This is a genomic window from Azoarcus olearius, assembly GCF_001682385.1.
Taxonomy (GTDB): domain Bacteria; phylum Pseudomonadota; class Gammaproteobacteria; order Burkholderiales; family Rhodocyclaceae; genus Azoarcus; species Azoarcus olearius.
Genome location: NZ_CP016210.1, coordinates 4299271 through 4355751, shown reverse-complemented (window position 1 = coordinate 4355751; position 56481 = coordinate 4299271). Strand labels below are relative to the sequence as shown.

Annotated in this window: 50 protein-coding genes (2 of these 50 cut by a window edge); 14 read left to right on the top strand and 36 right to left on the bottom strand. The window is 70.2% G+C overall.

What is annotated here, in order from left to right; genetic code table 11:
- The 9 genes from tssG to tssA all read right to left on the bottom strand — a co-directional run.
- Positions 1 to 254, bottom strand: the 5' end (the start) of a protein-coding gene (gene tssG / locus dqs_RS19915; RefSeq protein WP_065341533.1) for a type VI secretion system baseplate subunit TssG. It extends 790 nt beyond the left edge of the window; 254 of the gene's 1044 nt are visible here — the first part of the coding sequence; it begins with the start codon at positions 252 to 254; the stop codon falls past the left edge of the window.
- A complete protein-coding gene (gene tssF, locus dqs_RS19910) occupies positions 230 to 2101 on the bottom strand; it encodes a type VI secretion system baseplate subunit TssF (RefSeq protein ID WP_065341532.1) in 1872 nt (623 codons plus the stop codon). The genes tssG and tssF overlap by 25 nt, the downstream gene beginning before the upstream one ends.
- A gap of 98 nt (positions 2102 to 2199) precedes the next feature.
- Positions 2200 to 2709, bottom strand: coding sequence for a type VI secretion system baseplate subunit TssE (gene tssE / locus dqs_RS19905; RefSeq protein WP_011767622.1), 510 nt, complete (start codon positions 2707 to 2709; stop codon positions 2200 to 2202).
- Positions 2702 to 3523: a type VI secretion system accessory protein TagJ gene (locus tag dqs_RS19900; protein ID WP_065341531.1), complete on the bottom strand. Its 822-nt coding sequence runs from the start codon at positions 3521 to 3523 to the stop codon at positions 2702 to 2704. The genes tssE and dqs_RS19900 overlap by 8 nt, the downstream gene beginning before the upstream one ends.
- Before the next feature lie 15 nt (positions 3524 to 3538).
- Complete coding sequence (locus dqs_RS19895) at positions 3539 to 4045, bottom strand: Hcp family type VI secretion system effector (RefSeq protein ID WP_011767620.1); 507 nt, start codon at positions 4043 to 4045, stop codon at positions 3539 to 3541.
- A gap of 194 nt (positions 4046 to 4239) precedes the next feature.
- Positions 4240 to 4728 carry an Hcp family type VI secretion system effector gene (locus tag dqs_RS19890; protein WP_011767619.1) on the bottom strand — a complete coding sequence of 163 codons (489 nt, stop codon included), beginning with the start codon at positions 4726 to 4728 and terminating at the stop codon, positions 4240 to 4242.
- A gap of 128 nt (positions 4729 to 4856) precedes the next feature.
- Positions 4857 to 6353 (bottom strand): type VI secretion system contractile sheath large subunit, encoded by a 1497-nt coding sequence (tssC, locus tag dqs_RS19885; RefSeq protein WP_065341530.1) that lies wholly within the window; start codon positions 6351 to 6353, stop codon positions 4857 to 4859.
- A 51-nt stretch (positions 6354 to 6404) separates the two neighbouring features.
- On the bottom strand, positions 6405 to 6914 hold the full coding sequence (gene tssB, locus dqs_RS19880) for a type VI secretion system contractile sheath small subunit (RefSeq protein WP_011767617.1): 510 nt from the start codon (positions 6912 to 6914) through the stop codon (positions 6405 to 6407).
- A gap of 48 nt (positions 6915 to 6962) precedes the next feature.
- Positions 6963 to 8024, bottom strand: coding sequence for a type VI secretion system protein TssA (tssA, locus tag dqs_RS19875; RefSeq protein ID WP_065341529.1), 1062 nt, complete (start codon positions 8022 to 8024; stop codon positions 6963 to 6965).
- A 268-nt stretch (positions 8025 to 8292) separates the two neighbouring features.
- Between tssA and tssJ the strand changes: the two genes are divergently transcribed.
- The 6 genes from tssJ to dqs_RS19845 all read left to right on the top strand — a co-directional run bounded on the left by tssJ (position 8293) and on the right by dqs_RS19845 (position 17945).
- Complete coding sequence (gene tssJ / locus dqs_RS19870; protein ID WP_011767615.1) at positions 8293 to 8811, top strand: type VI secretion system lipoprotein TssJ; 519 nt, start codon at positions 8293 to 8295, stop codon at positions 8809 to 8811.
- 48 nt (positions 8812 to 8859) lie between these two features.
- Positions 8860 to 10194, top strand: a complete 1335-nt coding sequence (tssK, locus tag dqs_RS19865; RefSeq protein WP_011767614.1) for a type VI secretion system baseplate subunit TssK — start codon at positions 8860 to 8862, stop codon at positions 10192 to 10194.
- Positions 10195 to 10258: 64 nt separating this feature from the next.
- Positions 10259 to 11563 carry a DotU family type VI secretion system protein gene (locus dqs_RS19860; RefSeq protein WP_065341528.1) on the top strand — a complete coding sequence of 435 codons (1305 nt, stop codon included), beginning with the start codon at positions 10259 to 10261 and terminating at the stop codon, positions 11561 to 11563.
- A 31-nt stretch (positions 11564 to 11594) separates the two neighbouring features.
- Positions 11595 to 15167 carry a type VI secretion system membrane subunit TssM gene (gene tssM / locus dqs_RS19855; protein WP_011767612.1) on the top strand — a complete coding sequence of 1191 codons (3573 nt, stop codon included), beginning with the start codon at positions 11595 to 11597 and terminating at the stop codon, positions 15165 to 15167.
- 2 nt (positions 15168 to 15169) lie between these two features.
- Positions 15170 to 15871 carry a type VI secretion system-associated protein TagF gene (gene tagF / locus dqs_RS19850; RefSeq protein WP_065341527.1) on the top strand — a complete coding sequence of 234 codons (702 nt, stop codon included), beginning with the start codon at positions 15170 to 15172 and terminating at the stop codon, positions 15869 to 15871.
- A gap of 58 nt (positions 15872 to 15929) precedes the next feature.
- Positions 15930 to 17945 carry a serine/threonine protein kinase gene (locus dqs_RS19845; RefSeq protein WP_065341526.1) on the top strand — a complete coding sequence of 672 codons (2016 nt, stop codon included), beginning with the start codon at positions 15930 to 15932 and terminating at the stop codon, positions 17943 to 17945.
- Positions 17946 to 17990: 45 nt separating this feature from the next.
- Here the strand turns inward: dqs_RS19845 and dqs_RS19840 are convergent, their stop codons facing one another.
- From dqs_RS19840 to dqs_RS19740, 21 genes are all read right to left on the bottom strand, one after another.
- On the bottom strand, positions 17991 to 19250 hold the full coding sequence (locus dqs_RS19840; RefSeq protein WP_011767609.1) for a hypothetical protein: 1260 nt from the start codon (positions 19248 to 19250) through the stop codon (positions 17991 to 17993).
- Positions 19251 to 19290: 40 nt separating this feature from the next.
- The gene (locus dqs_RS19835) at positions 19291 to 19944 is read right to left on the bottom strand and encodes a glycine zipper domain-containing protein (RefSeq protein WP_011767608.1); all 654 of its coding nucleotides are present in this window, start codon (positions 19942 to 19944) and stop codon (positions 19291 to 19293) included.
- Positions 19945 to 20017: 73 nt separating this feature from the next.
- Positions 20018 to 20788: a PP2C family protein-serine/threonine phosphatase gene (locus tag dqs_RS19830; protein ID WP_065341525.1), complete on the bottom strand. Its 771-nt coding sequence runs from the start codon at positions 20786 to 20788 to the stop codon at positions 20018 to 20020.
- 52 nt (positions 20789 to 20840) lie between these two features.
- Positions 20841 to 22730 (bottom strand): type VI secretion system-associated FHA domain protein TagH, encoded by a 1890-nt coding sequence (tagH, locus tag dqs_RS19825; RefSeq protein ID WP_065341524.1) that lies wholly within the window; start codon positions 22728 to 22730, stop codon positions 20841 to 20843.
- Between the two features lie 19 nt (positions 22731 to 22749).
- Complete coding sequence (locus tag dqs_RS19820; protein WP_065341523.1) at positions 22750 to 23961, bottom strand: hypothetical protein; 1212 nt, start codon at positions 23959 to 23961, stop codon at positions 22750 to 22752.
- Between the two features lie 4 nt (positions 23962 to 23965).
- Positions 23966 to 24394, bottom strand: coding sequence for a S1 domain-containing protein (locus dqs_RS19815; RefSeq protein WP_011767604.1), 429 nt, complete (start codon positions 24392 to 24394; stop codon positions 23966 to 23968).
- 9 nt (positions 24395 to 24403) lie between these two features.
- Positions 24404 to 24781, bottom strand: coding sequence for a DUF4150 domain-containing protein (locus dqs_RS19810; RefSeq protein WP_011767603.1), 378 nt, complete (start codon positions 24779 to 24781; stop codon positions 24404 to 24406).
- An 89-nt stretch (positions 24782 to 24870) separates the two neighbouring features.
- The gene (locus dqs_RS19805; RefSeq protein WP_065341522.1) at positions 24871 to 25413 is read right to left on the bottom strand and encodes a hypothetical protein; all 543 of its coding nucleotides are present in this window, start codon (positions 25411 to 25413) and stop codon (positions 24871 to 24873) included.
- Between the two features lie 22 nt (positions 25414 to 25435).
- Positions 25436 to 26443 carry an AHH domain-containing protein gene (locus dqs_RS19800; RefSeq protein WP_011767601.1) on the bottom strand — a complete coding sequence of 336 codons (1008 nt, stop codon included), beginning with the start codon at positions 26441 to 26443 and terminating at the stop codon, positions 25436 to 25438.
- A gap of 22 nt (positions 26444 to 26465) precedes the next feature.
- Positions 26466 to 27503 (bottom strand): hypothetical protein, encoded by a 1038-nt coding sequence (locus tag dqs_RS20950; protein WP_084018716.1) that lies wholly within the window; start codon positions 27501 to 27503, stop codon positions 26466 to 26468.
- A gap of 4 nt (positions 27504 to 27507) precedes the next feature.
- A complete protein-coding gene (locus dqs_RS19790) occupies positions 27508 to 28542 on the bottom strand; it encodes a DUF2169 family type VI secretion system accessory protein (RefSeq protein ID WP_065341521.1) in 1035 nt (344 codons plus the stop codon).
- Positions 28543 to 28546: 4 nt separating this feature from the next.
- Positions 28547 to 30619: a type VI secretion system Vgr family protein gene (locus dqs_RS19785; RefSeq protein WP_065341520.1), complete on the bottom strand. Its 2073-nt coding sequence runs from the start codon at positions 30617 to 30619 to the stop codon at positions 28547 to 28549.
- A gap of 138 nt (positions 30620 to 30757) precedes the next feature.
- Positions 30758 to 32731, bottom strand: a complete 1974-nt coding sequence (locus tag dqs_RS19780) for a sigma-54-dependent Fis family transcriptional regulator (protein WP_065341519.1) — start codon at positions 32729 to 32731, stop codon at positions 30758 to 30760.
- A 231-nt stretch (positions 32732 to 32962) separates the two neighbouring features.
- The gene (locus tag dqs_RS19775; protein WP_065341518.1) at positions 32963 to 33577 is read right to left on the bottom strand and encodes a VOC family protein; all 615 of its coding nucleotides are present in this window, start codon (positions 33575 to 33577) and stop codon (positions 32963 to 32965) included.
- Between the two features lie 61 nt (positions 33578 to 33638).
- The gene (locus dqs_RS19770) at positions 33639 to 35213 is read right to left on the bottom strand and encodes a GMC family oxidoreductase (protein WP_011767595.1); all 1575 of its coding nucleotides are present in this window, start codon (positions 35211 to 35213) and stop codon (positions 33639 to 33641) included.
- Positions 35214 to 35305: 92 nt separating this feature from the next.
- On the bottom strand, positions 35306 to 35887 hold the full coding sequence (locus tag dqs_RS19765) for a twin-arginine translocation signal domain-containing protein (protein WP_236778710.1): 582 nt from the start codon (positions 35885 to 35887) through the stop codon (positions 35306 to 35308).
- A gap of 65 nt (positions 35888 to 35952) precedes the next feature.
- Positions 35953 to 36723, bottom strand: a complete 771-nt coding sequence (locus dqs_RS19760; RefSeq protein WP_065341517.1) for a lipoate--protein ligase family protein — start codon at positions 36721 to 36723, stop codon at positions 35953 to 35955.
- Positions 36723 to 37436: a dihydrolipoamide acetyltransferase family protein gene (locus dqs_RS19755; protein WP_011767592.1), complete on the bottom strand. Its 714-nt coding sequence runs from the start codon at positions 37434 to 37436 to the stop codon at positions 36723 to 36725. Before dqs_RS19755 ends, dqs_RS19760 begins: the two co-directional genes overlap by 1 nt.
- Positions 37437 to 37439: 3 nt before the next feature.
- Positions 37440 to 37685 carry a lipoyl domain-containing protein gene (locus dqs_RS19750; RefSeq protein WP_011767591.1) on the bottom strand — a complete coding sequence of 82 codons (246 nt, stop codon included), beginning with the start codon at positions 37683 to 37685 and terminating at the stop codon, positions 37440 to 37442.
- Positions 37686 to 37895: 210 nt separating this feature from the next.
- Positions 37896 to 38933 carry an alpha-ketoacid dehydrogenase subunit beta gene (locus dqs_RS19745; RefSeq protein ID WP_011767590.1) on the bottom strand — a complete coding sequence of 346 codons (1038 nt, stop codon included), beginning with the start codon at positions 38931 to 38933 and terminating at the stop codon, positions 37896 to 37898.
- A gap of 16 nt (positions 38934 to 38949) precedes the next feature.
- On the bottom strand, positions 38950 to 39960 hold the full coding sequence (locus tag dqs_RS19740) for a thiamine pyrophosphate-dependent dehydrogenase E1 component subunit alpha (RefSeq protein ID WP_011767589.1): 1011 nt from the start codon (positions 39958 to 39960) through the stop codon (positions 38950 to 38952).
- Positions 39961 to 40393: 433 nt separating this feature from the next.
- Between dqs_RS19740 and dqs_RS19735 the strand changes: the two genes are divergently transcribed.
- Genes dqs_RS19735 through dqs_RS19725 form a run of 3 tightly spaced genes read left to right on the top strand, consistent with a single transcriptional unit; the run spans position 40394 to position 43430 of the window.
- On the top strand, positions 40394 to 41281 hold the full coding sequence (locus dqs_RS19735) for a transporter (protein ID WP_065341516.1): 888 nt from the start codon (positions 40394 to 40396) through the stop codon (positions 41279 to 41281).
- Between the two features lie 35 nt (positions 41282 to 41316).
- Positions 41317 to 42987 carry a pyrroloquinoline quinone-dependent dehydrogenase gene (locus tag dqs_RS19730; RefSeq protein WP_011767587.1) on the top strand — a complete coding sequence of 557 codons (1671 nt, stop codon included), beginning with the start codon at positions 41317 to 41319 and terminating at the stop codon, positions 42985 to 42987.
- A 59-nt stretch (positions 42988 to 43046) separates the two neighbouring features.
- A complete protein-coding gene (locus dqs_RS19725) occupies positions 43047 to 43430 on the top strand; it encodes a c-type cytochrome (RefSeq protein ID WP_011767586.1) in 384 nt (127 codons plus the stop codon).
- 6 nt (positions 43431 to 43436) lie between these two features.
- Here dqs_RS19725 and dqs_RS19720 read toward each other — a convergent pair whose 3' ends face one another.
- Positions 43437 to 45098, bottom strand: a complete 1662-nt coding sequence (locus tag dqs_RS19720) for an ATP-binding domain-containing protein (protein WP_065341515.1) — start codon at positions 45096 to 45098, stop codon at positions 43437 to 43439.
- Between the two features lie 193 nt (positions 45099 to 45291).
- On the opposite strand from dqs_RS19720, the gene dqs_RS19715 reads away from it, so the two are divergent.
- Positions 45292 to 45909, top strand: a complete 618-nt coding sequence (locus tag dqs_RS19715) for a MarC family protein (RefSeq protein ID WP_011767584.1) — start codon at positions 45292 to 45294, stop codon at positions 45907 to 45909.
- A gap of 78 nt (positions 45910 to 45987) precedes the next feature.
- Positions 45988 to 46206, top strand: coding sequence for a DUF3820 family protein (locus dqs_RS19710; RefSeq protein WP_065341514.1), 219 nt, complete (start codon positions 45988 to 45990; stop codon positions 46204 to 46206).
- 81 nt (positions 46207 to 46287) lie between these two features.
- Here the strand turns inward: dqs_RS19710 and dqs_RS19705 are convergent, their stop codons facing one another.
- Positions 46288 to 47367 carry a tartrate dehydrogenase gene (locus tag dqs_RS19705; protein ID WP_065341513.1) on the bottom strand — a complete coding sequence of 360 codons (1080 nt, stop codon included), beginning with the start codon at positions 47365 to 47367 and terminating at the stop codon, positions 46288 to 46290.
- A 399-nt stretch (positions 47368 to 47766) separates the two neighbouring features.
- Here dqs_RS19705 and dqs_RS19700 point away from each other — a divergent pair, with 399 nt between their 5' ends.
- The 3 genes from dqs_RS19700 to dqs_RS19690 are packed head-to-tail and all read left to right on the top strand — an operon-like array spanning position 47767 to position 53013.
- The gene (locus tag dqs_RS19700; protein WP_065341512.1) at positions 47767 to 48687 is read left to right on the top strand and encodes a LysR family transcriptional regulator; all 921 of its coding nucleotides are present in this window, start codon (positions 47767 to 47769) and stop codon (positions 48685 to 48687) included.
- A 52-nt stretch (positions 48688 to 48739) separates the two neighbouring features.
- A complete protein-coding gene (gene recC, locus dqs_RS19695; protein ID WP_065341511.1) occupies positions 48740 to 52159 on the top strand; it encodes an exodeoxyribonuclease V subunit gamma in 3420 nt (1139 codons plus the stop codon).
- Entirely contained in the window at positions 52156 to 53013 is an 858-nt protein-coding gene (locus tag dqs_RS19690) for an enoyl-CoA hydratase/isomerase family protein (RefSeq protein WP_065341510.1), read from the top strand. The genes recC and dqs_RS19690 overlap by 4 nt, the downstream gene beginning before the upstream one ends.
- A gap of 16 nt (positions 53014 to 53029) precedes the next feature.
- Here the strand turns inward: dqs_RS19690 and dqs_RS19685 are convergent, their stop codons facing one another.
- From dqs_RS19685 to dqs_RS19670, 4 genes are all read right to left on the bottom strand, one after another.
- Positions 53030 to 53812, bottom strand: a complete 783-nt coding sequence (locus dqs_RS19685) for a hypothetical protein (RefSeq protein ID WP_065341509.1) — start codon at positions 53810 to 53812, stop codon at positions 53030 to 53032.
- A gap of 99 nt (positions 53813 to 53911) precedes the next feature.
- On the bottom strand, positions 53912 to 55486 hold the full coding sequence (locus dqs_RS19680; protein WP_065341508.1) for an alkaline phosphatase: 1575 nt from the start codon (positions 55484 to 55486) through the stop codon (positions 53912 to 53914).
- 146 nt (positions 55487 to 55632) lie between these two features.
- Positions 55633 to 56190 (bottom strand): RNA 2',3'-cyclic phosphodiesterase, encoded by a 558-nt coding sequence (gene thpR, locus dqs_RS19675; protein ID WP_065341507.1) that lies wholly within the window; start codon positions 56188 to 56190, stop codon positions 55633 to 55635.
- A protein-coding gene (locus dqs_RS19670; protein ID WP_065341506.1) for a methyltransferase crosses the window boundary here: on the bottom strand, positions 56169 to 56481 show its 3' portion. Its footprint extends 839 nt past the window's final position; only the last 313 of its 1152 coding nucleotides appear in the window; the start codon falls outside the window, past its right edge; the stop codon is at positions 56169 to 56171. The genes thpR and dqs_RS19670 overlap by 22 nt, the downstream gene beginning before the upstream one ends.

Here is a 56481-nt window from a genome sequence, read left to right as displayed (position 1 = left end):
CCGAAGAAGCGCACCTCCAGCCGTGGCGGCGCTCCCTCGACGGTCTTGAACGCGGACAGCGTGGCCGGCGCGAACGACAGCGAGGGCGCCTGTCCGAGGCGCACCGGCTCATCCTGCGGGCGCAGCGCGCTGCCCCAGCGCGGCCGCTCGGGAAAGGCGCATTCGATGCGGCGCATCGCCTGCAGGAAGTCGAAGGCCCAGGGCTCGCGCGCCAGGGCGTCGAACAGGCTTACAGGATCGTGCGCTTGCCGCATCGCGGCTCCCAGCGCATGACCACCCCGCGCGTGAGCGAGCGCAGCGTGGTCTGGGTGAAGCTGTTGAGCGAGGCGTGGCGGGCGAGGAAATGCTCCATGACCGAGCCGAACACGAAGGCGCCGCCGCCCTCGAACGCGGTCTCGTCCACTTCCAGCGCGATCTCCAGCCCGCGCCCGAAGCAGATCGGCCCGGGGAAGGGCAGGCGGGCGACGACGGGAAGCACGCGGACCGACTTCAGCCCTTCCACCTGGCGCCGCATGCCGACGTCGGCGCTGGTTGCGTAGAGTTCGAGCATTTCGCGCAGCGCGCCGGCGCCTTCGTGCGCGTCGGCATCCACCAGCGAGAAGTGGTTGAGCGCCAGGTGGCTGATCAGGCGCCATGCGCTGGCGCCTTCGGCCAGCATGCCGTAGGGCCGCGAGGGGCCGCGCACGCAGCGGATCGCCTCGACCGGCGCGGCGATGTCGAGCGAGAAGTCGGTCTGGCCACCACCCTGTGGCAGCAGGATGGGCAGGTCGCGGTTGGTGCACAGCGCCTGGATCGACAGCTGGCGCAGGTCGGCGCGGTAGGGCGCCTCGCGCGGGTCGACCAGCGACAGGAAGACTTCGCTGCCCACATAGCCGGTGCGCGGGCCGTTCTTCTTCTGCTTTTCCGACAGCAGCCGCGGTTCGCGCCGGCAGCTGTAGTAGGCCTGGCTGTCCCCGGTGCCGGAATGGAAGTCGGCGTAGAACGGCAGGAAGGGCTGTTCGTCGCGCGAACCGTGGAAGTGGCCGAGCACTTCGGTCAGCTCGTAGATTTCGTAGTCCATCGGCCGCGTGCGGTCGGCGACGACGTGGAACTCGTTGCCGCTGTCGTTGACGTGGATGCGGTCGGTGCGCTTCGGAAACAGGTTGATTGCCGGCGTGCAGTGGAGCAGGAAGTTGGCGTTGTCCACCACGCTTTCGAGCACCGCGTCGCCCTGGCCGAACAGCAGCACCAGTTCGATCTCGTCGTCGGCCTGGGCCAGCGCGGGGGCCAGACCGCCAACGTCGAAGAACAGGAAGCGTTCGGGGAAGGAGAAGTACTCCTGTACCAGCCGGTAGCCGCCGAAGCTGCGGTGCGCCGTGGGCAGCAGGGCCTGATCGTCGTCGTAGCCGGTGAGGCGGATCTGCTCCGGCGGGATGAAGCGCTGCCAGCCGCCCTTGCCGCCAGCGGGCTGCACCAGCGCGCCGAGCGAGGCCGCGCCGATCAGCTCGCACAGCCGGTAGGCCACTTCCTGCGCGCCGCCGAGGTGCAGGTTCAGCGTGTCGAGCGAGAGCTGGCTGAACTTGAGTCCGCCGGTGGTGCGCAGCGTCAGCCGCACCCCACCGCGTACCCGCCCCGCAAGCGGCAGGCGGGCCAGCGGAAGATCGGCGGCAAAGCTGAAGTAGCGCGCCTGCACCAGCTCCAGCGGCCACAGCCGGATCTCGTGCGCGGTGCGGAATTCGCACGCGGCGGCGTCGCCCTTGCCGAGCGGGCTGCGGAACGGCGTGCCGCGCGGTAGCGTGAAGCCGCGCGCAAGGTTGGTCTCGCCCGGCACCGGGCGGAACTGCGCCACCAGCATCGCCGGCGTGGGCGCGAGGTAGTGCGGGTGCAGCATCTCCAGCAGGCGCTGGGTGAAGCGGGGGAATTCGGCGTCGAGCTTGAGCTGCACGCGCGCGGCCAGGAAACCCGCGCCTTCGAGCAGGCGCTCGACATAGGGGTCGGCGACCTCGATGCCGTCCATGCCGAGGCGCGCGGCGATCTTGGGGAACTGGCGCGCGAACTCCGCGCCCATCTCGCGCAGGTGCTGGAGTTCGAGGTTGTAGTAGCGCAGCAGCCGGGGATCCATGTCAGTACGTGTCCGCCCGTCCCGTGGTTGCCGCGGGGGCCGGCCGGGCACCGCCGGCGCGCGTCATGCGCAGTGCGTGGAGGGGATGCTTCATGTGTTCAGTAGCCGTTGATGTCGCGCACCTCGACCAGGCCGCTTTCGAGGTCGAGCTGGGTGCGCAGCAGCAGTTCGAGCGGCACCGGCTGGGCCCAGATCTGCGCCGAGATGCGCACGCTGATCACGTTGTGCCAGTCGAGGATGTTCTCGTGCTGCTCGGTGCTGACCTCGAGCGTGCCGGGGATGATGCGCGGCTCGAAACGCAGCAGCGAGTCGCGGATTGCGCGTTCGAGGTCGGTGATGTCGAGCGAGGACGCGGTTTCCCCGGAAAAGCACGGCATGCCGTAGTTCAGCACCGAGTTCTCGACCTCCGGCCACACCCCGACGCCCTCCCGCTCCGGCGGGCGCATCGCATTGAGCAGCCAGGTGAGGTCGCGCAGCACCGCCTCGCGCAGCTGGCTGCGGCCGAGCACGCGCGCTTCCTTGGCCTCGTGGCGCTGGTCCGGCGCGTCGTCGCGCAGGCGGTCGAGCAGCGCCGGCTGCAGGCGGTCGAGCGGCAGCAGGTCAGCCATCGACGGCGGCGTCGAACTCGATGCGGCGGATGTCGAGCAGGGCGTATTCGGCGCCGTCGGTGGTCAGCAGGCGCTGACCGAGGCCGCGGTAGTCGCCGTCGTGCTCCAGCCATTCGGTACGGCGGCCGAGCTTGAGCGCGCCGTCGGCGGCGCTTTCCGAACCCGGGTAGCGGGTGGGGATCACGCCCACGGTTTCGCCGCCGTTGGTGAACACGAAGTGGGCGGGCGCCCAGACGAAGTCGCGCAGGTCGCTCGGCGCTTCGATGTCGATGCTGGCGAGCCGCGCGTAGGGAATCCAGTAGTAGCGGCCGTTGATTACCGCCTCGCACACCGGGCCGAGGCGGCCGTCGGCGTCGGCGAGCCACGCGAAGGGCGTGCCGTCGATGCGGCCGGGGCTGGAGGGTGCCAGTTCGAACGCCTGTTCGCGCAGGCGCAGCGCGGCGGCATGGTCGCCGCGGCCCGCGGTCAGCAGCGATTCGAGCAGCAGCGCGAGCCACTGTTCGGGCTCGCCGAACAACAAGGGAACGCGCTTGCCGGCGAAGACCTCGGCGCGCAGCACTTCGCAGCGCAGCGTCTCGCGGTACATCTGCGCCATCGCGAGCGTGGACGCGTCGAGTTCGGTGGCGACGTTGAGCTGGTTGAGGGCGCGCTCCCACTGGCCTAGCACGGCCAGCAACTGGAACAGGAACACACGCAGCTTGGCATCGGCGGGCTGGGACCGTACCGCGGCCTGCAGCTGGGCGAGGGCGGCGTCGGGGTCGCCGGCGCGCAGCGCGGCTTCGGCGTCGGCTAGGGTTTTGGCGGGGGCGGACATGGTCCTCTCCTCGGCTTATTGGGGCGTGACGTCGGTTTCGAAGCGCGATACGGCGTTGCCGCCGCCGCTGCCTTCCTGGCCGCGGTATTCGACGGCGATTTTCTGGAACGAGATGGAGACCTGCTCGTGCACCGGGTCATCGCCGGTGCCGGCGCCGGACAGCTGGACCGAGCGGATGCGGGCGTTTTCCATCGTGATGACGAGGAACTCGACCGCCTTCGGGCCACCGGCCTTGCGCATCGTGAGTACGGCGCGCTTGATCTGTTCGTTGGAGCGCAGCGCGACCAGCAGTGCGGTGCTGGCGCGGTCGAAACCCTTGGAGACGACCAGTTCGCTGACCGAAACCTGGCTGGCGCCGCCGCTGCGGCCGCCCGCGGTGGCGGTGGCGCTGGCATTGCCCTGCATGCCCCAGCTCCAGGACAGGATGTCGATCTCGTCCTTGTGCAGGGCGTCCTGGGCCTCGCCCTTGATGGGGCCCATGCGCGCGCCTTCGATTTTGAGGAACATGTCGCCGGAGGCCATGAGGAATTCCTGTCGCGGGGCGGTTTAACTGCCGGGGAACAAAGCGGTCGCGGGCACGGATCCACCGGGGGGCGTCCGCGGCGATCGCAGGAAGCCGCCTGGACGGGTGCGAACCGGGCGCGTGTCGCAGGTGGGTCGGGCGAAAAAGCGAAAGCACGGGCGACACCTGGAAAGGCGTCGCCCGTCCACCGCGATCAGCCGACGTTGCCGTCGTTTTCGGCGATGTTCCAGGTCGCGGTCATGGTGCTGTCCTTGCCACCCTTCGGCGCCTGCTTGGTGTACTCGTACTTGAACTCGGCGAAGTTCAGCGTGACGTTCTCGGTCAGGCGATCCTCACCACCGCTGCCGCCGGTGCTGACGGAGGTGACGATGACTTCCTTCATCGTGACCTTGATGTACTCGAGCGGCTTCTCGCCGGCCTTGCGCACGATCAGCACGGCTTCGTCGTAGTGCTTGCCGTTGCAGCAGGCCATGATCAGCGCGTGGCTGGAGGCGTCCACGTACTTGGTGAAGGAGATGTCCTGCACGCTGACCTTGCCGGAGCCGCCGCCGCTGCCCATGTGGGTGGTGCCGGACTGGCTCATGCCCCAGCTCCAGGCGAGCACGTCGATCTTGTCGGCGTGCACCTTGTCGACCGACTCACCCTTGATGTCGCCGATCTTGATGAACATATCAACTGCCATGACTTTCTCCTGAATGATGTCGGATGCTGCGAGGCGCCGGAGGCCATCCGGCGCGATCTGTGGTGCGCGCCTGCGTCCCGCGCGGGAGCAGGCGTCTCAACCGGCCGTTCATGCCGGCCGTTGGTACATCAGCCGCCCTTGGCCGAGGGCAGCTTGGAAACCAGGCGCAGCGAAACCGTGAGGCCTTCGAGCTGGTAGTGCGGGCGCAGGAAGAACTTGGACGAGTAGAAGCCGGGATTGCCCTCGACTTCCTCGACCACGACCTCGGCGGCCGCCAGCGGACGGCGGGCCTTGGTGGCTTCCGACGAGTGCGAAGGATCGCCGTCGACGTAGTTCATGATCCAGTCCTGCAGCCAGCGCTGCATGTCGTCGCGTTCCTTGAACGAGCCGATCTTGTCGCGCACGATGCACTTCAGGTAGTGGGCGAAGCGGCAGGTGGCGAACAGGTAGGGCAGGCGCGCGCCGAGGTTGGCGTTGGCGGTCGCGTCCGGATCGTCGTACTCGGCCGGCTTGTGCAGCGACTGCGCACCGATGAAGGCGGCGAAGTCGGAGTTCTTCTTGTGCACCAGCGGCATGAAGCCGTTCTTGGCCAGTTCGGCTTCGCGGCGGTCGGAAATGGCGATTTCGGTCGGGCACTTCATGTCCACGCCGCCGTCGTCGGTCGGGAAGCTGTGCACCGGCAGGTTTTCCACCGCGCCGCCGGATTCGATGCCGCGGATGCGCGAGCACCAGCCGTATTCCTTGAACGAGCGGTTGATGTTGACCGCCATCGCGTAGGCCGCGTTGGCCCAGGTGTACTTGCTGTGGTCGGCGGCGCCGGTGTCTTCCTCGAAGTCGAACTCCTCGACCGGGTTGGTGCGGGCGCCGTAGGGCACGCGGCTCAGGAAGCGCGGCATCGCGAGGCCGATGTACTTGGCGTCGTCGGACTCGCGCAGCGAGCGCCACGCGGCGTATTCCGGCGTGGAGAAGATCTTGGTGAGATCGCGCGGGTTGGCGAGTTCCTGCCACGAGTCCATCTGCATGATGGTGGGCGAGGCGCCGGTGATGAACGGGGTGTGCGCGGCGGCGCTGACCTTGGCCATTTCGCCGAGCAGTTCGACGTCCGGCGGGCTCTGGTCGAAGTGGTAGTCGCCGACGATGCAACCGAAGGGCTCGCCGCCGAACTGGCCGTATTCCTCTTCATAGACGCGCTTGAAGATCGGGCTCTGGTCCCAGGCGGTGCCCTTGTAGCGCTTGAGCGTCTTGCCGAGTTCGTTCTTGGTGATGTTGAAGACGCGGATCTTCAGCATCTCGTCGGTTTCGGTGTTGTTCACCAGGTAGTGCAGGCCGCGCCAGGCACCTTCCAGTTTCTGGAAGTCCTCGTGGTGGATGATCTGGTTGACCTGTTCGGTGAGCTTCTGGTCGAGCGCGGCGATGATCGCCTCGATCGACTTGACGACGTCGGTGCCGATCAGCGTGGTCTGCGACAGGGCCTGTTCGGCCAGCGTGCGGACGGCGTTTTCGACGGCGCTGCGGGCTTCGTCGGTCTTGGGCTTGAATTCCTGGCGCAGCAGCGATTCGAAATCGCCACCTTCAAGGGCCAGGCCGCCGGCCTGGGCTTCGTTCTGGGCTTGCGTGTCAGCCATGGTGTGTTCCTCGGCTCCGGATGTGGGCTGGGTGTGCGGTGAAGCGCGGGCTTATTCGGCCGGCTTGTCTTCGGGCTTGGGCGCGGCGGCCAGCGTCTGCAGCAGCGCGGGGTCCTGCAGCACCTTGGCGATCAGTTCCTCGGCGCCGGTCTTGCCGTCCATGTAGGTGATCAGGTTGGAGAGCTGCTGGCGGGCGGTGAGCAGCTTGTTGAGCGAATCCACCTTGCGCGCGACGGCGGCCGGTGAGAAGTCGTCCATGCTGTCGAAGGTGAGTTCGACGTTCAGGTTGCCTTCGCCGGTCAGCGTGTTGGGCACCTGGAAGGCGACCCGCGGCTTCATCGACTTCATGCGGCTGTCGAAATTGTCGACGTCGATTTCCAGGAACTTGCGGTCGGCCACCGGCGCCAGCGGTTCGGCCGGCTTGCCCGACAGGTCGGACAGCACGCCCATGACGAACGGGAGCTGGACTTTCTTCTCGGCGCCGTAGAGTTCGACGTCGTATTCGATCTGCACGCGCGGCGCACGGTTGCGCGCGATGAACTTCTGGCTGCTGCTCGACATGGTGGTCCTCCGTCAGGAAAGGGTGAAGCCGTTGGGGCGGGTGCCTTGCTAGTCGTCCTGCTCGGGGTTGAGCTGGCCGCCGACCATGCGCTCGGCTTGTTCGAGACCATCGGGGGCAAGTTCGACGATGGCTTCGAGGAAGTTCATGTTCATCACCCGCTGGGCACGCCGCAGCAGCCACTGCGCGGGGTTGGTCGGTTCGCTGCGTTCGAGGTAGGTCACCAGGCGGTCGATGGTGGCGACGACGTCGGCGCGCGAGCGGATTTCGCCCGGGGCCGCAGGCGCGCCGGCGGCCGGCACGCCGGCCGGGGCGCCTTCCTCACCGGCCGCGGCCTCGCCCGCGCCGTCGGCAGCGGGCAGCGCAACGCCGCCGAGCGCCTGCTGCACGGCGTAAAGGACGTTCTGCAGCGGCTTGAAATCGATGCTGGCACCGGCGCCCACCTGATCCTGCAGGAAGCCGGAGAGCTGGCGGGCGAGCGCGACGCTGTCGGTGATCGCGTCGGCCAGGGTGGGATCGGCCGCGACCGCTTCGGCCAGCATGCCGGCCACCTGGGACTCGGCCAGCACCTGTTCGCCGTCGCGCGCGCTGAGCTTGCCCTGGGTGACCTCGATGTTGCGCACCGTCAGCACGCCGGACTGGCGCGAGCGCAGCAGCGTGCTGGCGCGCAGGTCGCCGATCACCGCGTCGTTGGCAACCAGCGGCGCCAGCGCATTCACCCGCATCGTCGGGTCGTCGTTGTCGTCGGCGTCGAGTTCGGGGTGGACGCCGGCCCAGTGCTGTTCGAGCAGGCCGACGATCAGGCGGAGTCCCGCGTGGATGCCGGGATAGCCTTCGGTGCGCAGCAGCGCGCGGGTGTAATAGACCGCGACGCGGACGTCCCGGGTGCGCTCGAGGAGGCCCTCGGCGAGCCGGCGCACCGCGGGCCAATCCGCTTCCTGGCCATCGATGCTGACCTTGCTGCCGCTGTCGCTCGCGAACTCCTGGCCGGCTTGCCCGCGCGCGGCCTCTTCCATCTGGAGGAAGTCGGCGTCGTATTCGAGGTTGGGGCCGCAGGGTTGGTCATCGCCCAGCGGTGCCAGCAGTGTGTCGAGATCGAGTTCCAGCGACATGTTGTGTTCCGGTGCTTGGAGAGCCGGCAGTGCCCGCCTCGCATACGCTGACGGGCGGCCCCCCCGAATTGGAGCGATATAGTAATTGAATAAGATTCGCCGTCATCCCCGCGACCGAAAAAATACGGCCAAAGTGCACCCGAGTGCGGCATTGCGCACAGTGTCGATACGCCGAAACGGAGAGGCTTGCGGCCTTCAAAGCGGTTGCCGGGAAATGCCGGGTTGATCGACAATCCACCCCGAATGTAATAGGGCAAGGAGATTCACCTTGAATGTTCGCGCCAGCGCGCTGCGTGTCGTGCTGCCGGCGGTCGCCGCGGCGGTGCTCGCGGCCTGCTCCAAGCCGGTCGTCGCACCGCCCAAGCCCGAGCCGACGGTGGTGACGCCGACGCTCGCGGCCGCTCCCCGCATCAATATAGATACGCGCGGCCGCCCCACTCCGGTGGTGTTGCGGGTGTACCTGCTGAAGAACGCCTCGGCGTTCGAGGGCGCGGATTTCTTCTCGCTGTTCGATCGCGAGCAGCAGGTGCTCGGCGACGCGGTGCTGGCGCGCGAGGAGATCGTCCTCAAACCCGGCGAGACGCGCACGCTGGATGCCCGTGATGCCGAGGGCGCCCGCGTGGTCGGCGTGCTCGCGGCGTTCCGCGAGGTGGACCGCGCGGTGTGGCGCGCCACCGTGCCCGTCGTTCCCAATCGCGGCAACCTGGTGACGATCCGCGTCGAGGACGACCGCATCAGCCTCGCCGCCACCCTGGCGCCGTTGCCGCCGCCCAAGAAAGCCGACTAATCCGCGCTGCGCCGCTGCTGGCGGCGCGGCCGAAGGAATCCACCGTTCATGTCCTGGTTCAGCAAGGTCGTATGGTCCGAAGGGCTGTTCCTGCGCCCGCAGCATTTCCAGCAGCAGGACCGCTATTCGGAATGGCGCGGCGACAGCCTGCGCCGGCAGCTTCAGCCCAACGGCTGGGGTTTTTCCACGCTGGAACTCGATGACGCGGCACTCGCCATCGGCAAGGTCTCGATCCGCGCCGCCAGCGGCATCCTGCCGGACGGCACGCCGTTCGACTTTCCCGCTGCCCACGAGGGGCCGGTTGCGTTCGACTTTCCCGCCGACGCCAAGGACGCGCTGGTGGTGCTGACGCTGCCACTGCAGCGCCCGCTGATGCCGGAATACCGCATCGAAGGCGACGACGACGCACTCGCCCGCTACGACGTCGCCGACGCCGCCTTGCCCGACGCCGCGGGCGGGGGCGGAAGCGCGGAGATCGTCCAGGTCGGGCGGCCGCGGCTCGCGCTCGGGCTGGCGCAGGATTACTCCGACGCCTTCGTCCGCCTCGGCGTGCTGCGCGTGACCGAGCGGCGCCCCGATGGCAGCCTGTTGGTCGACCGCGGCTACATTCCGCCGGTGCTCGGCTGCGGCTGCGCGCCCCAGCTCGCGTCGATGCTGCGCGAGGTGCTCGGGCTGCTCGGCCAGCGCGGCGAAGCGCTCGCTGGCCGCATGAGCCAGGGCGGCACCGGCGGCGTCGCGGAAATCGCCGACTTCCTGTTCCTGCTCGCGGTCAATCGCCACCTGCCGGTGATGGCCCACCTCGAACAACTGCGGCCGCTCCATCCGGAGCGGCTGTACAGCCAGCTGCTCGCGCTGATGGGCGAACTCGCCACGCTGACCGCGCCGGAACGGCGCCCACCCGCGCTGCCGGCCTACCGCCACGACGCGCTGCAGGATTCGTTCGACCCGCTGATGCGCGAGATCCGCCGCGCGCTGTCGTCCATCCTGGAACAGAACGCGGTGCAGATCCCGCTGCAGGATCTCAAGCAGGGCCGCTACGTCGGCGTCATTGCCGACCGCGGCCTGCTGCGCCAGGCCGGCTTCGTGCTGGCGGTCAACGCGCAGATTCCGGCCGAAGCGGTGCGCTCGCGCTTTCCCACCCAGGCCAAGCTCGGCCCCGTGGAAAAGCTGCGCGACCTGGTCAACCTGCAGCTGCCCGGCATCGCGCTGCGGCCGCTGCCGGTGGCGCCGCGCCAGATTCCCTTCCACGCCGGCTACACCTATTTCGAACTCGACAACAGCGGCGACCTGTGGAAGCAGCTCGACAGCTCGGGCGGCCTCGGCATGTACGTCACCGGGGATTTCCCCGGCCTCGACGTCGCGCTGTGGGCGATCCGTGCATGAGCGCCGCCCCTCCGATCATTGCTGCGGCAGCGCCTGCGCGACTGCCTAACTGGCGGGACCAGACATGAACCAAGACGATCCTTTCGGCCAGCCGCCCGGCGACCGTACGCTGGTGATTCCCAACCCGGGAGCGCGCGCCGCGCGCCCGGCGGCGGCCGCGGCGCCGGCGCAGGGCTTCAGCTTCGGGCGGGTTGAGCTGTCCGCGCTCGACTGGAGCGCCGGCCTCAATCCGCTGGTCGCCGCCGCCAATCCCTTGCTCAACCTGGTGCCGCAGCTGCGTCAGGCCCATCACCCCGATCCCGCCGGGCTGCGCGAAACGCTCGCGCGCGCGGTGCAGGCCTTCGAAACCAAGGCGCGCGAGGTCGGCGTGCTCAACGAGCATGTCGTCGGCGCCCGCTACGCGCTGTGCACCTTCCTCGACGAGACCGCCGCCAACACGCCGTGGGGCGAGAAGATCTGGGCGCAGAAGAGCCTGCTGGTGCAGTTCCACAACGAAGCCTGGGGCGGCGAGAAGTTCTTCCAGCTGCTGGGCAAGGTCGCCGAGCAGCCCGGTACCCACCGCAACCTGCTCGAACTCTTCTACATCATCCTGGCGCTCGGCTTCGAGGGCCGCTATCGCGTGCTGCAGAACGGCCGCGCCCAGCTCGACGCGGTGCGCGAACGGCTGGCGCAGATGATCCTCAAGGAGCGCGGCGAGCCGGTGCGCGAGCTGTCGCCGCAGTGGCAGACCACCGCGACCAGCGCGCGTCCGCTGCGCGACTCGGTGCCGATCTGGGCGGTCGCGGCGATTGCCGCGCTGCTGCTGGTGCTGATCTATCTGGCCGCGTCCTACGCGCTCAACCGCCACTCCGACCCCGCTTTCGCGCAGATCCTCGGCCTCAAGGTGCCGCCGCCGGCGCCGCTCGCACAGGCCGCCGCGGTGCCGGCGAAGGTGCCCGACCGGTTGCAGGGCTTCCTCGCCCCCGAAATCCGCGAAGGGCTGGTGACCGTGCGCGACCTGCCGGACCGCAGCGTGGTGCAGATCCAGGGCGACGGCCTGTTCGAACCGGCCAGCGCCACGCTGGCGCCGCGCGTGCTGCCGCTGATGGCGCGCATCGGCGAGGCGGTGGCGCGGGTCAAGGGTTCGGTGCTGGTGCGCGGCCATTCCGACGACCGTCCGATCCGCTCCGCGCGCTTCCCGTCCAACTGGCATCTGTCGCAGGCCCGCGCCGATTCGGTGGCGGCGGTGCTGGCGCCGCAGCTCGGCGGTGCGCGCATCGAGACCGAGGGCCGCGCCGAGAGCGAGCCGGTTGCCTCCAACGACACCCCGGAAGGGCGCGCGCGCAACCGCCGCGTCGAGATCATCGTGTTCCCGGCCGCGGGCAACTGAGCGCCGCGGCGCCATCGATACAGGGCTACGCATGAAAGCCGTCTTCAAGTTCCTCTTCCACCCGGTGCTGCTCGGCATCCTCGGGCTGATCGCGCTGGCGCTGGTGATCTGGTTCGTCGGTCCGCTGATCGCGGTCGCCGGCTGGGCGCCGCTGGAGTCCGCGCTGGCGCGGCTGATCCTGATCGGGCTGGTGGTCGCCTTCGTGGTGTTCCGCCTCGTGTGGCGCAAGATCAAGGCGAAGAAGCAGAACGCCCAGCTCGTCGAAGGTCTGGTCAAGGCCGACGACGCTGGCGCCGACAAGGCCGCCACGCCCGATGAGGTCGAAACCCTGCGCAAGCGCTTCGAGGAAGCGCTGCGGGTGTTGAAGGACAGCCAGGCCGCGGCGCACGCCAGGCAGGGCGGCGTTGCCCGCCTGCTGTCGGCCGGGTCCGGCCGCTATTTGTACGAGCTGCCGTGGTACGTCTTTATCGGCGCGCCGGGCTCGGGCAAGACCACCGCGCTGATCAACTCCGGCCTGCACTTCCCGCTCGCCGAGAAGCTCGGCATCCACCAGTTGAAGGGTGTCGGCGGCACGCGCAACTGCGACTGGTGGTTCACCGACGACGCGGTGCTGATCGACACCGCCGGCCGCTACACCACCCAGGATTCCGACCAGGCCAGCGACCGCGGCGCCTGGCAGGGCTTCCTCGGCCTGCTGAAGCGCCATCGCCCGCGCCAGCCGCTCAACGGTGTGCTGCTCACCGTCAGCCTCGGCGACCTGCTGGCGCAGGATGCCGACGGCGCCGAACGCCATGCCGCCGCGCTGCGCGCCCGCGTGCAGGAGCTGTACGAGCAGCTCAACGTCCGCCTGCCGATCTACGTGCTGGTCACCAAGGCCGACCTGATCGCCGGCTTCAACGAATTCTTCAACGATTTCGGCAAGGAAGCGCGCGACCAGGTGTGGGGCGTCACCTTCCCGCAGCAGGGCGATTCCGCCGCCGCGCTGCAGGCGCTGCCGGGCGAACTCGGGCGCCTGCGCGAGCGTGTGCTCGACCTGCTGCCGGTGCGCCTGCGCGACGAGCGCGACCTTGCGCGGCGCGGCGCGATCGCCGCCTTCGACCAGCAGCTCGCCGCCGCCAACCGCCTGCTCGGCGCCTTCCTCGGCAAGGTGTTCGCCCCGTCCGGTTTCGACCACGCGCTGATGCTACGCGGGGTGTATTTCACCAGCGGCACGCAGGAAGGCAGCCCGATCGACCGCGTGATGTCCTCGCTCGGTTCCGCCTTCGGCCTCGAACGCCGCGTGATTCCGCCGCAAAGCGGCAGCGGCAAGAGCTTCTTCATCACCCGCCTGCTGCGCGAAGTGGTGTTTGCCGAGCAGCGCATCGGCGGCACCAACCTGAAATGGGAACGCCGCCGCGGTCTGGTGCGGCTGGCGACGTTTGCCGGCATCGGCGTGCTCACCGTCGGGCTCGCGCTCGCCTGGGCCTTGAGCTATCACAACAACGACGCCTACATCGACGCCGTCGGCGAGCGCGTGAAGACGGTGCAGCCGGTCGTCGCCGACGCTCGCGTGGCCGCCTCCGACGATGTGGTCGGCATCCTGCCGGTGCTCGACGCGGTGCGTACCGTGTCGCACACCGACCTGCGGCCGCAGGGCGAGGCGCCGCTGTCGATGCGCTTCGGCCTGTACCAGGGTGACAAGCTCGACGCTGCCGCGGAGCAGGCCTATCGCGGCATGCTGCGCGACGTGCTGTTGCCGCGGATCGCGATGCGGGTCGAAAAGCAGCTGCGCAACCTCGACCCCAACAATCTCGAGTTCGCCTACGAGGCGCTGAAGAGCTACATCATGCTGCACGATGCGACGCACTTCGATGCCGAGTCGATCAAGGCCTGGATCAGCCTCGACTGGGAACTCAACCTGCCGCGCGACACCACCGCCGAGCAGCGTGCGGCGCTCGCCGGCTACCTCGACGCCTTGTTCAAGGACGGCGCGGTGGTGTCGCCGGTGGCGGCGGATGCGGAGCTGATCGCGCGGGTGCGCAACCAGCTGCTGCGCTACACCCTGCCGGACCGCATCTACAGCCGCCTCAAGCGCCAGGGCGTGGGCAGCGAATTCCCCGAGTTCACCGTCGAGAAGGCGGTCGGCCCGTCGGCCTCGCTGGTGTTCGTGCGCAAGAGCGGCCAGCCGCTGACCCGCGGCGTGCCCGGCCTGTACAGCTTCGACGGCTACCACAAGGGCTTCGACCCGCAGGTCGAGCGCGTCTCCGCCCACCTTGCCGAGGAAGAGCCGTGGGTGCTCGGCACCGCCTCGGCCAAGCCGGACGCCGCCGGCGCCAAGCAGGTGGCGGACGAAGTGCGCCGGCTCTACCTGACCGACTACGCCCGCGTGTGGGAAGCCTACATCGACGACATCGCGGTGCAGCGCGCCGGCAGCCTGCAGCAGAGCATCCAGGTGGCGCGCGTGCTGTCGGCGGCGGATTCGCCGCTGCCCAAGCTGATGAAGGCGATGTCGCGCGAGACCACGCTGATCGTCGCTACCGAGGACAAGTCGGTGATCGACAAGGCCCAGCAGCGCGTGGCGGAAGCCCGCAGCGAACTCGGCCGCATGATCTTCGGCGCCAATCAGCCCGGCCAGGGCGCCGCCGCCGGTGCCGGCATCGAGCGCATCGTGGACGACCGCTTCGTGGCGCTGCGCCAGCTCGTCACCGGCGACGGCAACACCGCCCCGATCAATGCGGTGGTGACGCTGCTCAACGATGTGTACGTGAATCTGTCGGCCACCGAAACCGCGCTGCGCGACAAGGTGGCGCCGCCGCCGTCGGATGCCACCGCGCGCGTCAAGGCGGAAAGCGCGCGCATGCCCGAGCCGGTGCGCTCGATGCTGCAGCAGCTCTCCGCCGCCGGCACCGGTCAGGCGCTGAGTTCGCTGCGCGAATCGCTGTCCACCGCGGTGGCCACCCAGGTCGGCCAGTTCTGCGGTCAGGCCACCGACGGCCGCTATCCCTTCGTGCGCAGCAGCGCGCGCGACGTCACCCGCGACGATTTCGCCGCGCTGTTCGGCCCCGGCGGCAAGTTCGACAGCTTCTTCAACCAGCAGCTGGCGCAGTATGTGGATGTCGGCACCTCGCCGTGGAGCTTCCGCAAGGTGCAGGAACAGTCGCTTGGCGCCCCTGGCAATCTGGTGCAGTTCCAGCGCGCCTCGGTGATCCGCGACGTGTTCTTCCGCAGCGGCGGCAACCTGCGGCTGGACTTCAAGCCCATCGAGATGGACCCCGCGATCACCCACTTCACGCTCGATGTAGACGGTCAGCTGGTGAACTACGCGCATGGTCCGCAGGTGCCGCAGTCGGTGCAGTGGCCCGGCCCCAAGGGCGGCCTGCAGGTGCGGGTGCAGATCACCCCGCCGGGCCAGAGCGGCACCTCCGGCATCGCCACCGACGGCCCCTGGGCGCTGTTCCGCATGCTCGACAAGGCCAACATCACGCCGACATCGCTGCCGGAGAAGTTCCGCGCCACCTTCGTGGTGGATGGCCGCTCGGCGGTGTTCGAAGTGACCACCAACAGCGTGCAGAACCCCTTCCGCCTGCGCGAGCTGGTGGATTTCCGCTGCCCGTCCGGGCTGTGAGCATGCTGCCCGGCGAAAGCGCCCCCGGCTGGTACGGCAAGCTGCCGGCGCTCGGCGACTTCGCCAGCCGGCGCCTGCCGCAGGGCTTCGTCGCCGCGTGGGATGGCTGGCTGCAGCGCGGGCTCGCCTACAGCCAGGAACACCTCGGCGCGGCCTGGCTGGACAGCTTTCTCACCGCCCCGGTGTGGCGCTTCGTGCTCGGCGAGCGCACGCTCGATACCGGCGCCTGGGCGGGCATCGTGCTGCCCTCGGTGGATCGGGTGGGGCGCTATTTTCCGCTGACGCTGTGCGCGCCCTTGCCCGCCTTCAGCCCCACCGCCGCCACGCTCGGCGCGCTGACGCGGTGGACCGCGGCGCTGGAGGACGTGGCGCGCGCCGGGCTGGATCCGCTCGCGACGGTGGACAGCTTCGATGCCAGCCTGGCCGGCTGTCCGGCGCCGCTGCTGCCGGCGACCCTGCCCTCGGCGCTGGGTGACGCGCTGCTGCGCGGCGACGCCTTCGTGCGGCTGTCCGGCGGCGATGGCGCCGGGCTGCCGGTGGTCGCGGGCGACGCGGCGAGCCACCTGGGGGCGGCGCTGTTCGCGCCCTACACCTTGTGGTGGTGCAGCGGCGACACGGGCGCGGCGGATGGTTTCGCGTGCCACGGCATGCCGAGTGCGGCGGTGTTCGCCCGCATGCTGCAATATGCGCCGGGCCAGGCTTAGGCCCGCGCTGCCCGGCGTGAAGCCGGGTTGATCGAACAACCAAAGGAATCCGACAGCGGTGTCCGACGCGAACGACGACGACAAGACGGTGGTGCTGGGCGGCGCGGGTGCCGCGACGGCCGCGCCCCGCGATGAGCATGCCCACAACGCGCTGCAACTGGGCACGCGGCTGGGCGAATTCGAGATCATCGGGCTGGTCGGCGAGGGCGGCTTCGGCATCGTCTACCTCGCGCAGGACCACTCGCTGGAGCGCAAGGTCGCACTCAAGGAATACATGCCGGCCTCGCTCGCGTCGCGCACCGCCGCGGCCACCGTGGCGGTGCGCTCCGAACGCCACCGCGAGACCTTCGAGATCGGCCGCCGCAGCTTCGTGAACGAAGCCCGCCTGCTGGCCCAGTTCGACCACCCGGCGCTGGTCAAGGTGTACCGCTTCTGGGAGGCCAACGGCACCGCCTACATGGCGATGCCCTACTACGACGGCCGCACGCTGCGCGAGGTGCTGCAACAGCGCCCGGTGCCCGACGAGAGCTGGATCCGCAAGGTGCTCGCGCCGGTCATCGACGCGCTGGAACTCATCCACCGCGAGAACTGCTTCCACCGCGACGTCGCCCCCGACAACATCATGCTGATCGGCGACGACCGTCCGGTGCTGCTCGATTTCGGCGCCGCACGCCGCGTCATCGGCGACATGACGCAGGCGCTTACGGTCATCCTCAAGCCGGGCTATGCGCCGATCGAGCAGTACGCCGAAATGCCGGGCATGCAGCAGGGGCCGTGGACCGACGTGTATGCGCTGGCGGCGGTGATCTACTTCATGATCACCGGCAAGACGCCGCCGCCCTCGGTCGGCCGCATGATGCAGGACAGCTACCAGCCGCTGGCGACGCTGGCCGCAGGCCGCTACGGCGATGCCTTCCTGCGCGGGGTGGACCGCTGTCTGGCGGTGAAGGCGGAGGATCGCCCGCAGAACATGGCGGAGATGCGCGAGGCGCTCGGCTGGGGGCTGGACTCGCCGCTGTTCGCCGCGCCCGGCGCATCGGTCGCGCCCGCCAGCGCCACGCGGCCGCCGAAGGCCGGCCCTGCAACCCGGCCCGCGGCGGCCGCCGGGCCTGCCGGCGGCAATCGCGCGCTGGTCATCGGCGCCGCAGCGCTTGCCGTGGTGGCCGCGGCGGGTGCCGGCTACTGGTTCCTCGCCGGCGGCAAGCCGGCCGCCACCCCCGCGGCCGAGGTCGCGCCGGCTCCCGCCGCGGCGCCGGCTGCCGTGCCGCCCCCCGCGCCGGTGGTACAGCTTCCCGCGCTGCCGCGCCCTGCGGCGGCGACGCTGGCGGCCACCTACGAGGCCATCCTGGCCGGCGCCGATCCGGCGATGACGCCGCGCATGGAAGCGCCGGCCACCGTGATCGTCGGCCAGGACCAGCTCAAGCTGCAGCTTGACAGCAAGATCGCCGGCCACCTCTACCTCTTCCTGTGGGACAGCGGCGACGACATGGTCTATCGCCTGTTCCCCAACGACGCCGATGCCGACAGCACGCTCGGCGTCGGCAACACCTTCCATGTGCCGCGGCCGCATTTGCGGATGCCGTGGGTGTTCCCGGCGCAGGCGCCGGCGGGCGAATGGCGGGTGCTGGCGGTCGTTTCCGAACAGGCGCGCGATTTCGACCGCGCCGCGATCCGCCGCGACGGCGACCTGTTGTCGGCCAGCCGGGAAAGTTTCGAAGCAGCGCTCGCGGGCGGTGCCGATATCGGCGCACTGATCGGCATGCCGCGCTGCGTGGCGGGCGAACCCTGCTCCGGGCGCTACGGTGCCAAGGTGGCGGCGATCCGCGAATTGCCGCCGCCGGCCGCCGCGCCGGCGCCTGCGCCCACGCCTGCGGTGCGCCCAGACGCGGTCGCCAGGCCGGCAACGCGGCCGCCTGTCGCGCAGTCGGCGCAGGGCGGCGACGGTGGTGCTGGCGGCGCTCCGGCGCCGCAGCGCACGCCGGCGGCGAAGCCGAAGGAAAACGATACCCAGAAGGCCGAGCGCGAATACATGCAGCAGCTCAACAAGGACCTCGACCGCCTGCTGCAGAACTGAGGCAGTCGCCGCGGCCGCCGGCGTCGGCGGCCGCGCACCGCGGGGTCAGAACCAGTAGCTGCCCGACAGCGTGATGCTGTTGGTGTCGCGCCCGTGCAGATAGCGCAGGCCGAAGCGGGCGAAGCTCTTCGAGACGTCGCCGCTGCGGTTGGTGCCGATCGACACGCCGATTTCCTGGGTGTTGTCGACGAAGAACTCGGTGCCGCCGGTGTAGCGGGTATCGACCAGCGAATATTCCACCGACAGCGGCAGGCCCATCAGGTTGACCGGCTGCGCCAGCATCACGCCGTTGCGCAGTGACCAGGTCTTGATCTTGGGGTCGAAGGAGTAGTCGCCAATCGACAGCTTGGTGGTCTTGTAATAGCCCGCCATGTTGCCGATCACCAGGTCGAGACCGTCGAGCGGGATGTGGTAGGTGCTCGACAGGCCCACCGAGTACATGCCCGCCACCGAGGCGAGGTCGGCGGAGCCGGTGACCGCGTAGCGCAGACTGGGCGTCAGCGCCCAGCGCTCGCTGAGCGGCAGGCGGAAGGCGGCGCCCAGGCCGCCGTGGTAGGCCTCGGCGCCCGCCATCTTCACCATCGTCACCGAGCCGGACAGCGTGAACATCTGCCCCGGCGTCGAGTCCGAGCGCCACACGCGCGAGAACGGCACCGTGGTGAGTTCGCCCTTGCGGCCGTCCACGGTCATGCTGCCGTAGGAGGCGCCGATCGAGAACGTCGGGCTGTCCGGGCCGCTGCCGCCGGTGATCTCGCGCATCGTGTCGGACATCGCGGCGTCGAAGTCGGCGGCCGCCGCGCTCGGGATCAGCCCGCCGGGGCCGGCGATCGCGCTGTGCGGCGAGTGCGCGGCCTGGTAGCGCATGATCTGCGACATCACGCCGCTCTTCTTCAGGTACTCCACCAGCATGTCGGCCGAGGCGTCGCGGGTGGTGCCGGCGAACACTTCGTGGATGCCGAGCGCAGGGATGGCAAACAGCAGCTCGCTGCTCTCGAAGTCGAACTGCAGCGTGATCGGCACGCCGTTGAAGTCGATGTTGGCCTGCGCGAACGCCATGTCGGTGTAGCTCGGCACCATCTGCTGGAAGGCCGCGTCGTTGAGCAGGTCGAAGAAGTTCTCCGCCGTGTCTTCGCAGCGCCGGCCGGTCTCCACGCCGTTTCCGGGATCGACGTTCAGCACCAGGCTGAAGTTCTTGTCATTGCAGGCCGCGTGGGCCGCGGCGGGCAACAGGGTGGCGGCGAGGGCGGAGGCGAGCAGCAGGCGGACAGGTGGCATGGCGTGGCGGAAAGGGAGGGTGATGGGCATGCCGCGGCCCCGGCGGCCGCGGCATCTCGGGTGGCCGGGGTCAGACCTCGACGCGGCTCTGGTTCTTGGCTTCGATCGTGATGCGCTGGACGTTGGCCGGCACGCGCGGGTCGGCCACCTGGGTGCGGCGCACGGTGCCGCGGCCCGCGACTTCGCTGGTTTCCATCAGCGTCACCTTGGAGGCCGCCGCGGTGCCCTTGCCCGGCGCGGTGGCGACGGTCATGTCGATCGTCTCGCCGCGCTCGTTGGCGGTCTTGCGCGCGTACTCTTCCAGCTTGCGCACCGCCTCGCGGCCTTCCGGCGTATCGACCTGGCTGAGCGGGATGTCCACCGACACGGACTTGAAGGCCGACACCGTGTCGGTCTTGTTGGCCTTGGTGTCGACCACCTTGACCTGCTGCGTTTCCACCGGCGACACGGTGGCGCCCTTGACCTGGGTGGTGGCTTCGGTAGCGCGGCGGGCCTCTTCGATTTCGGCGTTGCGTGCCTTCATGTAGCCGACGATGCCACCCACCAGCGCGCCCGCGGCGCAGCCGCCGCCGGCGTCGTTGTTGGTGAGGGTGGCAAGCGCGGCGCCGGCGGCGCAGCCCAGCGCGGCGCCGATGCCGGCGCTCTGGGTCTTGTCGTCCAGCGTGGCGCAACCGTTCAGCGCCAGCGCGGCGCACAGCGGGAGGAGGGCAAGGCGGGTTTTCATGGTTTTCGGTCCTGTATGACATTGCCGGCTGGGCCGGCGGCTGCGGAAGAAGGCGGCGCGGGGTCGGGAGGCGTCAGGGCAGCAACACCGTGATCTCGTCTTCGGCGCGGTAGGCCTTGACCGCGACGGCAGTGTAGTTATCGCTGTGGTGGTTGTCATGGGCTTCGACCACCGCCGCCATGCGCTCCAGCCAGTTGGTGGCCGAACCGCCGGCGCCGAGTTCGGCCGCCATGCGTGCTTCATCGACGTACTCCCACCAGCCGTCGCTGCAGATCAGGAAGGCGTCGCCCGGCGCGATCGCCACCGGCGCGCCCGATACGCTGAGCGCGAGGTCGTCGGCGTTGCCGATCGCCGAGGTCAGCAGGCTGCGCTGGGGGTGGGTGCGGATCATCGCGGCGTCGCCGTAACCGGCGTCGATCATGCTTTGCACCAGGCTGTGGTCGCGCGTCTGGTGGATCAGCTCGCGGTTGCGGAACAGGTAGATGCGGGTGTCGCCGACGTGCGACCACACCGCCTCGCGGCGCCCCGCGTCTATCAGCAGCAGCGCCGCGGTGGCGTGCATGTCGTCGCCGCCCGGGTTGGCGTGCTTCTCGGCCATCACCGCGGCCTGTGCTGCTTCAAGCAGGCCGATCGCATGGGCTTCGCTCACTTCGGGATGGGCGGAAAAGCGTTCCAGCACGGTGCTGACGACGATCTGCGCGGCGCGGTCACCGCTGCCATGGCCGCCGGCGCCGTCGGAGACGATCCAGCAGCAGCCCTGCGGCGAGGTCCAGTAGCCGCAGGCGTCCTCGTTGCGCTTGCGGCGGCCGATGCGGGAGATGTAGGCGGTCTGGAGGTCGAGCATCGTGTTCTCGTTGTGGGCTCGGAAAGGATGTGTGTGGGGGGGAGAAGGACGCTCAGCCGCGTTCGCGCTGCAACTGGTCGATCTGGGCCTCGTAGGCCTTCAGGAACTCGCGCCCGAACAGCGAATGGAAGTCGTCCTCGGCCTCGCGCGAGATGTCGCCATAGCGTTGCTCGTAGAGGTCCCACAGCTTGGCCTTGCGGTTGGCCGGCAGCACGTTGTCGAGGAAGCTCTTGGTGGTCAGGCGGGCTTCCAGCTCGGCCGGGGTGAAGCGGCCGAGGATGCTCGCCAGCGCCGCACGCATGCCGGCCATGAAGCCGAGCTGGTGGGCGCGCAGATCGTCGTAGGCGTCCTGCATCGCCTCGTCCGGCTTCATGAAGCCGCTGCCCTGCGGCAGCAGCAGCTGCATCAGCGCGAAATCGACGTCGGGCGAGAACTTCAGCGGGTTGTTGTTCTTGCTGACGATCATGGTCACGTCCGCGCGCACCTCGCGCTTGGTGGCCGCGCGCGCGACCAGCAGTTCCACCGTGCCCTGCACCGCCTCGCGCAGCATGCGGCCGATGTGCTCCATCAGTTCGGGGGTCAGCCCGCCCGCCGGGGCCAGCCGCGGCAGGCCGATGCCGCGGGCAAAGGCGGCCAGCAGCGCGTCGGCGTCGGCACTGGAGCCGGCGCTGGCGGCCGCGGGTTGCGCCGCGGCGGCTGGTGCAGACGCCGGCGGCACGGGGGAGGCCGCGGGCGTCGGGGCGGGCGTCAGCGGCGCGCGTTCGATGCCGACGTTGGCGCGCGGGGCCTCCGGCGGGGGGGGTGCGGGCACGATGCGGGTCGGCGCCTCGCGCCCGTCGTCCCCGGCGACCGGCGCTGCCGGCGCTGCCGGTGCGGCGGGTGCGGCGGGTGCGGCGGGTGCGGCGGGTGCGGCGGGTGCGGCGGGTGCGGCGGGTGCGGCGGGCGTGCTGGCCCACGACACCACGCCGCCTTGCGGCGCAGCGGGGCTGCGCTGCGGTGCCGGTGCGGCGGCGGACGCCGGGGCGGGCGCAAGCGGCGGCGGTGGGCTGTCGTCGATCAGGCGCGGCGGGGCGAAGGCGTCGTTGAGCAGCGGCGAATCGTTGCGCACCGGGGCGCTGCTGGGCGTTGCCGCCATGCCGCCGAGCAGCGCCAGCGGGTCTTCGCCGCCCCCGTCGAACGGGGCGGGCGCATGGGCCGGGTTGCCGAGCGGCGAGCCGGCGAAGGGGTCGCCGCCGGTGCTGGCGCCGTCGAGGCCGAACAGCGCGTCGAGCGAACTCGCTTCGGCGGGCTGCGCCAGCGCACCGATGCCGAGCGGATCGCCCGCGCGGCTGGCCGCGGGCGCGGGGGGCGGGGCCGGCCGCGCGGGCGCGAATGCCGCGAACGGGTCGTCGGACACCGACGCCGCGGGCGGAGCGGCAGCAGGCGGCGCGGGCGGCGTCGGCGTGGCGGCGGCGAACACCGCGAACGGATCGTCGTCGAGCGCCGCGGCGCGCGGCGGCGGCGCGGCTGCGGCCGGGGCGCCGAGGCCCGCCGGAAGGTCGGGCGGCAGCGCCAGATCGAGATCCAGCCCGAGCGGGTCGCCGCGCTGTTCGATGTTGGGCAGCGTTTCGTTACCGAAGCCGGATACGGTGCGCACGATCTCGACCCGCAGCGTGTAGTCGGCGATGCCGATCTCATCGCCGTCGCGCAGCGTGGCACTGGCGCCCTTGCCCAGCGGGCGGCCGTTGAGATGGGTGGGGTTGCCGCCGTGGTCGGTCAGCACATAGCGGCTGCCGTCGTACTGGACCTGGGCCTGCATGCGCGAGATGTGGCGGCCGGGGTCGGGCAGGGTCAGCGCGTTGCTGTCGTCGCGACCGATGGTGCCGCCGCGCTCGTCGAATTCACCGGCAAGCGGGGTGGCGGGCGGAAAGCCGTTGACCTGGATGACACTGATGCGTAGCACCTGACTTTCTCCGTAGTGTTCAGACGACCGGCGGCGGCGCCATCAGGCGCGCCCCGGCAAGTGCCGCGCGCATGCCGAAATCCCAGCGCGCGGCAAGGTCGATGCTGGCCTGGGCGGCGGTCGACAAGGTGGCGGAGACCTCGTGCCCGCGGCACCAGCGCCGCCCGCCGCGCCACTGCGCGTGGTGGCGGTTCCACAGTTGCTGCGCGCGTGCGGCATCGGGCAACCACACGTCGGGCGCGAATTCGCGCTCGAAGTCGTCGGCATCGGCATTGACCGGCAGCGTGCGCCGTTCGCCCTCGACGTCGAGCCCGGTGAGCCGGGTGAAGGCGGTGCCGGCGGCGGCCGCGGCGGCCGGGTCCGGCTCGGCCATCAGCGCGAGCAGGGCCTCGATGGCGTCCGGGTGGCCGCTGCGCGCGAGCAGCGCGCAACGCGACGGCGCGGGCGTGGCCGCGAGCAGGTTCGCCCACGGCGCCTGCAGCGCGGTGTCGCCCACCGCGGCCCAGTGTTCCAGCCCCACCGCGTCGCCGCCTTCGGCGAGCTGGCGCGCGACCTGCGGCACCCAGGCTTCGCCGCGCCAGCTGGCCGCTGCCAGCACCACGCGGCGCAGGCCGGGTTGCGGGCGCCGCACCGCGTCGCGGTAGGGCGGTTGGGGCATGCCGGCACCGTCGAGCAAGGCGAGCGTGCGCCAGGCTTGCTCGGCCACCGCCGGGTCTTCGGCCTGCAGCAGGCGCAGCAGCGCCGGTTCGCCGGCGCCGATGCGGCGCTGGCCCGCGAGCGCGGCTGCCGCGGCTGCCGCGCGCGCGTCGTCGTCGCCGTTGAGCGCCGCATGCAGGGCGGTTTCGGTGTGGATCTGCGGCGCGGCCCCGAGCGCGTCGCGCAGACCGAGCAGACGGGCGCCGCTGGCGGAGCCGAAGGCCGCGGCGACGGTGGCGGCGTGGGCGGCATCGCCCCCGCGCAGCAGCGCGCAGGCGATCGCGAATACCTCGTCGCGATCGGTCGAGGCCAGCCAGTCGCCCAGCAGTGCGGGCAGCTCGGCGACTGCGACCAGCATGCCCTGCAGGTGGGCGTCGATGCGCTCGTGCAGGTGCTGCAGGTCGCGCAGCGTGAGGCTGTCGGAAGACACCGCGGCACGCCGCCGGCCCCACAGGTAGGCGAGTTCCTCGGCGTGGGTGACGATCAGCTCCGGCATGAAGTGCCGGTTGCGGTGCAGTGGCGCGATCGCGACCATGGACTCAGTTGATCGCGACGTTGCCGGCGCGGATGCGTTGGGTGCCCTTGGCGCGCAGCAGCACGTCCTCGCCGCGCAGCATCAGCTTGCCGTCGGCGGCGCGCAGGTCGATCGAGACCTCGCCGCACTTGAGCGTGAGCACCTCGGTCGCCTCCAGGGTCAGCCGGGCCTGCGGTTGCGGCGCGGTGCAGGTGCCGATGCGGCCGAGCACGCAGGCGCGTTCGCCGGGGGCAGGGGGCAGCACGAGTACGCGGTCGCCGGGGGCAAACGGGCCGGGGGCGGTGGCGGCGTGAAGCAGCTCGCACTCCCATTCGATGCCGTCGGCGAGTTGCACGCGCAGGTGGCCGGCCGCGGTGACCTCCACCACGGTGGCGCGCTGTATGCCGGTGCGCTCGGGCACCGGGAAGTCGAAGATGCGGGCTGCGTCGGTCATGGCTTCGTCCTATCCGCAAATGTTCTTCTTGTTGTGCCACAGGGGGTCGCCCATGCGGCAGACGTTCTTGCCGTCCAGCATCACGTCGAAGGAGTACATCAGGAACTCGCATTCCTGCTTGAAGGTGCCGGAGATCACGCCGCCTGCGGTACCGGGTTCGTCGCCCGCGCTCATCATGTACTTGGCGCCCTTCACCATCACCATGCTGCCGTCGGCTTTCACCGTGGTGGTGCCGGCGGTGGTGTCGGAGGACTTGCCGATGTTCGGGTAGGGGATGGGGATCGGCCCGCCGGGCGAGGGCGTGTTGCAGACGTCGGGAAAGACCATGCTGATGCCGTTGCTGGTCTTGTGGGCGAACCCCTGGATGTTATGGACGGTGCATGGCATGGGCTGACCCCGGGAGGCGGATGGGACGGATTGCAGCAGGCTTGTCCGGCAGGTGCAAGGCGTGATGGACGGACGTCGGCGGCCGTGGCTCAGCCGGTCCAGTCGGCGGGGTCGATGAAGGTCAGCGTGTCGATGCCGGCCGCTTCGATGGCCTGTTTCACCGAGTCATGGACCACGATGGTATTGACCGCTTCGGCGAGCCGGAACATCAGCGCGCCGTCGACCCGCGCGGCGGAAATCTCCGGGGCGCTGATCAGCACGTCGTCGTGGCGGCGCAGGCTGTCGGCCGCGGCGATGCGGCCGATGAGGTTGAAGGCCACGTAGTCGTCATGCACGAGGCCCTGCGCCGGGTCGTGGATTTCGGCCGGGTAGATGTCGAGGTTGGACACGCCGGCGGCGAGCAGCGCGGCGTGCAGGCGCTTGCTCATCAGCGTGACCGGCGACTGCCACAGCTCCGCCAACACCGTGTCGGGTGCCGTCTCGCGCGTCAGCACCAGCGGCGTCGGCGGCGGCACGTCGAAGCGGTCGCCGGACATCCAGCTGCGCAGGAAGTCCGGGTCGGCGGAGTCGTCGTAGTCGAGGGTGGCCAGGTAGCCCTGGGCGGGGCTCAGGCAGGTCATGACGTAGTACATGCGGTGCTCCATGCGATGTCGTTCAGGTATCCGGTCCGGCGGCCTTGTTGCCGGCCTTGACCGCTTCCATGTAGGCCTGGCCCCACTTCGAGGTGTAGATGTTGCGGCGCCAGGTCGAGCCGTTCAGGAACGCGGCGAGGTTGCGCGACAGGCCGTTGAGGCGTGCGACCAGGCCGAACGGCGTGGGCACGCCCTGCTTGCGCGCCTTCTCGGCGCGCTCCTCGCATTTGGGGCACTGGAACTCGATGAAGCTCTTGAAGTAACGGCGGCGGTAGTCCTCGAAGATCTTGTCGAGCACGCTGGTGACGAAGTTGCTGTAATCGACGTGGCGGTCGTGAAACTGCCCGGGCGCCTTCGCCACCGCCTGCCGCACGTATTGCCACTTGCGGTTGGCGGCGCTGATCTCGTTCAACCGGCCGTAGAGCTGCGGCGATGCCGGGTCGGCCTCTTCGGTGACGTCTTCCTCTTCCTTGTCCGGCATGTCGTCGTTCTCGACCCACAGCTTCAGGCCGCCCCGCCCGCCGCCTACCGCGTAGCTGCCCGGCAGGTAGATGCCGTTCTCGGCGCCGTTGACCTCGTAGCCGACGTTGGCCCACACCACGCCCTTGCTGAAGTCCTTGTCCTTGAGCTTGGCGGTTTCGCCTTTCTTGACCATGAAGGCGAGCAGATGCGACTGCTTGAGCGCCTCCTGCGCGGGCACGAGGTGATGCGCGGCGCAGGTGACCGGGTAACGGTGCTCGTAGTCCTTGCCGGTCGCGGCATCGCGGTCGCGGATGTGGACCACCTTGGCCTTGTTGGCGAAGGGGTGGCCGCTGCGGTCCTTCGGGTTGTCGATCTGCTCGCACTTCTTCACCAGCGGCGCGTACAGGTGGGTGCTGGTGCCGTTGCCCATCTTGGTGGCGAGCTTGGTGCCCGAGCCGATGAGCTGGTTTTCCACCGTGGGCGGTTCGGGGTTGTCGTGGTCGAACGGGCAATCGAGGTCGTCGGCATCCACCATGCCGATCTGCACGCCTTCACCGATCTGGGTCATGTCTGCCTCCCGGCCTGTGGTTTCATGCCCGCTCCAGCACGACGGCGCCGCGGCTGCCGTGGTCGGACGACGCATAGACCAGCGCCGGGCCCGGCCGGTATCCGTTCGCCAGCGCGTGCGCGGCAAGCGCGGCCAGCACCGGGCCATGTGCCGCGCCGAGGTCGCCGAAGCATTCTGCGGGGTGTTCGATCTGCACCGCGTCCGAAAACGCCGCCGCATGGCGCAGGCGGGCGACGCCGAGTTCGCGCGCCCAGTAGCGCTCGCCGTTGAAGGACGCGTAGAGCGTGCCGATCGGCGCCGGCGGGGGCGGCTGCAGCACCTTGCCGAACAGCGCGGCCAGCCCTTCGCCCAGATACGGCACGTCCGAATACAGGTGACCCGCCTCGTGGCCGTGGCCGCAGGCGGCGATGCGGGCGATCGGGGCAAGCCCGCCCCCCTGCCTGCCGAGCAGCAGGAAGGCCGCGCCTTCGCCGGGCGTGAAACCGTCGCTGTTGCGCTCGTTGCGGATGCGGCCCTGCTGGTCCAGCGTGTTGAGCACGTAGAGATCGACGAGGCTGTCCACGCCGCCGACGAGCACCCAGGGCGTGGCGTCGTCATCGAGCAGCGCGGCGGCCTGGTTGAACGCCATCAGCCCGGCGGCACGGCCGAGCGGCGCGGCGACGCTGCGGCTGCGGTCCAGCGGTGCGCCGGACTGGATGGCGAGCCGGGCGAGGAAGGCGGCCGGTTCCAGCGCAGCCTGGGTGTGATGTTCGGGCAGCCCGAGCAGCAGCGGTATCGGGCGCTCCACCGCGGGGACGAGCGCCAGCGCTTCGGCGAGCGCGGCGTGGGCCATCCGCAGCATGCGCGCCTCGCGCGCCTGCACGCCGGCATGCTGGAGCTGCGGCGAGAGTGCCGGCAGGCCGGCGGCCGGCACGCGGCCGAGCACGAAGGCGTTGTCGCGGCGGTCGCGCCAGTGGCTGGCGCGCAGGCCGGCCACCCGCGCGCGCGTGGCGGCCGCGGTCTCCGGCAGGCTGAGCCCGACCGGGGTGATGCAGGCGGCGGAGAACAGTGCGATCGACACGATGTCAGCGTCCGATGACCGCCGCCTGGCTGGCGGCGGCGCGCACATTCACCGCTACCTGCCGCAGCCGGGTGAGCCGCTTGTCGACCGCCAGCTCGGCGCGCCACACCATCTGCAACCGGGCCTGGTCGGGCTCGATCAGCACGGTGTCGAGCCGGGCCTGCGCAGGGATGCGGCGGCCGTCGAAATCCCAGGTCAGGCCGATGTCGAGCCGCGGGAGTTCGAAGCGCAGCGGCGCGCTCGCCGTGCATCCTTCGACGCACACGGCCTCGCCGCCCTCGAGATGGCCCGGCGCCACCAGCCCGGGCGGGGCGACGTTGAAGAAGCGGGGGTCGAAGTCGTGGGGCAGGTAGGGCGCGCGCTGGCTCTGCCAATTGGCATCGTAGGTGCCGCCCCAGCCCTGGCGCGGCTGCCAGTGGGGCGGAATCGGCGCCCAGCCGGCCGGCGCGGGGCGGTCCGCCGGCGTGGCGATGAGCTGGCCCGGGTCTTCGATGTTGGGCAGCGGTCGGTCGCTGAAGTCCTCTTCGCGGCTGCCGATGAAGCCGCGCCCGATCGGGTTGCGTGCGTCGTATTCCGGCGGCGTGCCGCCGGTCTGCGCACCGCAGCCGCCAAAGGCCAGCTCCCAGCGCAGCGGCATCCGCTCGAAGGGCTGCGGCGACGAGATCGCCCAGCCTTGCTCCTGGCGCACCCAGCGGCGGTCGCCGAACACGCGCAGGCTGCGGCTGACGGGGCCGACCTGCAGGCGGACATCCATGGCGCTCACCGCGCCGGCAGGGGCGATGGCGCGGCCGATCAGCAGGATGTCGGTGCCCGGCTTCACCAGCGTCAGGTCGGCGGCGGCGCGCAGGCTGCTGGTTGCCGGGTCGCCCCAATACACGTCGGTGGCCAGGAAGTTGGCCTGGCGCGCGGCCAGGCGCGGCTCGCCCGAGGAGACGTCGAAGCTCGCCTTCACCGCCGCGTAGGCGCACTCGACGCCCGCCGGGTTGGCGAATACCGACAGGACCGCCGGCAGCGGGGTGGGGTTGACGACCTGCAGCATGGACTCAGTTCTCGGAGATCTTGGCGCCCTTGATCACCACGTCGGAAGCGGCCTTGATGCCGATCTGGCCGTCGCCCTTGATGGTGATGTCCTTGCCCTTGATCTGGATCGTGCCGTCCTTCTTCATGGTGATGCTGGCGCTGCCGGTCTTGATGGTGATCTCGTCGCCGGCCTCGATCACCAGTTTCTTGCCGACCTGCAGCTTGTCGTCATCGCCGACCGTGGTGGAGCGCGCCTTGCCCACCTCCAGCGTCTGGTTTTCGCCGATCGCGATGGTCTGGCTCTTGGCGACGTCGTGGGCGTCGTTGTTGCCGATGCTCTCGCTGCGGTCCTTGCCGATGCTGACGGTTTCGTTCTGGCCGACGTCCTCGGCGCGGTTGCCGCCGACCGAGATGGTTTCGTTGGCGCCCACCGATTCGGTGCGGTTGTTGCCGATGCTGATGGTTTCGTTGTTGCCGACCGACTCGGTACGGTCGTTGCCGACGGTGACCGTCTCGTTGTGGTCGATGTTCTTGGTGCGGTCGTGGCCGACCCAGTGGGTCTCGTCGTTCTCGACCTCGATGTCCTGGTTCTTCTCGGCGTGGATGAAGAGCTGCTCTTCGCCCTTCTTGTCCTCGAAGCGGATCTCGTTGAAGTTGTCGGTGCCGCCGCCGAGCGTGGAGCGCGTCTTGATGCCGGTCTGGGTCATGTTGTCGGGCAGCGCGTACGGCGGCATCTGCTCGGCGTTGTAGACCCGGCCGGTGATGATCGGCTGGTCGGGATCGCCCTCGAGGAATTCGACGATCACCTCCTGGCCGATGCGCGGGATGGCGATGAAGCCCCAGTTCTTGCCCGCCCAGGGATGGGAGACGCGGATCCAGCACGAGCTGTGCTCGTCCTTGGTGCCGTAGCGGTCCCAGTGGAACTGCACCTTCACGCGGCCGTATTCGTCGGTGTAGATCTCGTTGCCGGACGGGCCGACCACCACCGCGGTCTGCGGCCCCTTCACCTGCGGGCGCGGGGTCAGCCGGGGCGGGCGGTAATCCTGGCGGCTGTTGAGGGCGCTGAAGTGGCACTCGAACTGGCTGCCCGCACCCGCTTCGGATTCCCGCCCTTCGGCGCGCACGCGGGTCTGCGCCGCGGTGATCAGGTACTCGCGGTTCTGGTCGCGGCGGGCGTGACCGGCGAGCTTGAACAGGTGGCCCACCGCCAGGCCGCGGGCGCTGCTGCGCGCGCGGGACAGCTCGAACTGCGCGTGCAGCTCATCGACGCGCACCTTGGCGTAGTGGCGGCCGTCGGCCACCTGGTCGAACTCGCCGGGGTAGTCGAACACCTCGTGCTTGCCCTCGTCGTGTTCGCGCGGCACCACCGCCGAGGCTTCCAGCCCGACCGAGGGCTTGGTGAAGTCGTAGTCGCGCAGCATGACCTTGCCCGGCATCACCTGGCGCTCGAACTGCCACTGGCTGACGAAGCCCAGCTCGTCGCCGCCGCCCTGGCGGTTCTCGACGAACTCGATCTCCTCGTAGCCGGCGGTGCTGGTGTGGGCGGCGTAGGCGTCCGCCAGCACCAGGGTGTTCTTGTTCTCGTCGTGCTCGAAGAAGTAATAGATGCCCTCTTCTTCCAGCAGCCGGCTGACGAAGGCGAGGTCGGTCTCGCGGTACTGCACGCAGTAGTCGCGCGTGCGGTAGCTGCCGCTGAGCGCGTTGCGGAAGTCGGCGACGCCGTGTTCGGAGAAGACCTGCTTGACGATGTCGGGCACCGTGCGCGACTGGAAGATGCGGCAGTCGGCGGTGCGGCCGAGGAACCACAGCCACGGCCGCACGCTCGCGCGGTAGGTCTGGTAGCGGCCCTGGGTGCCGGTGTGGGCGAAGCGGGTGACGTAGCCGCTGAAGTAGCGCTTGCCGCCGGTGGGCAGCATCACCCGCAGGCTGAGCTGCTTGCCGAGGATGTCGTCGAGGTTGATGTCGGTCTTGTCGGAGAGGCAGTCGATCTCGAATTCGCTGACCTGCGACAGCGCCTCGTCGGCGGCGAGCGCCTGGAATACGAGCACGCCGCTGCCCAGCGGGGTGATGAGTTCGAATTGCGATTGATCTGCCACGGTGGTCGCCCGGTGAAGGCCGCGGGAGCACGGCCGAAATGACGTTGCATTTTATGGCAATCGTCCCGCGGCGGGCAGGCAGGAATCGCCCGGCATGTCACTTTTGTCGCATGCCGGGCCAGCTTTCGGGCCGGGCGGCTACAGCAGATGGGGCGGCACGATGCCGTGGCGTTTCATCTGCCGGTAGATGGTCGCGCGGCAGACGCCGAGTTCGGCCGCGGCGGCGGTGATGTTCCAGTGATGACGGCGCAGCGCGGCCTCCAGTTCGCCGCGCACGGGGTCGGCGCCCGGCGTGGTGACCGCCGCGGGCGCAGTGGCGGCCGCGGCCGCGGTGGCGATGGCGATGGCGGGCGAGCGTGACGGCGCTTGCGGTGCGCTCGCCATCAGTTCGGCGGGCAGGTCCTGCGGCAGGATGTGCTCGCCATCGCACACCGCCAGCGCGAAGCGCAGCACATTGCGCAGCTGGCGCACGTTGCCCGGCCAGTCGTAGCCCAGCAGCAGGCCGCGCGCGGCCGGGTCGAGCGCGGCGCTGGTGCCCAGTTCCGCGCCTTCGGCCGCGAGCAGGCGGTCGATCAGGTAGTCGCGGTCGCGCCGTTCGCGCAGCGGCGGCAGGTACAGGATGGCGCCGCACAGGCGGTAGTAGAGATCCTCGCGGAAGCTGCCTTCGGCGATCAGCTTGCGCAGGTCGCGGTGCGAGGCGGCGACCACGGTGAGATTCACCGGCACCGGCTTCTCGGCGCCCAGCGGCAGCACCTCGCGCTCGGCCAGCACGCGCAGCAGCCGGGTCTGCAGGTGCAGCGGCATGTCGCCGATCTCGTCGAGGAACAGCGTGCCGCCGTCGGCCTGCTGGATCAGCCCGCGCATGCCCTTGCTGCGCCCGCCGGTGAAGGTGCCGGCGGTGTAGCCGAACAGTTCGCTCTCGATCAGCGATTCCGGGATCGCCGCGCAATTGACCGCGACGAAGGGCTTGGCGGCGCGGCTGCTGGATTCGTGCAGCGCTTTCGCCAGCACTTCCTTGCCGGTGCCGGTCTCGCCGTGCACCAGGATATTCACCGGCCGGTTCACCAGCCGCGAAGCCTGTGCGATCAGGCGCTGCATCTGCGGGTCGTTGCCGGCCAGGCGCTCCAGCGCGGGCGCCGCCGGGGTGGCGGCGACGGCGGGCGCCGGGCGCAGCGGGGCCACGCGCGGTTGCAGCACGGCACCGTAATAGACCTCGCCGCCGCTGGTGGACAGCGCGGTGCGGTCAGCGGAGAAACCGGCGCGGGCGATGCGCCAGATCGCGTCCATGCCCTCGCGGAAAACCTCGCCGAGCGGGCGCCCGATCAGGGTGTCGGTGACGCCGTCGAGCGGGCGCAGTGCGCGCCGGGCGCCGCTGTTGGCGCCGACGATGAGGCCATCGGCATCGAAGGCGAGCATGATCTCGCCCGACACATCGACCATCGACCACGCCGAGCCCAGCCGCAGCACCCAGCGGTCGCGGAAATAGCGCAGGAAGCTGGCGTCCTCCACCATCTGCGCGTACATCGTCACCATGTGCAGCGCCAGATGCTGGCTGTCGCGCGGCGACGGCGAGGTCAGCGCCGAGACGTCGAGCACGCCGAGGAAGCCGCCGGTGGGGTCGAACAGCGGCGCGGCATTACAGGTCAGCGTGATGTGCGAGGCGTCGAAGTGATCGGTGTGGTGACAGGTGATCGGCGCCTTGTCGACGATGCAGGTGCCCACCGCACAGGTGCCGGCCCGGGTTTCGCTCCAGTCGGCGCCGAGGTAGAGGCCGGAGTGCTTCAGCTCGCGCGCCCAGGCGTCGTTGCCGATGAAGTCCACCGCGATGCCGTGGGCGTCGGTCAGCAGCAGCACGTAGCCGATGCCGGCCATGCGCTTGTAGAGCTGCTCCATGCCGGTGCGGGCGACGCCGAGGAAGTCCTCGATCTGGTCCTGGTGCTCGCGCAGGCGGGCCTGTTCGACGATATGCGCGCGGGTCGGCCGGCTCGGGTCGAGACCGTAGTCGTTCACACAGCGGACCCACGAGCGGTGGATCGGGTCGGTGGCGGGTTCGCCCGCCTGTGATACGGCGAGCACATGGTCGATGTGTTCGCGCTGGGATTGCGCCAGCATCTCGTCTCCTCCTGCGGGCCGGTCGTCACCGCTGGATGCCGGTGAGCTGCCGCCGCGCGGACGCGGACCGTGGATCGGTCTCTGCATGTCTTGATCGAAGGTTAAATCACCCTCGCTGCCGGCTCAATCGAAAAAGACGGGGTGGCCGTCCGGCACACCCCGCGAAGCGCCTGGAGGAGGGAGTCAGGCACGCGTGGACGGCGGGTGAGCGCCGTCCGGATACCTTCAGTCTTACTTTTCGGGGAAGCGCGGATCCCACAGCTTGCGCTTCAGGTCCTTCTCGTGGGCCATGCCCTTGGGCGCGCTCACCAGCTCCAGCTGCAGGCCCCAGGGTGCGAGGAAATACACCCAGGTGAGGCCGGCGGCCGGGCCGTCGGTGAAGGTGCTCGGCGTATCCAGCACCTGCACGCCCTTGGCCTTGAGTGCGGCCACGGCGGCGTTCATGTCGTCCACGTAGAAGGCCAGGTGATGGCCGCCGATATCGCTGTTGCGCGGACCGCGGCGGTTCTGGTCGGGCGCGGTGTATTCGAACACCTCCAGGTTGGTGCCGTTGCCGCAGCGGACCATCTGGAAGTCGCTGATGGCGGCGCGCGGATGAACGTTGAGGTGGCGCGTCATCCAGTCGTCCTCGAACTTGAAGGCGCCGAAGGTGAAGGACGGTTCGCAGCCGAGCACATCCTTGAAGAAGTTCACCGCTTCCTTGAGGTTGGGCACCGTGATGCCGATGTGCTGCATGCCCTGCATGCCGGGAATCGGCGCGGCGTGGGCGGGCACGGCGGCACTGGCGAGGACGGCGGCGCCGGCGGTGGCGGCGAGCAAGCGGTGGAGCAGGGGGCGTAGCGTCATGGTTGTCTCCGTTGTTTTCGTGTGGTGGGGGCGGCCGGGGTGGCCGGCCAGGGTGGATCGGTCAGAGTTCGCGCCGCTGCATGGCGCCGGCGATGTATTCCGCCTGGCGCACCGCCAGCGCGACGATGGTCAGCGTCGGGTTGGCGGCCGAGCTGGAGGTGAACTGGCTGCCGTCGGAGACGAACAGGTTCTTGATGTCGTGCGCCTGGCCCCACTTGTTGAGCACGCCGTCGCGGGCGTTGGCGCTCATGCGGTTGGTGCCCATGTTGTGGCTGGCGGGGTAGGGCGGCATGTCGATCACGCGGGTCGCGCCCACCGCCTCGGACACCTTGCGCCACTGCGCCAGGCCGTGGCGGCGCATCGCCGCGTCGTTGGTGTGGTCGGTCTTGGTGACGATGGGGATGGGCAGGCCGTACTGGTCCTTCTCGGTCGGATGCAGGGTGATGCCGTTCTCTTCCTGCGGCATGTCCTCGCCGCACACCCACACGCAGCTCATGTGGTCGTACTGCTCCAGCGCGGAAGTCACCTCGCGGCCCCAGCCGCCCGGCTTCATGAAGGCGGCAGTGAAGGGCAGGTGCAGCGCCAGCCCTTCCAGGTGGTAGCCGCCGAGGAAGCCGCGGTCCGGGTTCAACTGCGCCTCGTCGGAGATCACCGCGGCGATGTCGAAGCCGCGGTACATGTACACCGGCCCCTTGTGGATCGCGATCGCGGCGGCGGTGGTGTGGTTCATGTAGTTCTTGCCGACCTGGCCGGAGCTGTTCGCCAGGCCGTTGGGGAACATGCTGGAGGCGGAATTGAGCAGCAGCCGCGGCGACTCGATCGAGTTGCCGGCCACGCACACCACGCGCGCCTTCTGCAGGTGCTGGCGGCCGTCCTTGTCGGCGTAGAGCACGCCGCTGACCTTGCCGGATTTGTCGTGCTCGATCTTCAGCACCATGCTCTGCGGGCGCAGCTCGGCGCGGCCGGTTTCGATGGCGCGCGGAATCTCGGAGTACAGCGTCGACCACTTGGCGCCGATCTTGCAGCCCTGCATGCAGAAGCCGATCTGCTGGCAGGCCGGGCGGCCGTCATTGACGCGGGTGTTGGAGGCGACCGGGCGGCTGATGTCCTTGTAGCCCACCTTCCTGGCGCCGGCGGCGATCACCTTGTAGTGGTTGTTGGGCGGCATCTCCGGCAGGCCGCTGGCCTTGGTGCCGGCCACGCCCATCTTGCGTTCGGCGATGTCGTAGTAGGGCGCCAGCTCCTCGTAGCTGATCGGCCAGTCGATCACGTTGGCGCCCTTGACCTCGCCATAGGTGCTGCGGGTCTTGAAGTCGTGCGGCAGGAAGCGCAGCGCCAGCCCCGAGAAGTGCATGGTCGAGCCGCCCACGCCCTTGACGATCCAGGCCGGCAGGTTGGGATAGGTCTCGGTGTGATGCCAGCCGCCGGCCGAGATGCGCTTGTCCAGCCACGAGATCTTCTTGAACATCGCCCACTCGTCGTTCTCGAAATCGGCCTGGGTGTAGTGCTTGCCGGCTTCGAGGATCACGACGTTCACGCCGCGTTTGGTCAGTTCGTCGGCCAGCGTGCCGCCGCCGGCGCCGGAGCCGACGATCACCACCACGCTGTCGTCGTCCAGCGAGAATTTCGCGCTCATGCTTTGTCTCCGTTATGTCGTTTTATGGGTGCGGCAGGCCGATGCCCTTCCACAGGCCGGGGGCGGTCGGCGGCTGCCCGATGGCGTGGCGCTCAGGCGCCGTCCAGCCAGTCGATGTCGTCGAAGCCGCGGTTGATGTAGCCGCCCTTTTCCCAGGACGAACCCTCGTAGCCGAACAGCGGCCACACCGCCTTGTTGTCGTAGAAGCCGGTGACGAGGTGGCCCTTCACCTTCTGGAAGAAGGCGCCGTGCTCGATCACGTAGAGCAGGCTGAGGCGGTCGGTCTCCTTGGCGAGGTCGGTGTAGGCCTTCTTGAAGCGCAGCTTGGCCAGGCGGTCGAGCGCGGCCGTGCCCTCGGTCAGCAGGGCCTTCAGCTTGTCGTCCTTGGCGGCCTGCGCTTCCAGCGGTTCGAGCGCCTGCAGGTAGTAGCGGTCGGAGATGCGGTCGTGCGGGAAGATGTCGCGCGCCAGCACCAGCAGGGTCTTGCCGGTGGCGGCGCCGAGCACCTTGAAGTTGGCCGCCAGCGCCTCGCGCGCCGGGGTCATCAGGGTGGCGGTGGACAGCGCCCCGACGCCGAGGGCGGCCATGCCGCCGCCCTTCAGGAAGCCGCGGCGGCTCAGCGTGATGCGTTTTTCGACGACGCGCATCGGGGCGCGCGGGCTTGTGTTGCTCATGGTTGTCTCCTTGGTGTTATGGCGGCCGGGGGGCCTTTCTCGCTGCGGGATCGGGGGTGCGGTGTTCAGGCGCGGTCGTCCTCCTCCAGCTCGCCGAGCACGTCGGCCAGCATCTGCTGCAGGCCGTCGGCCAGCGTCTCGATATGCATCGCGGTGCCGAGCAGTTCGGCGCAGGAGGTGGTGGCGGCGTCGAGCCGGGCGATGTCGTCCGCCGGGCGCCCGAGCGCGTCGCACAGCAGCGACCACTCCGGGCGGTAGAGCAGGGTGCCGGTGGTGAGCAACACGCCGTGCTGGCGGCGCAGTTGGGCCAGCCCGACAAGCTTGCGGCCGTCGGCGATCACCTCCCACGGCGACAGGCCGCCGAAGCAGGCCCAGCCGAGCGCCGGGTCGCTGGTGCGGCGGGCGAGTTCGTCCGGCGCCAGCGCGTGGGCCGGCATGCCGAAGTCGCGCAGCAGGCCGGCATGCAGCACGCCCAGCCAGCGGTAGCTGCTGACGGTGCCACCCGCCAGCAGGCGGTGGTCCGGGGGCAGCACCACCGAGGACGACAGCATCCACGGCCCGGTCAGCACCGCACCGCCGCCGGCGCGGCGCTGCACCAGTTCGCAGTCGGTGCGCGCCGCCCGCGCCGCTTCCTCGTGCAGCGCCGCCTGCGCGCAGCCGAACACCACGCCGGGCGCCGGGTAGGTCCATACCCGCACCCGCGGCGCGGTCACCGGCGTGGCGAGCTGGCGGGTATTCCAGTCCTGCTCGGCGGCGGCGCGCGCCAGCGTCAGCGCGCTGCCGCTGGTCGTCAGGCGGCGGCCCTGGGTCGAAGGGGCGAGGGCGGCGGCGGGCATCAGTCGAACTCCGCCTGTTCCAGCCGGCGCGCGATCTCGCCGAGGAAGAGCGCCGCCGGGTAGCCGTCCACCGCGCGGTGGTCGAACACCAGGGTCAGGTTGACCACCGGCGCGGCGACGATGGCGCCGTCCTTCACCACCGCCTGCTGGCGGGTGCGGCCGACGCCGAGGATGGCCACCTGCGGCGGGTTGATGATCGGGCTGAAGCGGTCCACCGGCGTGCTGCCGAGGTTGGTGACGGTGAAGGTGCCGCGCTGGTAGGCGCCGCCGGTGAGCGCGCCGGCGCGGGCGCCCTCGGCGAGCTGGCGGGTTTCCGCCGCCAGCGCCGCCACCGGCTTGGTGTCCGCCTGGCGGATCACCGGCACCATCAGGCCGTCGTCCAGCGCCACCGCGACGCCGATGTTGATGTCGTCGACCAGCTCGACTTCCTTCTCGCGCATCAGCGCGTTCAGCCGCGGATGGGCGCGCAGCGCCTGCGCCACCGCGTGCAGCACGAAGGCATTCACGCTGAGCTTGTCGCCGGCGGCGGCGCGCTCGGCGCGCAGCGCTTCGACGCGGGTGAGATCCACGTCCACCGAGTGCGCCACCCGCGGCACCTGCCAGCCCTGGCCCATGTTGCGGGCGATGGCGCCGCGCAGACCGGTCAGCGGCACCGTGCGGCGTTCCGGCGCCGCCGCGGGGGAGGCGGTTTCAGCCGCCACGCTCGCAGCCATGGCTCAGGCCTCCAGCAGCGCGAGCACCGCGCCGCGGCCGAAGGTGTCCTGCTCGGCCACGTTGAGCTTGGCGATGCGGCCGGCCGAGGGCGCGAAGATCTCGTGGCTGGTCTTCACCAGCTCGGCCACCGCCAGCACCTGGCCCGCGGCCACGCTGTCGCCTTCCTTCACCTGCCATTCCTGCAGCAGGGCTTCGGTGCCTTCATCGACATCGGCCCACACCGCGTCGTCGAGGATGATTTCGGTCATGTTGTGTCTCCTGGGGAGTGATGATTGATTGGGGATTGGGTGGGGGAGCCGGTTTGCTCCCTCCCCTTCAAGGGGAGGGCTGGGGTGGGGATGGGGTCAGGCATCGGCGCTGAACCTACCCCCATCCCCCTCCTAACCTCCCCCTTGAAGGGGGAGGGACAAAACCATCTCCCCTTGAAGGGGAGGGAGCAGGCGGCCGAACCGCCGGCGCTACTGGTCGAGCTTGAAAGTCATCAGCCCGCGCACGCTGGCGACGATGTTCTCCACCTGCGGGATCGCGAAGTTCTCCAGCGGGCGGCTGAAGGGGATCGGCACGTCGGGTACCGCGAGGCGGCGGACCGGGGCCTTGAGGCGGACGGTGTCGATGTTCTCGGCTACCAGCGCGGCGATCTCGCCGGAGAGGCCGTAGCTCAGGTAGTCCTCGTCGGCGACCAGCAGGCGGCCGGTGCGCTTCACCGACTTCAGCACCGCGGCGCGGTCGAGCGGGACCAGGGTGCGCAGGTCGAGCACCTCGGCGGAGATGCCTTCCTCGGCCAGCTTTTCCGCCGCCAGCACCGACTTCTGCACCATCTGCGACAGGGTCACGATGGTGACGTCGCTGCCTTCGCGCACCACGCGCGCCTGGCCGAAGGGGATGGTGTATTGCTCTTCCGGGACCTCGTTGGTGCTGCCCTCGAAGTAGGACATCCAGCTCAAACCCATGATGCCCTTGTGGTACAGGAAGACCACCGGGTTGTCGTCGCGGATCGCGCTCGTCATCAGGCCCTTGGCGTCGTAGGCGTTGGACGGCACCACCACCTTCAGGCCGGGGACGTGGGCGAAGATCGAGTACAGGCACTGCGAGTGCTGGGCGGCGTCGTTGTAGCCGCCGCCGATGCCGGTGGTGATGACGAGCGGATACTTGCAGGCGCCGCCCGACATGTAGTGGTTCTTGGCGATGTGGTTGTAGATCTGGTCGAAGCAGACGCCGAAGAAATCGACGAACATCAGCTCCGAGATCGGCCGCAGGCCTTCGGCGGCGGCGCCGAGCGCGGCGCCCATGAAGCCGGTTTCCGAGATCGGCGTGTCCATCACGCGCTCAGGGCCGAACTGGTCGAGCAGCCCGGTGGTGGCGCTGAAGATGCCGCCGTACTTGCCGACGTCCTCGCCCATGACGAAGACGCGCGGGTCGCGCGCCATTTCCTGCGCGGTCGCTTCCGAGATCGCCTGCGCCATGGTCAGGCGGCGGGTGGTCGTTGTCGTGCTCATGCGGGTCTCCTGGTTCTCATTCGGCGAAGACGTGCAGCAGCGCGTCCTGCGGTTCCGGATAGGGGCTGTTGCGGCCGAAGTCGTAGGCGGCCTGCACGCGCGCGGAAACACGGGCGCGCAGCGCGGCGTCGGCTTCGTCGTCGAGCAGGTCGCGGCTGCGCAAGAGCGCGCCGAGCGTCGGGATGGGGTCGTGCTGGCGCAGCTCCTTGGCCTCGCCCTTGGGGCGGTAGGTCTCCGGGTCGCCCTGGAAGTGGCCGTAGTAGCGGTCGGTCTTGACCTCGATCAGGGTCGGGCCCTCGCCGCGGCGCGCGCGCGCCACCGCCACCCCAGCGGCTTCGAACACCGCCACCGCGTCGTTCTTCTCCACCAGCACGCCCGGCATGCCGTAGGCGGCGGCGCGGTCGGCGTTGGAGGCGATCGCGGTGGAGGCGGACTTCTCCACCGAGATGCCGTACTTGTTGTCCTCGACCACGAACACCACCGGCAGCTTCCACAGCGCGGCGAGGTTGAGCGCCTCGTGGAAGGCGCCCTGGTTGGCCGCGCCCTCGCCGAAGAAGGCGATCGCCACCGCGTCGGTGCCCAGTTTCTTCGCCGCCAGCGCGGCGCCGCAGGCCTGCGGCGCGCCGGCGCCGACGATGCCGCTGCAGGAGAACTTCACCGCCGGGTCGAACAGGTGCATGTGGCCGCCCTTGCCGCGGCCCAGGCCGGTGGCCTTGCCGTACATTTCGGCGGTCATCGCGTTCAGGTCGACGTCCTTGGCGATGGCGAAGTGGTGCGGGCGGTGGGCGCCGACCACGGTGTCGTCGCGGCGCAGGTGGGCGCACACGCCTACCGCCACCGGTTCCTGGCCGGCGGCCAGGTGCATCTCGCCCGGCACCGGGCCGGCGCCGATGTCGAAGGCGAGCCCCTTCTGGATCTTGGGCGGGAGCTTGGCCTCGAGGTAGACCTTGGCCATGGTCTCCTCGTACTCCCGGATCTCGACCATCTTTTCGTACATCCACAGCAGCTGTTCGGCTGTCGCTTCCATCGCTGGATTCCTCCTCGTTCGTGGGCTGGCACCGCCGCCTGCCAGGGCTGTTGCCCGGTCTTACGCGGCGGCGGTGCTCGCAACCCACATCGCAAGAGCGGTGCCAAGTGCGGTGCAAGGCCGTGATCCAGAGAAAACGTCTTTCAGAACAGTGGTTTGTCGCAGATGCCGGGAGTGGAGGCCGGCGCCGTCAGGCGTTGCAGCGGCCGCTGCGACTGTCGCAGCGCGAGCGACACCTGTCGCAGGGGGCGCGCAACAGCCGGGCGCCGGCTGCGACACGACGAAAGTCATAAGTCATTGATTTTGAAAGGTGCCCTGCGATGGCACCGAAAGTGCAATGGAGCAGCCTCGAGGAGCCGCGGGCAGATTCCGACCGGACCGGCGCGCGGCCCCCTCGATCTCAAACACATGCAGGGATAAGAGGAGACACTCCATGCACAACAACATCCGTCGTCCGCGCGGTGCCGCACCGCGCATCCTTCCGCTCGCGGCGCTGTGTGCCGGGCTGGCGCTGGCGCAGCCGGCACTGGCCCAGGTCACGCTCGACGTGATCGGCCCGCACGAGTACGACCTGCCGGTCGGCTTCAAGCCCTTCAACGTGTTCGTGCAGTACGCCACCTTCCAGGACGGCCGCAAGGCCTGGGACGGCAGCGGCGACCGCCGCAGCGCGGCGGCCAAGACGCAGACCATCGTCGGCCTGTCGAAGTACGTGCGCTTCTGGTCGCCCGAGTCGCGGCCGGACATCGGCCTTGCCTACGAGGTGATCCTGCCCGAGGTCGGCATCCGCAACGACGCCACCAACAGCTCCAACAGCGGCCTCGGCGACCCGCTCACCGGCCCGGCGATCTGGTACAAGCCGACGCCCAATTCCACCCTCGGCTTCCAGTCCTTCTTCCAGATTCCGGTGGGCAACAAGGACGTGGGTGGCGGCGACGTGTGGAAGAACCTCTCCAGCCTGTTCTGGGACATCCAGTTCGAGCGCTTCAGCTACACCGCGGACGCCGGCTTCGTGTTCTTCGGCGAATCGAACGCGGCCGACTCGCGCCCGGCGACGCTGTTCCACACCAACCAGCGCCTGGGCTACAAGCTCAACGACAGCATCGAGCCCTTCATCGCGCTCGACTACGAACGCCAGGGTTCGTGGACCAACCACGCCACCGGCGTGAAGGTGGCCGCCAGCCGCGAGACCACCGCCGGGCTGGGCGTCATGTTCAGCTACTTCGGCAACCAGTCGCTCACCGTGCGCTACTCGCGCGGCATCAGCGGCGAATCCCACGGTGCCACCGACAGCTTCAACCTGAAGTACGCCTACGCGTGGTGAGCCGCGCCCTCCCGAACCGTCATCAGGAAAACACCATGAACAAGATGTCGACCGCCAGCGCGCTGCTGGCCACGCTCGCCGCCGCGCTGCTGCACGCCGTGCCCGCCCAGGCCCAGAGCGGCCCCGGCTACGAGGACCCGGATAACTGGCCGCAGTACCACCGCAGCTACAACGCTTGGCGCTTCAGCCCGCTCAGCGCCATCAACAAGGACAACGTCAAGCGCCTGAAGGTGGCCTGGGTGCATCAGCCGGGCAACATCACCCACGGCCTGCAGGCCACGCCGATCGTGATCGACGGCGTGCTGTACTACGTCTCGGCCAACAACAACGTGTGGGCGGTGGATGCAGCCACCGGCGCCACGCTGTGGCACTACGAGCCCAAGCTCAGCCCGCTCGCCAAGCAGAGCTTCTACGCCGCCGCCAGCCGCGGCGTCACCGTCGGCCGCGGCAAGGTCTACCTCGGCACGCTCGACGGCCGCTTCGTCGCGCTCGACCAGAAGACCGGCAAGGAGCTGTGGTCCACCCAGCTGTCCGACCTCAAGACGCAGTACGGCGCCCTGTTCTCGGCGCCGCCGCAGCTCGCCGGCAACGTGCTGTTCGGCGGCACCACCGGCGGCGACCAGCCGATCATGGGCAAGATCTACGCGGTGGATGCCGACAGCGGCAAGCCGGTGTGGACCTTCGACGTCCTCAAGGACGACCCGGCAAGCTGGCCGGGCGACAGCCGCAAGGCCGGCGGCGGCAGCGCGTGGATGCCGGGCACCTACGATCCGCGCAGCGACACCATCTACATCGGTACCTCCAACGCCGCGCCCGACTACTACAACGCCGAGCGCAAGGGCGACAACAAGTACACCGCCAGCCTGCTCGCGCTCGATCCCAAGAGCGGCAAGCTGAAGTGGGCGCGCCAGGAAGTGCCGCACGACTCGTGGGATTTCGATTCCGCCTACGAGGCGCTGATGGTGAAGAAGGATGGCAAGGACGTCATCGTGCACCTCAACAAGGGCGGCTTCGTCTTCGTCATGGACAAGGACGACGGCAGCCTGCACAACGTCTGGCAGTTCGCGCAGAACGTGAACTGGGTCAAGGGCATCGACCCCAAGAGCGGCAAGCTGATCGACCCGATCTACCCGGAAGCGGGCAAGCGCAAGCTGTTCTGCCCCAACCTGCTCGGCGCGCGCAGCTGGAACCACGGCGCCTACAACCCGCAGACCGGGCTGTGGTACTCGCATGCGATGGAGGTGTGCAACGAGGTGGTGGCCGGCAAGGACGATCCGTCCAACCTGGTGGCGATGTCCGCGCTGTCGCTCGGCATCGAGGAGATCAAGCTGGTGCCGCCGCCGGCCGACAAGCCGCACGGCCGGCTCGATGCGCGTGACCCGCTCACCGGCAAGGTGAAGTGGAGCCTGCGCTACGACATGCCGCCGCTGTCCAGCGTGCTGACCACCGCCGGCGGGCTGGTGTTCACCGGCGACCTGCACGGCCACATCTACGCCTACGACGCCGACGACGGCAAGGAGCTGTGGCGCTTCAACGCCGGTTCCGGCCTGCGCGGCGGGCCGGTGAGCTACGCCGCCGGCGGGCGCCAGTACATCGTGGTGCCGACCGGGCTGGGTTCGCACGCGCCGGGCTTCCTCGCCGGCGCCTTCCCCGAGATCAAGGACCTGCCCGGCGGCGCGGCGCTGATCGCCTTCACCGTCGACTGACCTTAGTCGCCGCCGCGCCGCGTGGGGGCGGCGCGGCGGCCCCGCACTGGAGTTTCATCATGCAGATCGCACACATCCTGCCGACCATCCTGCTGTTCGCCGCCGGCCTCTGCCATGCGGTGGCGCCGCCGCCCAAGCCGGCCGGCGCCGCGGGCACGCTGGCCGCCGCGCCCTTCGACCTTGCCGACGAAGCCCGCATCACCGCCGGCGGCAAGCGCTTCAACAAGACCTGCGCCGGCTATTGCCACGGCTTCGAGGGCGTCGGCGGCCGCGCGCCGGACTTCAAGGGCCGCGAAGACCTGGTGCCGGCGCAGGTGTTCGAAACCATCAGCAAGGGCCGCGAAGGCGCCGAGGTGATGCCGCCGTGGGGCGAGGCTTTCAGCGCCGAGCAGATCTGGGAGCTGGTCGCCTACCTGATGCATCTGGGGCGGCAGCAGCCGTGACAGCGTTCAGGCTGGCGGGCCGAGCAGGGCCGCCGCGCGGTTCGACGTCACCAGGATCAGCTTCATCGTCGCCCGCGTCGCGCCGACGAAGAGCTTGCGCATCGTCAGTTCGTCGAGGGTGTCGAAGTCGATCTCGGTGAAGATCACGCAGGGCGCGGCCTGGCCCTTGAAGCGATAGACCGAATCGAGCAGCAGTTCGCCGTCGCTGTACTCGGCCTCGCCGAACAGGTCGTAGCGGCCGTGGAAGGCGCGCAGCCGGTGCGGGCCGAGGTGGGTGAGCGGGGCGAGGCGCGAATGCTCGCGGCCGCGGAAGGTCAGCAGCACGATCATGTCGCGGCGGAAACCGAGGCCGACGGCGCGGGTGATCGCGCGCTTGGTGGCGTCGAGCAGGCCGGCCTCGCCGGTCGCCTCGTCCCAGGCGAACAGTTCCGGCTCGCTGTCGGCCAGCGGGCTGCCGGCGCGCACCGGGGCCGGCAGCGGCAGGCGCGCGTTGAGCAGCGCCAGCACGTCGGCGGGGGTGCGGTAGTTGGTGTCGGCGGTCAGCCCCACCCAGCCCGGCAGCGCCACCGGCTCGCGCCCGTAGAGGTTCTGCAGCGGGTCTTCCAGCCACCACGCGCGGCCCTCGGGCTTGAGCAGCGCGAGTAGGGTGTCGCGCCAGGCTTCGAAGAAATCCTGGCCCTCGTCCACGATCAGCTCGTCGAAGCCCGCCGCGGGGCCGCGGCCTTCGGCGACCAGCGCGGCGAAGTCGGCCTCCATGCGGCGGAAGCGGTCGGGCGCGGAGAAATCCGGCGGCCGGCCGGCGGCGCGCAGGCTGCGGTCGCACAGCTGGTGGTAGGTGGCGACCTCGCCGCCCGGCGGCACGATGCGGGCGATATGGTCGGCCAGCGGCCGGTTGTAGCAGACATAGAGCGGCCGCCGCCCGGCCTCGAGCGCATCGACGAAGGCGGCGAGCGCGAGCTGGGTCTTGCCGCTGCCGGCGGTGGCGGTGATGCGCAGCCGGTGCGGCGTCACCGTGATCCGCCGCGCCCATTCCGCCAGCCCGCCCGACAGCCGGGTGGTGAGGTCGTCCGCCTGACCCGCCAGCGCCTGCACGTCGGGCACCAGTTCCAGCAAGTCGGCGAAGAAGCGGTGCAGCGCTGCCAGCTGCGCGGGCGGCGCCGGCACTTCGTTGGCAGGGCCGGCGAGCGCGCGCACGATGTCGACCAACTGGTCGCGGCGGCCGGCGTCCACGATGCGCGCCGGGTCGAGGCCGGCGGTGCCCGGCTGGCGCACGCTGTAGTCGGGGCAGTAGAACAGGGTGTCGAGCTGCGCGTCGGCGCCTTCGAGCAGCGGCCGCAGGCGGGCGCGCAGGGCTTCGGCATCGTGCGCCAGCGCCACCGCCACCTCGCGGTTGCGGCGCTTGCCCGGCCGCAGCAGGCCGGTCGGGGTCTCGTCGAGAAAGCCGGAATGCTGCTCGATCAGCAGCACCCGCCCGCCGGGGCCGAGCACCGCGAAGCCGATCTCGCCGAACACCGTGCGGCCGCCTTCGGCGCGCGTCCAGTGCAGGCCGTGATAGACCGCGTAGTCGTCGGGCAGTCCTTCGGCCAGACGTGCCAGCGTGGCGAGTTCGCGCTGCTGCGCGCCGCTCGCCTGCAGTTGTCGCCAGCCTTCGGGGTGGATGCGGGCCATGGGAATGTTGCACTGCGGCTATCGGGATATGCGCCGCAGTTCTACGGCAAAGTAGCGCAATCCGCAATTTGTGCGCCACTTATGCGCCACATCCCGGCGCATAAGCGGGCTGCGGCCGCCAAGCCCGATGCGCTATGCTCGCCAGCCCAGGTGCGCCGGAGGGCCGGCAGCCCTGCCGCCCGGAACCCTCCGCATGGAAACCCTGAAGGCCTTCGTCACCCTGCTCGCGCTGATCAACCCGGCCGGGGCGATTCCGCTCTTTCTCAGCCTCACCGCCAGCCAGAGCCCGGGGCAGGTGAAGCGCACCGTGAAGACCGCGTCCATCGCCACCGCGGTGGTGATCGCGGTGGCGGCGTTGTTCGGCGAGATCCTGCTGCGCATCCTCGGCATCTCGATCGCCTCGCTGCAGGTGGGCGGCGGCATCCTGCTGTTCGGCATCGCGCTGAAGATGTTCAACGCCGAGCTGGGCGGCGCGCGCAGCACGCCGGAGGAAGCCGACGAGGCGGCCGAGCGCAACAGCATCGCGGTGGTGCCGCTGACCATCCCGATGCTGGCCGGCCCGGGCACGGTGAGCACCGTCATCATCTATGCCGAACGCGCGCATCAGTGGTGGGAGGTGCTGGCTTTGCTGGCGATCGGCGCGGTGATCGGCGCCATCGTGTGGCTGACGCTGAACCTCGCCGGGCCGATCAGCCGGCTCGCCGGCCAGACCGGCATCAACATCATGACCCGCGTGATGGGCCTGCTGCTGGCGGCGTTGGCGGTGGAGTTCATCGCGGTCGGCGTGCGCACCCTGGTCGCGGTGTCATGAGCGCCGCCACGCGCTCCACGCCGGCGGAGGGCTGGCGCTGTACCGCCGGGTGTTGCGCCCCGCTGGCTGCTGGCTGCCATGAACCCTGACGACCTCGAAAAGCTGGTGCGCATGGAGATGCCCTACGGCAAGTACAAGGGCCGGCTGCTGGCCGACCTGCCGGGGCACTACCTCAACTGGTTCGCGCGCGAGGGTTTTCCGCGTGGCGAACTCGGCCGCCTGCTGGCGCTGATGCACGAGATCGACCACAACGGCCTGTCGGCGCTGCTGGCGCCGCTGCGCCGACCGCGCGCGTAGCATCGGGCGGCGATTGCGCTCGAAGCGTCGGCGCGGCACGCATCGCCCGCCGCTGCGGCGGACGCCCCCGGCTCCGCCGCTTCAGATCGCCGCGGCCACCGCCTTGCCGACTTCGGTGGTTTTCGCCGTGCCGCCCATGTCCGGGGTGCGCGGGCCTTCCACCAGCACGGTTTCGATGGCCTTGACGATGGCGTCGTGGGCGGCGGTGTAGCGCGCGTCGCCATTGCCGAGGAAGTCCAGCATCATCGCACCCGACCAGATCATGGCCACCGGGTTGGCGATGTTGCGGCCGTAGATGTCCGGCGCCGAGCCATGCACCGGCTCGAACAGCGAGGGGAAGGTCCGGTCCGGATTGAGGTTGGCCGAGGGCGCGATGCCGATGGTGCCAGCGCAGGCCGGACCGAGGTCGGAGAGGATGTCGCCGAACAGGTTGGAGGCCACCACCACGTCGAAGCGTTCCGGGCTGAGGACGAAGCGCGCGGTGAGGATGTCGATGTGGTACTGGTCCCACTTCACCTCGGGGTAGGCCTTGCCCATCTCCTTAACCCGGCCGTCCCAGTAGGGCATGCTGATGGCGATGCCGTTGGACTTGGTGGCGGAGGTGAGGTGCTTCTTCGGCCGCTTCTGCGCCAGTTCAAAGGCGTACTTGAGGATGCGGTCCACGCCCTTGCGGGTGAAGATGGATTCCTGCAGCACGGTCTCGCGCTCGGTGCCCTCGTACATCTTGCCGCCCACCGAGGAGTACTCGCCCTCGGTGTTCTCGCGCACCACGTAGAAGTCGATGTCGCCCACCTTCTTGTTGGCCAGCGGGCAGGGCACCCCGGGCATCAGCCGCACCGGGCGCAGGTTCACATACTGGTCGAAGTCGCGGCGGAACTTGAGCAGCGAACCCCACAGCGAGATGTGGTCCGGCACCTGGTCCGGCCAGCCGACCGCACCGAACAGGATCGCGTCGAAGCCCTTCAATTGCTCGAACCAGTCGTCCGGCATCATCTTGCCGTGCTGCAGGTAGTAGTCGCAGTGGGCCCAGTCGAAGTGGGTGAATTCCAGCGCGATGTCGAATTTCGCGGCGGCGGCCTGCACGGCGCGCAGGCCTTCCGGCATCACTTCCTGGCCGATGCCGTCGCCGGCGATGACTGCGATGCGGTGGGGGGTGGTCATGGGGATGTCTCCTGTGGGTGGCGGTCCTTGCGCGCTTCTCTTCTGGGGGCAGGAGTTTCGGCGGCAATGCCGACCGCCTGTTGAATGATGGCGCGAAGCTGAGGCTTCCGGGCCGGAGTGGTTTGCTCCCTCCCCTTCAAGGGGAGGGCTGGGGTGGGGATGGGGTAAGCGGCGCGAAGCAGAACCCCATCCCCCTCCTAACCTCCCCCTTGAAGGGGGAGGAACAAGCCCCTTCTAGAAGCCTCCGCTTCTCCCCGCTCCGCAGGCGGGCAAGCAGTGCTTGCCGGAACCCCCGCCTCACCCCTTTGAAGCAAGGGAGCAAGTGGGTGACGCGCCGTCAGAATAGCCGGACAGAAAATCCTATAATCCGTCCATCCATGTATCCATAAACCACGTTACGTGAACAATAAGCCCCTGCTCGAAGACCTACGCCTCTACTGCACCGTCGTCCGCCGCCGTGGCTTTGCTGCCAGCGCGCGCGAACTGGGCGTCTCCAACGCCTACGTCAGCAAACGCATCGCCCTGCTGGAAGACGCGCTCGGCGCCAAGCTGCTGCACCGGACCACGCGCAGCGTCAGCCTTACCGAGCAGGGCGAGGTCGTGCTGCAGTGGGCACAGCGCATCGTCGACGATGTCGACCGCCTGGCCGAGGCGGTGTCGGCCGAGAAGATGGCGCCCGCGGGTCTGCTGCGGGTGTGCACGAGCTCCGGCTTCGGCCGCAACCGCGTCGGCCCGGCGCTGGCGGCGCTGGCCGAGCGCTACCCGGCGTTGGAGATCCAGCTCGAACTGCTCGACCGCCCGGTGGATCTCATCGGCGAGGGCTTCCAGCTCGACATCCGCGTCGGCGCGGTGCGCGAGCCCGACCTGATCTCGCGCCGCATCGCGCGCAACGAGCGCGTGCTGTGCGCCGCGCCCGACTACGTCGCCCGCCACGGCACTCCGGCGGATCTGGCTGAACTCGCGCGCCACCGCTGCATCGTCATCCGTGAGCGCGACCAGGACTTCGGCCGGTGGACGCTGACCGGGCCGGACGGGCCGGAGACGGTCAAGGTCGGCGGCCCGCTGTCGGCCAACAACGGCGAGGTGGTGCGGCAATGGGCGCTCGCCGGCCACGGCATCATCCTGCGTTCGCGCTGGGACGTCGGCCCGGCGCTGGCGCGCGGCGAACTGGTGCAGGTGCTGCCCGCCTACCGGCAGGAAGCCGACGTGTGGGCGGTGTATCCGTCGCGGCTGTCGAGTTCGGCGAAGGTGAGGGTGTGCGTGGAGTTCCTGGAGGAATGGCTGTGCAGCGCCAGCGGCGTGAGCGACCGCGTGGGATGACATCCGCCCCCCGCTCGGCCATCATTCGCCGGCCTTCCTCCGCCCGCCGCCCATGTTCTCCATCGTCTTCTCCAACCGCTACGAATGCCTGCAGGCGATGCTGCTCGAGCGTCTCGCCGCCGAGCGTCCCGGCCCCTTCGGCAAGCGCCATGTGGTGGTGCCGAGCAGCGCGCTGCGGCGCGATGTCGAGCTGGCGGTGGCGGAGCACGAGGGCGTCTGCGCCAATGTCGAGTTCTCCTACCTCGCGCAGTGGCTGTGGACCCAGATCGGGCACGTGGTGGAGGTGCCGGCGCGCTCGCCGTTTGCGCCCGCGCTGCTGGCGTGGCGGGTCCATGCGCTGCTCGACCCGGCCGCGCCGGCGGGCGACTGGGTGGCCGCGCATCCACGCCTGGCGCACTACCTGGCGGGCGCGGATGCGCGCATGCGCTTCGAACTCGCCGAGCGTATCGCGCGCGTGTTCGACCACTACCTCACCTACCGGCCGCACTGGCTGGAAAGCTGGGCGCGCGGCGAGCGGGCGCGGCTGGGCGAGGCGACCGAGGCGGAGCGCGCCGACGAGGCGTGGCAGGCGGCGCTGTGGCGCCACATCCGTGACGGCTTGGCGCTGCGCCAGGAACACCCGGCCGCGTTGTTCCTGCGCCGGGTCGCCGGCATGGACGAGCGCGCGCTTGCCGCCGCCGGCCTGCCGCAGACGGTGCACGTGTTCGGGCTGCCGGCGCTGCCGCCGCTCTATCTGGCGATCCTGCGCGAGCTGGCGCGGGTGGTGGACGTGCGCCTGTATGCGCTCAATCCCTGCCGCGAGTTCTGGTTCGAGATCGTGGATCCGCGCCGGCTGTCGTGGCTGGCGGCGCGCCAGGCCGACATGTTCCATGAAACCGGCAACCGCCTGCTTGCCGCTTGGGGGCAGCAGACCCAGGCGCATATCGGGCTGCTGTTCGAGGGCGAGCGCGAGGTGGTGGAAGAGGCGCTGTTCGAGCCCCATCCCGGGCGCCATCTGCTCGCGCGGCTGCACAACGCGATCCTCGACATGGAGGAGCTGGAGCCGGGCAGCGTTGCGCTGGCGGCGAACGACCGCAGCATCGAGCTGCACGTGTGCCATTCGCGCACGCGCGAGCTGGAGGTGCTGCACGACCGCCTGCTCGACCTGATGAAGGCCGCAGCGAAGCGGGGCGAACCGCTGCGGCCCGACGAGATCGTGGTGCTGACGCCCGACCTCGATGCCACCGCGCCGCTGATCGAGGCCGTGTTCGGCACCGCCCCCGCCGCGCGCCGCATCCCGTGGCGCATCACCGGCCTCGGCGGCACCCAGGAGAACCCGGTGGCCGCCGCGCTCGACCGCCTGCTCGCGCTGGTGGCCGGGCGCCTGCCCGCGAGCGCGGTGTTCGATCTGCTGCAGCAGCCGGTGGTGGCAGCGCGCTTCGGGCTGGGCGAGGGCGATCTCGAAACCATCCACGACTGGATGCGCGCAGCCGGCATCCGCTGGGGGCTGGATGCCGAGCACGCCGCCGCCGCGGGCGGGGTGCCGGTGCAGGCCTGCGGCGGGCATACGCTGGATGCCGGCCTGGACCGCCTGTTCCTCGGCTGGGCGGCGGGGGATGCGGCCACCGCGGCGCCGTTCGCCGGCTTCATCGGCGCCGGCGCGGCGGAGGGCAACGCCGCGCTGGCGCTCGGCCGCCTGTGGCGCTACGTGGACACCCTGCGCGCGCTGCGCGCCGACCTGCAACGGCCGCAGCAGGCCGCCGGCTGGCGGCGCGCGCTGGACAGCGCGCTGACGCGCCTGGTGGGCGACGAGCCGGAATGGGCGGAAGCGCTGCGCGAGGTGCGCGAGGCGATCGTCGCGCTGACGCAGGCAATGGCGGCCGCTGCCACCGACGACGGCGACGCGCCGGCGATTCCGCTCGCGGTGGTGCATCCGGCGCTCATCGCGCAGCTCGACGATCCCGCGCGCGGCGGCGTGCCGGGCGGCACCGTCACATTCTCCGCGCTGTCCTCGCTGCGCGGGCTGCCCTACCGCGTGGTGTGCGTCGTAGGGCTGGACCAGGGGCTTTTCCCGGGCAGCGACCGCCCGGCCGAATTCGACCTGATGGCGGCGCGCCCCGAGCGCGGCGACCGGCAGCGCCGCCATGACGACCGCAACCTCTTCCTCGACGTGCTGCTGTCGGCGCGCGAAGTGCTGCACCTGTCGCACGTCGGCCGCAGCGTGCGCGACGGCTCCGCGCTGCCGCCGTCGGTGCTGGTCGATGAGTTGTTCGACGTGCTCGCCGCCGCCTGCGCGGCGGACCCGGGCAAGCCGGACGACCTCGCCGCGGCGCGCCGGCGGCTGACGGTGGAGCATCCGCTGCAGGCGTTCTCGGCCGAGTATTTCCTCCCGCAGGGCGAACGCGACCCGCGCCTCGTGAGCTATCACGAGGAATATGCGGCGGCACTCGCGGCGCGGCTCGGCGCCCCGCTGCGCGACGCGGACGACGACGCGCTGGTCGCGCTCGCCGAGGAGGGCGACGAGGTGGCCGTCGATGGTGCCCGCGTGCCTTTCTTCGATGCCCCGCTGCCGCCGCCCGGCCCGGAATGGCGCGAGGTCGGTCTTCCGCAGCTGATCCGCTTCTTCCGCAACCCCAGCCGCTACCTGCTGCGCGACCGCTTGGGGCTGGCGCTGCCCGAGGGCGAGGCGGAGCTGGAGGACGTCGAGCCGATGGTGCCCGACTTCCTTGGCCGCCAGGCGCTGGCCGAGCGCCTGCTGCCGGCGCTGTTGGGCGCCACGGTGCCGGACGAGGAGGCGCTGCTCGCGCTTGCCCGCGCCGGGGGCGAATACCCGGCGGGCGCGCTCGGCGAGGGCGCGCTGCGGCGCGAACTGGCGCAGCTCGCGGTGTTTGCGGCCGGGGTGCGTGCCGAGCTGCCCGCCCGGCCGCTGCCGCCGCATGTGCCCACGCTCGCGTTCGACCTCGACGGCGAACCGTGGACGCTCGGCGCCGCGTTCGGCGACCTGCGCCCGCAGGGCCTGCTGCGCCAGCGTTACGACGACTGCCGCCCGGTGGATTACCTCGCCGCCTGGCTCGCCCACCTGGTGCTGTGCGCCGCGCCGGCGCCGGACGTTGCGTGCGAGACCACGCTGCTCGCGCGCGACGGCCGCTGCCGCTTCGTCGCGGTGCCGCCCGCGACTGCGCACGCGCTGCTGGCCGACTGCCTGCGCCTGTACCGCGACGGCCTGCTGCGGCCGCTGCACTTCTTTCCGAAAGCGGCGTGGGCCTACGCCGTCAATGGCGAAAGCATGGGCAAGGCCTACGCGCGCTGGCAGGGCGGCAACCGCCCGGCCTTCGCCGAAAGCGCCGACCCCGCCTATCGCCTCGCGCTGCGCGGCGTGGCCGATCCGCTCGCCGACGACTTCGCCGCCCTCGCCAGCCGGGTGCTTGGGCCCTTGCTGGACCACCTGGACGACCCCCGCCTCGACCTCGCGCCGGCGCAGGAGAGCGCATGAGCGCCGCCGCCGATTACCGCTGCCTGCGTCTGCGCGTGGACCGCGGCGTCGCCTTCGTCACGCTCGCGCACCCGCCGCTCAACCTGCTGGATGCGGCGCTGACGCGCGAACTCGGGCGGCTCGGCAAGCAGCTGGCGGCCGACGATGCGGTGCGGGTGATCGTGTTCGACAGTGCCGATCCGGACTTTTTCATCGCTCATTCCGACGTCACCGAGCTGCGCGCGCTCGACGCCGCCGCGCTGGCTGCGCCGGCGACCGAGCCGGGCCCCTTCCATCGCATCGTCGACCGTTTCCGCACGATGCCCAAGGTGACCATCGGCAAGCTCGAGGGGATCGCCCGCGGCGGCGGCAGCGAGTTCCTGCTCGCGCTCGACATGCGTTTTGCGGCGCTCGGCCGCGCGGTGCTCGGCCAGCCCGAGGTGGCGGCCGGATTGCTGCCGGGTGGCGGTGGCACCCAGCGCCTGCCCGCATTGATCGGGCGCGCGCGGGCGCTGGAGGTCATCCTCGGCTGCCAGGACATTCCGGCCGATCTCGCCGAACGCTGGGGCTATGTGAACCGCGCGCTGCCGGTGGACGAACTCGGCCCCTTCGTCGAGGCGCTCGCCTACCGGATCGCCCGCTTTCCGCCCCGGGCGCTGGCGCTGGCGAAGGCGGCGGTGGACGCGGCGGCGCTGCCGCTGGAGCAGGGGCTGGTGGTGGAGGAAAACCTGTTCCGCCAGCTGCTGGGCAGCGAAGAGGCCGCCCGCCGCGCCGAGCGTTTCCTCGCGCTCGGCGGCCAGACGCGCGCCGCCGAGCTGGCGGACTTCGACGCGCTGGTGCGCGGCCAGGGCGACGCGGGCGAAGCCCCCGCCTGAAGCGGTTGGGGCCGCCTCAGTGGTGGTGCACGTCGCCGCCCGGCAACTGCGCCTGCACCCGCTGCACGAAGGGGTCGCGTTCGCGGTCGCCGATGTCGGCGAAGTCGATGACTTCATAGTCGGACTGGTCGGGGCGCGTCCACGGCGCCTGGGCCAGCGGATGCACCGCCTTCAGCAGCGTGCGTTCGCGCACGTCGCCGCGCTCGCGTTCCAGCACCACCGGCAGGTTCAGGTCCACCCGCCACACCACGTCCAGCTTTTCGCCGTTGGCGGTGCCGCTGTAGCGCCGGAACGGGTAGCCGTCGCGCCAGCCGGCTTCGCGCAGGCTCAGCGACTGCAGCACCTGCGGGTCGATCAGCAGCGCGTGCTGCTGCCACGAGAGCGTGGCGTTGATGACGATGAGGTCGTCCGTGCGGTATTCGAAACTCTTGCGGTCGGCGTGGAAGACCTTGAAGAAGAACTGGGTCTTGCCGTCGCGCTGCCAGCGTTCGCCGGTGCGCGCCGCCAGGTTCTCCACGTCGATGCGGTCGTGCTCGCGGAAGAAGCGCCATTCGGCCTCGCCGGCGCGTTCATGGGCGTGATCGTGGGCGTGGCTGCCTTCGTCCACCGTGCGGGTGGTGACGTAGCTGGCGGCCACTTCCGCCAGCGGCGCGGCGAGGTCGAGCGGCGGAACCGCGCACTCGATCGCCGCCGCGGCACTGCGGTCGGCGGCCGCGGGCGTGGACGGGTGGGCGTGGGTGGCGAGCGGCAGCAGCGCGGCGCCGGCGAGAAGGAGGAGCAGCGGGGATCTGGGATTCATGGGCGGGCGGCAAGGGGCGTTGAAAACGGGAAAAGGAGGCGCACCCGGTGCGCCTCCCCGGCTGGGTGCCGACCGGAGGCCGGCACCGGATGGCTGCGATCAATCGCGGCCGCGACCGTGCCCGCCCTTGTTGAGCCCCAGCGCATCGGCCATCACGTGATAGATCACGTTCTGTTCCTGCGGGCCACGGAAGAGGTAGGCGTTGGGGCCGCTGGCGTAGATCGCCACGTCCTCGCCGGCGTGGGTCTCGGAGCCCATCGGCACGGTCGCTTCCTGCATGTAGTTGGGCGCGGTGGTGTCGATACCGGCCAGGTTGGGGCGCAGCGCGCTGCCGTTGTACGGCGCCGCGACGGTGCCTTCGGTGGCCGGGTTGTATTCCTTGCGCTGGAAGCCGCCGGTCCAGCCCGGGCCGTTGGCGTAGGACACGGTGGTGTAGGTCAGGCCGAGCGCGTCGGTGGAGGCGACGCCGTCGATCGCGCTCTTGCCCAGGATCGGGTTGCCGCGCGACGGGTAGCCGGCGATGGTGAACACGTGGCTGTGGTCGGCGGTGACGACGATCAGGGTGTCCTGGTCGTCGGTCAGGCGCTTGGCCACTTCCACCGCTTCGGACAGCGCCACGGTATCGGTCAGCGCGCGGTAGGCGTTGCCGGCGTGGTGGGCGTGGTCGATGCGGCCGGCTTCCACCATCAGGTAGAAGCCCTTCTTGTTCTGGCCCAGCATCTTGATCGCCTTCTCGGTCATCTCGGCGAGCGAGGGTTCGCCGGCGACGTCGTCCTTGCGGTCGGCTTCATAACGCATGTGCGAACGTTCGAAGAGGCCGAGCAGGTGCTTGGTCCGCTGCGGGTTCACCGCGTCGAACGCGGCCTTGTCCCAGACGTAGGCGGACTGCTTGTACTTGGTCGTCCATTCCTTGGTCAGGTCGCGGCCGTCCTTGCGGCGGCCCTTCTGGCTGGGGTATTCCGGGTCGCTCGCGGTGTTCGGCATGAAGTAGCTGCGGCCGCCGCCGAGCGCCACTTCCAGGCCGTCGCCGTAGGGGAATTCGAGCAGCTGGCGGGCGATGTCGGCCACGGTGGCGCCGGCCGGCAGGTTGCTGTCGGCTTCCCAGTCGCGGTTGCCGATGTGGGCGTAGTTTACCGCCGGCGTGGCGTGGGTGAGGCGGGCGGTGGTCACGATGCCGGTGGACATGCCGCGTTCCTCGGCCTGCTCGAGGATGGTCTTGACGCTCTTGGCGCGGGTCACCGTGGCGCTCGGCTCGTTGCGCTCGATGGTCTGGTCCACCGAGATCGCGCCGTCGTTGGTCTTGATGCCGGTGACCATCGCGGTGGCGGTCGGGGCGGAGTCGGAGGTCTGCTGGTTGGCGGACGCAGTCACCGAGGTGCCCATGTGGTCCAGCTTTTCGAAGCTGAGGCGGTTGAACTCGCCGTCGGCGTTGCGCATCTGGCCTTCCAGGATGCGCGCGGCGGTGACGGTGGAGATGCCCATGCCGTCGCCGACGAAGAGGATGACGTTCTTGGCGCGGGCGCGGTTGGGCACCACGTGCTTGGAGGTTTCCACCGCGGCGCGGCCGGCGGCGAACCATTCTTCGGCGCTGGTGGGAACCGCGTTGCCTGCGGCGTGCGCCTGTGCGGCGCACAGGGCGAGGGCGATGCTGATGGCGAGGGCCTTGGGTTGCATGGTCGTTGTTCTCCCTGATCGGATGGCGCTGGATGAGCGGTACTGCAGACCGCCAGCGTGCCATTCGCGCATGACGCCCCCATGATGCTTTTGTTGCCGGCGCCGCGCCGGCAATGCGCCGTCCGGGCCGGGGCTGGTGCGGCGGTTCAGCGGCAGGGGTAGTGCGTCAGCGGGTGGTAGCCGCCGCCGGCGTCGAGCCGGCTTTCGACCAGCGCATAACCGGCGGGGCGCCAGCTGAAGCGGGCGGCGTCGGGCGGCGGGAGCGCGTGGCCCGCGTGGCGCGCCAGCGTGACATGCGGGCGGAACGGCCGCTGTTCGACCGGCAGGGCGAGGTCCCGCAGAGCGTGGCCGAGCGCACCGTGCAGCGCGAGCAGCGCGGGCGGCACCGTCAGCGGTTCCAGCACCGCAATGCCGCGCGCCCACAGCGCATGGCGGCCGAAGGCGAGTTCGAAGGCGCTGCAGGCGACCGCCAGTCCGGCCTGGAGCGCCGGCAGCCGGCTGCGGTCGACATCGCCGATGAAATGCAGCGTGAGGTGGAGCTTGTCGCTGCGCACCGGCGCCGGCCGGCGCGGGGCGCTGCCCTGTTCCCAGCGCCACTGGTCGCGCGCCTGTGCCAGCGTGCGACGTGTCGCCGCGTCGGGCCACAGCGCAAGAAACAGCCGCGCCGGGCGTGCCGCGTCGGTCAACGCGGGGCCAGCCGCCATAGCGAGGTCAGCTCCGCCGCGCGCGCCGAGTGCAGCGGGTCGTCGGCATCCTGGGCGCGGCCGTGGCGGGGGCGGATGTCGAGCCGGTCGAGCACCTTCAGCCCGGCCGCATCGAACAGCGCCAGCAGCGTCTCGCGCGAACGCAGGCCGAGGTGTTCGGCAAGGTCGGACAGGATCAGCCAGCCCTCGCCGCCGGGTTCGAGGTGCGCGGCGAGGCCGTCCAGAAAGCCGCGCAGCATGCGGCTGTCGGGGTCGTAGATCGCGTACTCCACCGCGGCCGAGGGCTTGCCC

Bases quoted from the DNA above. Each gene is read 5' to 3' on its own strand.
- tssF (WP_065341532.1), bottom strand. From the start codon at position 2,101: ATGGATCCCCGGCTGCTGCGCTACTACAACCTCGAACTCCAGCACCTG.
- tssE (WP_011767622.1), bottom strand. From the start codon at position 2,709: ATGGCTGACCTGCTGCCGCTCGACCGCCTGCAGCCGGCGCTGCTCGAC.
- dqs_RS19900 (WP_065341531.1), bottom strand. From the start codon at position 3,523: ATGTCCGCCCCCGCCAAAACCCTAGCCGACGCCGAAGCCGCGCTGCGC.
- dqs_RS19895 (WP_011767620.1), bottom strand. From the start codon at position 4,045: ATGGCCTCCGGCGACATGTTCCTCAAAATCGAAGGCGCGCGCATGGGC.
- dqs_RS19890 (WP_011767619.1), bottom strand. From the start codon at position 4,728: ATGGCAGTTGATATGTTCATCAAGATCGGCGACATCAAGGGTGAGTCG.
- tssC (WP_065341530.1), bottom strand. From the start codon at position 6,353: ATGGCTGACACGCAAGCCCAGAACGAAGCCCAGGCCGGCGGCCTGGCC.
- tssB (WP_011767617.1), bottom strand. From the start codon at position 6,914: ATGTCGAGCAGCAGCCAGAAGTTCATCGCGCGCAACCGTGCGCCGCGC.
- tssA (WP_065341529.1), bottom strand. From the start codon at position 8,024: ATGTCGCTGGAACTCGATCTCGACACACTGCTGGCACCGCTGGGCGAT.
- tssK (WP_011767614.1), top strand. From the start codon at position 8,860: ATGTCCTGGTTCAGCAAGGTCGTATGGTCCGAAGGGCTGTTCCTGCGC.
- dqs_RS19860 (WP_065341528.1), top strand. From the start codon at position 10,259: ATGAACCAAGACGATCCTTTCGGCCAGCCGCCCGGCGACCGTACGCTG.
- tssM (WP_011767612.1), top strand. From the start codon at position 11,595: ATGAAAGCCGTCTTCAAGTTCCTCTTCCACCCGGTGCTGCTCGGCATC.
- tagF (WP_065341527.1), top strand. From the start codon at position 15,170: ATGCTGCCCGGCGAAAGCGCCCCCGGCTGGTACGGCAAGCTGCCGGCG.
- dqs_RS19840 (WP_011767609.1), bottom strand. From the start codon at position 19,250: ATGCCCATCACCCTCCCTTTCCGCCACGCCATGCCACCTGTCCGCCTG.
- dqs_RS19835 (WP_011767608.1), bottom strand. From the start codon at position 19,944: ATGAAAACCCGCCTTGCCCTCCTCCCGCTGTGCGCCGCGCTGGCGCTG.
- dqs_RS19830 (WP_065341525.1), bottom strand. From the start codon at position 20,788: ATGCTCGACCTCCAGACCGCCTACATCTCCCGCATCGGCCGCCGCAAG.
- dqs_RS19820 (WP_065341523.1), bottom strand. From the start codon at position 23,961: ATGGTCGCGATCGCGCCACTGCACCGCAACCGGCACTTCATGCCGGAG.
- dqs_RS19815 (WP_011767604.1), bottom strand. From the start codon at position 24,394: ATGACCGACGCAGCCCGCATCTTCGACTTCCCGGTGCCCGAGCGCACC.
- dqs_RS19810 (WP_011767603.1), bottom strand. From the start codon at position 24,781: ATGCCATGCACCGTCCATAACATCCAGGGGTTCGCCCACAAGACCAGC.
- dqs_RS19805 (WP_065341522.1), bottom strand. From the start codon at position 25,413: ATGTACTACGTCATGACCTGCCTGAGCCCCGCCCAGGGCTACCTGGCC.
- dqs_RS19800 (WP_011767601.1), bottom strand. From the start codon at position 26,443: ATGACCCAGATCGGTGAAGGCGTGCAGATCGGCATGGTGGATGCCGAC.
- dqs_RS19790 (WP_065341521.1), bottom strand. From the start codon at position 28,542: ATGCTGCAGGTCGTCAACCCCACCCCGCTGCCGGCGGTCCTGTCGGTA.
- dqs_RS19780 (WP_065341519.1), bottom strand. From the start codon at position 32,731: ATGCTGGCGCAATCCCAGCGCGAACACATCGACCATGTGCTCGCCGTA.
- dqs_RS19775 (WP_065341518.1), bottom strand. From the start codon at position 33,577: ATGACGCTACGCCCCCTGCTCCACCGCTTGCTCGCCGCCACCGCCGGC.
- dqs_RS19770 (WP_011767595.1), bottom strand. From the start codon at position 35,213: ATGAGCGCGAAATTCTCGCTGGACGACGACAGCGTGGTGGTGATCGTC.
- dqs_RS19765 (WP_236778710.1), bottom strand. From the start codon at position 35,887: ATGAGCAACACAAGCCCGCGCGCCCCGATGCGCGTCGTCGAAAAACGC.
- dqs_RS19760 (WP_065341517.1), bottom strand. From the start codon at position 36,723: ATGCCCGCCGCCGCCCTCGCCCCTTCGACCCAGGGCCGCCGCCTGACG.
- dqs_RS19755 (WP_011767592.1), bottom strand. From the start codon at position 37,436: ATGGCTGCGAGCGTGGCGGCTGAAACCGCCTCCCCCGCGGCGGCGCCG.
- dqs_RS19750 (WP_011767591.1), bottom strand. From the start codon at position 37,685: ATGACCGAAATCATCCTCGACGACGCGGTGTGGGCCGATGTCGATGAA.
- dqs_RS19745 (WP_011767590.1), bottom strand. From the start codon at position 38,933: ATGAGCACGACAACGACCACCCGCCGCCTGACCATGGCGCAGGCGATC.
- dqs_RS19740 (WP_011767589.1), bottom strand. From the start codon at position 39,960: ATGGAAGCGACAGCCGAACAGCTGCTGTGGATGTACGAAAAGATGGTC.
- dqs_RS19735 (WP_065341516.1), top strand. From the start codon at position 40,394: ATGCACAACAACATCCGTCGTCCGCGCGGTGCCGCACCGCGCATCCTT.
- dqs_RS19730 (WP_011767587.1), top strand. From the start codon at position 41,317: ATGAACAAGATGTCGACCGCCAGCGCGCTGCTGGCCACGCTCGCCGCC.
- dqs_RS19725 (WP_011767586.1), top strand. From the start codon at position 43,047: ATGCAGATCGCACACATCCTGCCGACCATCCTGCTGTTCGCCGCCGGC.
- dqs_RS19720 (WP_065341515.1), bottom strand. From the start codon at position 45,098: ATGGCCCGCATCCACCCCGAAGGCTGGCGACAACTGCAGGCGAGCGGC.
- dqs_RS19715 (WP_011767584.1), top strand. From the start codon at position 45,292: ATGGAAACCCTGAAGGCCTTCGTCACCCTGCTCGCGCTGATCAACCCG.
- dqs_RS19710 (WP_065341514.1), top strand. From the start codon at position 45,988: ATGAACCCTGACGACCTCGAAAAGCTGGTGCGCATGGAGATGCCCTAC.
- dqs_RS19705 (WP_065341513.1), bottom strand. From the start codon at position 47,367: ATGACCACCCCCCACCGCATCGCAGTCATCGCCGGCGACGGCATCGGC.
- recC (WP_065341511.1), top strand. From the start codon at position 48,740: ATGTTCTCCATCGTCTTCTCCAACCGCTACGAATGCCTGCAGGCGATG.
- dqs_RS19690 (WP_065341510.1), top strand. From the start codon at position 52,156: ATGAGCGCCGCCGCCGATTACCGCTGCCTGCGTCTGCGCGTGGACCGC.
- dqs_RS19685 (WP_065341509.1), bottom strand. From the start codon at position 53,812: ATGAATCCCAGATCCCCGCTGCTCCTCCTTCTCGCCGGCGCCGCGCTG.
- dqs_RS19680 (WP_065341508.1), bottom strand. From the start codon at position 55,486: ATGCAACCCAAGGCCCTCGCCATCAGCATCGCCCTCGCCCTGTGCGCC.
- thpR (WP_065341507.1), bottom strand. From the start codon at position 56,190: ATGGCGGCTGGCCCCGCGTTGACCGACGCGGCACGCCCGGCGCGGCTG.